Source organism: Paracoccus alkanivorans, from assembly GCF_003697785.1.
Lineage (GTDB): Bacteria > Pseudomonadota > Alphaproteobacteria > Rhodobacterales > Rhodobacteraceae > Paracoccus > Paracoccus alkanivorans.
This window is the reverse complement of the sequence record NZ_QOKZ01000001.1, coordinates 1-57,134: the sequence shown is the minus strand read 5'-3', so window position 1 is coordinate 57,134 and position 57,134 is coordinate 1. Positions and strand designations below refer to the sequence as shown.

The 57,134-nt window shown below is 58.8% G+C and carries 53 protein-coding genes and 4 pseudogenes (1 of these 57 running past the window's edge); 30 read left to right on the top strand and 27 right to left on the bottom strand.

Annotated features, from left to right (window positions below):
- The 8 genes from C9E81_RS00275 to C9E81_RS00245 all read right to left on the bottom strand — a co-directional run.
- A protein-coding gene (locus tag C9E81_RS00275) for a DUF1850 domain-containing protein (protein WP_122110332.1) crosses the window boundary here: on the bottom strand, window positions 1–19 show its 5' portion. It extends 485 nt beyond the left edge of the window; only the first 19 of its 504 coding nucleotides appear in the window; its start codon is at window positions 17–19; its stop codon lies beyond the left edge, outside the window.
- Window positions 19–999 (bottom strand): TAXI family TRAP transporter solute-binding subunit, encoded by a 981-nt coding sequence (locus C9E81_RS00270; protein WP_122110331.1) that lies wholly within the window; start codon window positions 997–999, stop codon window positions 19–21. The genes C9E81_RS00275 and C9E81_RS00270 overlap by 1 nt, the downstream gene beginning before the upstream one ends.
- Before the next feature lie 255 nt (window positions 1,000–1,254).
- On the bottom strand, window positions 1,255–1,461 hold the full coding sequence (locus C9E81_RS23195; protein ID WP_243698441.1) for a hypothetical protein: 207 nt from the start codon (window positions 1,459–1,461) through the stop codon (window positions 1,255–1,257).
- Between the two features lie 561 nt (window positions 1,462–2,022).
- Window positions 2,023–2,286 carry a hypothetical protein gene (locus C9E81_RS00260; protein WP_122110330.1) on the bottom strand — a complete coding sequence of 88 codons (264 nt, stop codon included), beginning with the start codon at window positions 2,284–2,286 and terminating at the stop codon, window positions 2,023–2,025.
- Window positions 2,287–2,545: 259 nt separating this feature from the next.
- Window positions 2,546–2,929: a TAXI family TRAP transporter solute-binding subunit gene (locus C9E81_RS22795; protein ID WP_166461772.1), complete on the bottom strand. Its 384-nt coding sequence runs from the start codon at window positions 2,927–2,929 to the stop codon at window positions 2,546–2,548.
- The gene (locus tag C9E81_RS23610; protein WP_166461771.1) at window positions 2,836–3,288 is read right to left on the bottom strand and encodes an alpha/beta fold hydrolase; all 453 of its coding nucleotides are present in this window, start codon (window positions 3,286–3,288) and stop codon (window positions 2,836–2,838) included. The genes C9E81_RS22795 and C9E81_RS23610 overlap by 94 nt, the downstream gene beginning before the upstream one ends.
- 486 nt (window positions 3,289–3,774) lie before the next feature.
- On the bottom strand, window positions 3,775–4,062 hold the full coding sequence (locus C9E81_RS00250) for a DUF1330 domain-containing protein (protein WP_122110328.1): 288 nt from the start codon (window positions 4,060–4,062) through the stop codon (window positions 3,775–3,777).
- Between the two features lie 5 nt (window positions 4,063–4,067).
- Entirely contained in the window at window positions 4,068–4,754 is a 687-nt protein-coding gene (locus tag C9E81_RS00245; protein ID WP_122111093.1) for a GntR family transcriptional regulator, read from the bottom strand.
- Between the two features lie 100 nt (window positions 4,755–4,854).
- On the opposite strand from C9E81_RS00245, the gene C9E81_RS00240 reads away from it, so the two are divergent.
- The 9 genes and pseudogenes from C9E81_RS00240 (at window position 4,855) to C9E81_RS00200 (ending at window position 12,677) form a co-directional block, all read left to right on the top strand.
- Window positions 4,855–5,457: an amino acid synthesis family protein gene (locus C9E81_RS00240; RefSeq protein WP_122110327.1), complete on the top strand. Its 603-nt coding sequence runs from the start codon at window positions 4,855–4,857 to the stop codon at window positions 5,455–5,457.
- Complete coding sequence (locus C9E81_RS00235; RefSeq protein ID WP_122110326.1) at window positions 5,429–6,241, top strand: alpha/beta fold hydrolase; 813 nt, start codon at window positions 5,429–5,431, stop codon at window positions 6,239–6,241. The genes C9E81_RS00240 and C9E81_RS00235 overlap by 29 nt, the downstream gene beginning before the upstream one ends.
- Window positions 6,238–7,164 carry a flavin reductase family protein gene (locus tag C9E81_RS00230; RefSeq protein WP_122110325.1) on the top strand — a complete coding sequence of 309 codons (927 nt, stop codon included), beginning with the start codon at window positions 6,238–6,240 and terminating at the stop codon, window positions 7,162–7,164. Before C9E81_RS00235 ends, C9E81_RS00230 begins: the two co-directional genes overlap by 4 nt.
- Window positions 7,161–8,198 (top strand): LLM class flavin-dependent oxidoreductase, encoded by a 1,038-nt coding sequence (locus C9E81_RS00225; protein WP_122110324.1) that lies wholly within the window; start codon window positions 7,161–7,163, stop codon window positions 8,196–8,198. Before C9E81_RS00230 ends, C9E81_RS00225 begins: the two co-directional genes overlap by 4 nt.
- 9 nt (window positions 8,199–8,207) lie before the next feature.
- Window positions 8,208–9,674 carry an aldehyde dehydrogenase gene (locus tag C9E81_RS00220; protein WP_122110323.1) on the top strand — a complete coding sequence of 489 codons (1,467 nt, stop codon included), beginning with the start codon at window positions 8,208–8,210 and terminating at the stop codon, window positions 9,672–9,674.
- 72 nt (window positions 9,675–9,746) lie between these two features.
- Window positions 9,747–11,417: a BCCT family transporter gene (locus tag C9E81_RS00215; RefSeq protein ID WP_208021062.1), complete on the top strand. Its 1,671-nt coding sequence runs from the start codon at window positions 9,747–9,749 to the stop codon at window positions 11,415–11,417.
- Between the two features lie 35 nt (window positions 11,418–11,452).
- A pseudogene (locus C9E81_RS00210) lies at window positions 11,453–11,643 on the top strand (aldehyde dehydrogenase family protein); the annotation flags it as partial.
- Window positions 11,644–11,784: 141 nt separating this feature from the next.
- Complete coding sequence (locus C9E81_RS00205) at window positions 11,785–12,222, top strand: carboxymuconolactone decarboxylase family protein (protein ID WP_122110322.1); 438 nt, start codon at window positions 11,785–11,787, stop codon at window positions 12,220–12,222.
- Between the two features lie 176 nt (window positions 12,223–12,398).
- Window positions 12,399–12,677 (top strand): SH3 domain-containing protein, encoded by a 279-nt coding sequence (locus tag C9E81_RS00200; protein WP_122111091.1) that lies wholly within the window; start codon window positions 12,399–12,401, stop codon window positions 12,675–12,677.
- Here C9E81_RS00200 and C9E81_RS00195 read toward each other — a convergent pair.
- The 3 genes and pseudogenes from C9E81_RS00195 to C9E81_RS00185 form a co-directional block, all read right to left on the bottom strand.
- Window positions 12,672–13,091, bottom strand: a pseudogene (locus tag C9E81_RS00195) (transposase); the annotation flags it as partial. The gene C9E81_RS00200 and the pseudogene C9E81_RS00195 sit on opposite strands and share 6 nt — an antisense overlap.
- Before the next feature lie 283 nt (window positions 13,092–13,374).
- A complete protein-coding gene (locus C9E81_RS00190) occupies window positions 13,375–14,910 on the bottom strand; it encodes a helix-turn-helix transcriptional regulator (RefSeq protein ID WP_122110321.1) in 1,536 nt (511 codons plus the stop codon).
- Window positions 14,911–15,126: 216 nt separating this feature from the next.
- Complete coding sequence (locus C9E81_RS00185) at window positions 15,127–15,309, bottom strand: CsbD family protein (RefSeq protein ID WP_122110320.1); 183 nt, start codon at window positions 15,307–15,309, stop codon at window positions 15,127–15,129.
- A 261-nt stretch (window positions 15,310–15,570) separates the two neighbouring features.
- On the opposite strand from C9E81_RS00185, the gene katE reads away from it, so the two are divergent.
- The 4 genes and pseudogenes from katE to C9E81_RS23605 form a co-directional block, all read left to right on the top strand.
- A complete protein-coding gene (gene katE, locus C9E81_RS00180) occupies window positions 15,571–17,694 on the top strand; it encodes a catalase (RefSeq protein WP_122110319.1) in 2,124 nt (707 codons plus the stop codon).
- Between the two features lie 132 nt (window positions 17,695–17,826).
- The gene (locus C9E81_RS00175; RefSeq protein ID WP_341802622.1) at window positions 17,827–19,443 is read left to right on the top strand and encodes an FAD-NAD(P)-binding protein; all 1,617 of its coding nucleotides are present in this window, start codon (window positions 17,827–17,829) and stop codon (window positions 19,441–19,443) included.
- A gap of 90 nt (window positions 19,444–19,533) precedes the next feature.
- Window positions 19,534–21,981: an AI-2E family transporter gene (locus C9E81_RS00170; RefSeq protein WP_122110317.1), complete on the top strand. Its 2,448-nt coding sequence runs from the start codon at window positions 19,534–19,536 to the stop codon at window positions 21,979–21,981.
- A 74-nt stretch (window positions 21,982–22,055) separates the two neighbouring features.
- Window positions 22,056–22,184 (top strand): annotated as a pseudogene (locus C9E81_RS23605) (transposase domain-containing protein); the annotation flags it as partial.
- Between the two features lie 398 nt (window positions 22,185–22,582).
- Here C9E81_RS23605 and C9E81_RS23190 read toward each other — a convergent pair.
- From C9E81_RS23190 to C9E81_RS00155, 3 genes are all read right to left on the bottom strand, one after another.
- Complete coding sequence (locus C9E81_RS23190; RefSeq protein ID WP_279432693.1) at window positions 22,583–23,233, bottom strand: tyrosine-type recombinase/integrase; 651 nt, start codon at window positions 23,231–23,233, stop codon at window positions 22,583–22,585.
- A 3-nt stretch (window positions 23,234–23,236) separates the two neighbouring features.
- Window positions 23,237–23,782 carry a hypothetical protein gene (locus C9E81_RS23185; RefSeq protein ID WP_243698440.1) on the bottom strand — a complete coding sequence of 182 codons (546 nt, stop codon included), beginning with the start codon at window positions 23,780–23,782 and terminating at the stop codon, window positions 23,237–23,239.
- Window positions 23,783–23,989: 207 nt separating this feature from the next.
- Window positions 23,990–25,144 carry an ROK family transcriptional regulator gene (locus C9E81_RS00155; protein WP_122110316.1) on the bottom strand — a complete coding sequence of 385 codons (1,155 nt, stop codon included), beginning with the start codon at window positions 25,142–25,144 and terminating at the stop codon, window positions 23,990–23,992.
- Window positions 25,145–25,324: 180 nt separating this feature from the next.
- Here C9E81_RS00155 and C9E81_RS00150 point away from each other — a divergent pair, with 180 nt between their 5' ends.
- The 7 genes from C9E81_RS00150 to C9E81_RS00120 all read left to right on the top strand — a co-directional run bounded on the left by C9E81_RS00150 (window position 25,325) and on the right by C9E81_RS00120 (window position 32,085).
- The gene (locus C9E81_RS00150) at window positions 25,325–26,632 is read left to right on the top strand and encodes an extracellular solute-binding protein (protein ID WP_122110315.1); all 1,308 of its coding nucleotides are present in this window, start codon (window positions 25,325–25,327) and stop codon (window positions 26,630–26,632) included.
- Window positions 26,633–26,698: 66 nt separating this feature from the next.
- Window positions 26,699–27,589, top strand: a complete 891-nt coding sequence (locus tag C9E81_RS00145) for a carbohydrate ABC transporter permease (RefSeq protein ID WP_122110314.1) — start codon at window positions 26,699–26,701, stop codon at window positions 27,587–27,589.
- Window positions 27,590–27,592: 3 nt separating this feature from the next.
- The gene (locus C9E81_RS00140) at window positions 27,593–28,510 is read left to right on the top strand and encodes an ABC transporter permease subunit (RefSeq protein ID WP_122110313.1); all 918 of its coding nucleotides are present in this window, start codon (window positions 27,593–27,595) and stop codon (window positions 28,508–28,510) included.
- Window positions 28,511–28,512: 2 nt separating this feature from the next.
- Complete coding sequence (locus tag C9E81_RS00135) at window positions 28,513–29,613, top strand: ABC transporter ATP-binding protein (RefSeq protein WP_122110312.1); 1,101 nt, start codon at window positions 28,513–28,515, stop codon at window positions 29,611–29,613.
- A complete protein-coding gene (locus C9E81_RS00130) occupies window positions 29,610–30,431 on the top strand; it encodes a glycerophosphodiester phosphodiesterase family protein (RefSeq protein ID WP_208021060.1) in 822 nt (273 codons plus the stop codon). The genes C9E81_RS00135 and C9E81_RS00130 overlap by 4 nt, the downstream gene beginning before the upstream one ends.
- Window positions 30,428–31,255, top strand: coding sequence for a glycerophosphodiester phosphodiesterase family protein (locus C9E81_RS00125; protein ID WP_122110310.1), 828 nt, complete (start codon window positions 30,428–30,430; stop codon window positions 31,253–31,255). The genes C9E81_RS00130 and C9E81_RS00125 overlap by 4 nt, the downstream gene beginning before the upstream one ends.
- Entirely contained in the window at window positions 31,252–32,085 is an 834-nt protein-coding gene (locus tag C9E81_RS00120) for an inositol monophosphatase family protein (protein ID WP_122110309.1), read from the top strand. Before C9E81_RS00125 ends, C9E81_RS00120 begins: the two co-directional genes overlap by 4 nt.
- A gap of 7 nt (window positions 32,086–32,092) precedes the next feature.
- On the opposite strand, the pseudogene C9E81_RS00115 reads toward C9E81_RS00120, so the two are convergent.
- From C9E81_RS00115 to C9E81_RS00070, 10 genes and pseudogenes are all read right to left on the bottom strand, one after another.
- Window positions 32,093–32,875: pseudogene (locus C9E81_RS00115) on the bottom strand (inositol monophosphatase family protein); the annotation flags it as partial.
- Window positions 32,876–33,588: 713 nt separating this feature from the next.
- Window positions 33,589–34,275, bottom strand: coding sequence for a metal-binding protein ZinT (locus C9E81_RS23070; RefSeq protein WP_425010599.1), 687 nt, complete (start codon window positions 34,273–34,275; stop codon window positions 33,589–33,591).
- Window positions 34,276–35,464: 1,189 nt separating this feature from the next.
- Window positions 35,465–36,400 (bottom strand): zinc ABC transporter substrate-binding protein AztC, encoded by a 936-nt coding sequence (aztC, locus tag C9E81_RS00105; RefSeq protein WP_122110306.1) that lies wholly within the window; start codon window positions 36,398–36,400, stop codon window positions 35,465–35,467.
- Between the two features lie 10 nt (window positions 36,401–36,410).
- Window positions 36,411–37,286 (bottom strand): zinc ABC transporter permease AztB, encoded by an 876-nt coding sequence (gene aztB / locus C9E81_RS00100; protein WP_122110305.1) that lies wholly within the window; start codon window positions 37,284–37,286, stop codon window positions 36,411–36,413.
- Window positions 37,283–38,065, bottom strand: a complete 783-nt coding sequence (aztA, locus tag C9E81_RS00095; RefSeq protein ID WP_122110304.1) for a zinc ABC transporter ATP-binding protein AztA — start codon at window positions 38,063–38,065, stop codon at window positions 37,283–37,285. The genes aztB and aztA overlap by 4 nt, the downstream gene beginning before the upstream one ends.
- A 189-nt stretch (window positions 38,066–38,254) precedes the next feature.
- Window positions 38,255–38,992 carry an amino acid ABC transporter ATP-binding protein gene (locus C9E81_RS00090; protein ID WP_122110303.1) on the bottom strand — a complete coding sequence of 246 codons (738 nt, stop codon included), beginning with the start codon at window positions 38,990–38,992 and terminating at the stop codon, window positions 38,255–38,257.
- Window positions 38,989–40,071 carry an amino acid ABC transporter permease gene (locus C9E81_RS00085; RefSeq protein WP_122110302.1) on the bottom strand — a complete coding sequence of 361 codons (1,083 nt, stop codon included), beginning with the start codon at window positions 40,069–40,071 and terminating at the stop codon, window positions 38,989–38,991. The genes C9E81_RS00090 and C9E81_RS00085 overlap by 4 nt, the downstream gene beginning before the upstream one ends.
- A 1-nt stretch (window position 40,072) precedes the next feature.
- Window positions 40,073–41,224: an amino acid ABC transporter permease gene (locus tag C9E81_RS00080; protein ID WP_122110301.1), complete on the bottom strand. Its 1,152-nt coding sequence runs from the start codon at window positions 41,222–41,224 to the stop codon at window positions 40,073–40,075.
- Window positions 41,225–41,228: 4 nt separating this feature from the next.
- Window positions 41,229–42,254, bottom strand: coding sequence for an amino acid ABC transporter substrate-binding protein (locus C9E81_RS00075; protein WP_122110300.1), 1,026 nt, complete (start codon window positions 42,252–42,254; stop codon window positions 41,229–41,231).
- A gap of 40 nt (window positions 42,255–42,294) precedes the next feature.
- Window positions 42,295–43,458, bottom strand: a complete 1,164-nt coding sequence (locus C9E81_RS00070) for a trans-sulfuration enzyme family protein (protein ID WP_122110299.1) — start codon at window positions 43,456–43,458, stop codon at window positions 42,295–42,297.
- 90 nt (window positions 43,459–43,548) lie between these two features.
- On the opposite strand from C9E81_RS00070, the gene C9E81_RS00065 reads away from it, so the two are divergent.
- From C9E81_RS00065 to C9E81_RS00030, 7 genes are all read left to right on the top strand, one after another.
- Window positions 43,549–44,439: a LysR substrate-binding domain-containing protein gene (locus C9E81_RS00065; RefSeq protein WP_122110298.1), complete on the top strand. Its 891-nt coding sequence runs from the start codon at window positions 43,549–43,551 to the stop codon at window positions 44,437–44,439.
- 193 nt (window positions 44,440–44,632) lie between these two features.
- Complete coding sequence (locus tag C9E81_RS00060; RefSeq protein WP_166461770.1) at window positions 44,633–45,109, top strand: transcriptional repressor; 477 nt, start codon at window positions 44,633–44,635, stop codon at window positions 45,107–45,109.
- Window positions 45,106–46,176 (top strand): CobW family GTP-binding protein, encoded by a 1,071-nt coding sequence (locus tag C9E81_RS00055; protein ID WP_122110296.1) that lies wholly within the window; start codon window positions 45,106–45,108, stop codon window positions 46,174–46,176. The genes C9E81_RS00060 and C9E81_RS00055 overlap by 4 nt, the downstream gene beginning before the upstream one ends.
- Window positions 46,176–47,006, top strand: a complete 831-nt coding sequence (locus C9E81_RS00050) for an NAD(P)-binding domain-containing protein (RefSeq protein WP_166461769.1) — start codon at window positions 46,176–46,178, stop codon at window positions 47,004–47,006. Before C9E81_RS00055 ends, C9E81_RS00050 begins: the two co-directional genes overlap by 1 nt.
- A gap of 46 nt (window positions 47,007–47,052) precedes the next feature.
- Entirely contained in the window at window positions 47,053–48,411 is a 1,359-nt protein-coding gene (gene cysS / locus C9E81_RS00045; protein WP_122110294.1) for a cysteine--tRNA ligase, read from the top strand.
- A gap of 333 nt (window positions 48,412–48,744) precedes the next feature.
- Window positions 48,745–49,851, top strand: coding sequence for a CobW family GTP-binding protein (locus C9E81_RS00035; protein WP_208021059.1), 1,107 nt, complete (start codon window positions 48,745–48,747; stop codon window positions 49,849–49,851).
- A 43-nt stretch (window positions 49,852–49,894) separates the two neighbouring features.
- On the top strand, window positions 49,895–50,776 hold the full coding sequence (locus C9E81_RS00030; RefSeq protein WP_122110292.1) for an NAD(P)/FAD-dependent oxidoreductase: 882 nt from the start codon (window positions 49,895–49,897) through the stop codon (window positions 50,774–50,776).
- Window positions 50,777–50,829: 53 nt separating this feature from the next.
- Here the strand turns inward: C9E81_RS00030 and C9E81_RS00025 are convergent, their stop codons facing one another.
- Window positions 50,830–51,993, bottom strand: coding sequence for an S-(hydroxymethyl)glutathione dehydrogenase/class III alcohol dehydrogenase (locus C9E81_RS00025; protein ID WP_122110291.1), 1,164 nt, complete (start codon window positions 51,991–51,993; stop codon window positions 50,830–50,832).
- A gap of 131 nt (window positions 51,994–52,124) precedes the next feature.
- Between C9E81_RS00025 and C9E81_RS00020 the strand changes: the two genes are divergently transcribed.
- The gene (locus tag C9E81_RS00020; protein ID WP_122110290.1) at window positions 52,125–53,264 is read left to right on the top strand and encodes a GlxA family transcriptional regulator; all 1,140 of its coding nucleotides are present in this window, start codon (window positions 52,125–52,127) and stop codon (window positions 53,262–53,264) included.
- Here C9E81_RS00020 and C9E81_RS22620 read toward each other — a convergent pair.
- The gene (locus C9E81_RS22620) at window positions 53,194–53,838 is read right to left on the bottom strand and encodes a hypothetical protein (protein WP_147457539.1); all 645 of its coding nucleotides are present in this window, start codon (window positions 53,836–53,838) and stop codon (window positions 53,194–53,196) included. The genes C9E81_RS00020 and C9E81_RS22620 overlap by 71 nt on opposite strands.
- A gap of 516 nt (window positions 53,839–54,354) precedes the next feature.
- Between C9E81_RS22620 and C9E81_RS00015 the strand changes: the two genes are divergently transcribed.
- On the top strand, window positions 54,355–54,699 hold the full coding sequence (locus C9E81_RS00015; protein ID WP_147457538.1) for a hypothetical protein: 345 nt from the start codon (window positions 54,355–54,357) through the stop codon (window positions 54,697–54,699).
- A 68-nt stretch (window positions 54,700–54,767) separates the two neighbouring features.
- Here C9E81_RS00015 and C9E81_RS00010 read toward each other — a convergent pair whose 3' ends face one another.
- Window positions 54,768–55,553: an ion transporter gene (locus tag C9E81_RS00010; RefSeq protein ID WP_208021092.1), complete on the bottom strand. Its 786-nt coding sequence runs from the start codon at window positions 55,551–55,553 to the stop codon at window positions 54,768–54,770.
- Window positions 55,554–55,856: 303 nt separating this feature from the next.
- Between C9E81_RS00010 and C9E81_RS00005 the strand changes: the two genes are divergently transcribed.
- The coding region (locus C9E81_RS00005; protein WP_147457537.1) for a hemolysin family protein at window positions 55,857–57,134 on the top strand (1,278 nt) is incomplete at its 3' end.

The window sequence follows — 57,134 nt, the reverse complement described above, 5'->3', positions numbered from 1 at the left end:
GTTTCCTGCGTAGGAGCATTACTTGGTTGCGCCCTTTTCCGAGAAATATTTTTCGGCGCCCGGATGGAGGGGGATCGAGATGCTTTCCTGCGCCTTGTCGAGCGAGATCTGCTTGCCCATCGGGTGGACCTGGCCCAGCGTCTCGGTGTTTTCGTAAAGCGCCTTGGTCACCGCGTAGATCAGGTCTTCCGGCACCTCCGCATGGGTGGCCCAGATCGCACGCACAGCGAGGGTTTCGACATCTGCCTCGACCCCCTTGTAGCTGCCCGCGGGGATCATTGCATTCGCGTAATAGGGTTGGGCCTCTTGCAGCTTGGCGATGGCCGGGCCGGCCAGCGGCACGATGCGGATGTCGTGGCCGTTGGCGAGGTCGGTCACCGACGAGGTCGGCAGGCCGGCGGTGATCAGTGAGGCGTCGAGATTGCCGTCCTTGATCTTGTCCACCGACTGCGCAAACGAGGAATAATCCTCGGATACGTCCTCGCGGGTCATGCCATGGGCCTCCAGCAGATCGCCCAACAGCTGCCACTGGCCCGAGCCCGGCGAACCGGAAGAGACGGACTTGCCCTTGATATCCTCGAATGTCTCGATACCGCTGTCGGCGCGGACCACCAGCTGCACGGTTTCCGGATAAAGCGCGCCGATGGCCCGCAGGTTGTCGAGCGCGCCATCCTCGAACTGGTTCACGCCGCGATAGGCGGCATCGAGGATGTCGGCGGCGATGAAAGCGGATTCGATCTCGCTGCGGCCCAGCAACTGTGCGTTCGCGACCGAGGCGTTGCCGGTTTCCGCGGTGGCCGAGATCCGGCTGTCGGGCATTTCCGCAGTGTTTGAAATCAGCTGTGCCAGCATCCCGCCAAGCGGGTAATAGGTGCCCCCCGTGCCGCCGGTGGCGATGCCGAAAAAGACCCGGTTCTGGGCAAGGGCGGGAGCGGATGCGAGCCCGGCCAGAGTGGCCGCAGCGGTAGTGCCGAGAAACCGGCGGCGGGAAAATGTCATGGATTGTCCTCCTTGTGAAGTTTGTTTCCTATCATTCAATGCGGCCGAGCCCGTCAAGGGCCAGCAACCGATCCGCGAAAGCCGGCATGATCCTGGAATGCTCTTCATCCCGATTTTTTACCTTGCAAACCTGATTGGTCCATCCCGGGAACGCCCATCCAATCATACCACTTACCGCTTGCGAAGCTTTTCATGGACAGGGCGGCAACGGCAAGAGGTTTCCGTGCTCCCGGAGCCCGAAGGTCCATGGGATGGTCATTCGAGAAGATCGTCGAGACCCCAATGCAGGTTCTCGCGCAGGCTCGTTTCGAGCATGTGTTGCCTCAGGCGCTGAGTGTAGCCGCCGGGTGTATCCAGGGCGCGCAAGAGTTTGGCGCAGGGCGACCCCAGCAGGTTGGTGCCGACCAGCATCCGCAGGAAAGTTTCTGCCTTGTCCGGTCGGATGTATGTTGCGCCAGCCATTCCGCCGCGTCGTTCACCATCTGCACGGCAGGAGACCGCACCGCCTGAGCGCAAAGAAAGCTTCCCAGACCCGTTTCGCTATCTAGCGGGAACACCGTATCCGATGCTCTGAAGAGGTCGTCGATCAGGGCGCGGTCTCCATAGTTCAGTATTGGCGATCCTGCTGTCGCGATCGACGGAAAGGGGATCATGCGTGCGGCCATATTTGACGGAGCGACCAGCTTGGCTACCGCTTCGAAATTTAGATCTGCCATCAGGGACACCACCTGATGGCCATTCCGGAAGCGGAGCGATGGCAGGTTGTTCTTGGCGGCGTCAGCCGTCAGTCCCAGGGAAATGATCTTACAGGTATCCGTGATCTGCTGATTTTCCGCCACCGCAACATTCTTGAACTGCGAGGCCAGTCGTGCGGAGTTTTACCTGCTACGGGGCGAAACGGTGATGTCATGCCTATCGCCAACAATCCCCTCGACCAGTGCCGTGGCGATGGTTCCAAGACCGATAACCCCGATTTTCTTTACGTTCCGCATCAGTCAGACCCCTTGTGGCATTTGGCAAAGATCATGCTGTTACCATTGGCGTGGGGCGCAATAACCAGAACGCGAGGAGCGCGTTCGACCCGGCACGCAGGAACCGCCAGACCGTATCGTGGCTGACTTCCACACCACGCTCGACCAGCAGCGTCCACAGCCCTTTCACCGTCAACTCCGGGCAGCGCCGAACCTGATCCAGCACCCAGTTCCGATACGGCTCAAGTACCGGTTTGCGATGCCCGCCCATCTGGCCGGGCTCACTGAGCCGGTTCGGGGCGCGCGCTGTGTCCATTTCACCATGCTTGATGGCGTCACCGAAAACTGCGTTCCCGCCGCCCGGCAACTCTCGCCGGCCTGCATCGCAGAGACCGCACGCTTACGAAAACCATTCGAACGAGGTTTCGTCATCCTTGCCGGTCTCCTTCCCCAGTATAGATTCTGAATCACAGATACGTCCGAACGGGAACCCAAGATCGATCCAGATAGAACCGGATACGCCCTGAGCAATGCGTGGCATCAATCGCCGCAGGCACCGAACCAACCCCACTACATCAACGAAGACTCGCTTCCTCGAAATAGCGTTCGGCTCCCGGATGCATGGGAACGCCGTAATCCTTGGCTCCCAACTCGGGGGTGATTCCCGCAAAGCTCGAGTTCTGTTCCTGCAGTGCTTCGAGATTCTCCCAGAAGTTCTTCGTGAAACTGTAGATCATATCCTCATCGGCATTCGCATCGGTAAACACCACCTGCGCCAATCCAAGGGTCTGGACCGCTTTATCCTGCCCTTTATAGGTTCCGGCGGGAATTTCGAATGGCACCAACAGCCCGCCATAGGCTTGGTTCATACCGTCGGTGACGGATTGCGGGATATCGAGATACCTGATGGGGGTGGTTGCCGACAGCCTTTGCGCATTTCCAGGTCCAAGCTGGAACACATGGCTTTCACCGACAAAGATCCCGTTCTGAACCTCGTCGAATATGCCCTTGCGAAACGCCGGTTGATCATCCCCCCAAGTGAAAAGCCTGCTATCGTGGCCGACGAGATCCCGACATGGTTCATCAGTCCATGCAATTGCTTCGTATAAAGGTCGAGCGAGGCAGTCTCTGTCGATGGCCCGCTTTTGCCGTGTCCGTATAGATCGTAGGTCAGGGCACGATAGTGCGCCGATAATGCAGGCAGGAATTGCCGCCACAGCCCCCGATGAAGTCTAAGCCCGTGAACCAGAACAAGAGATGGTGCATTCTCGGAGCCATGGAGATCGTATGCGGTCTGATCCCATCGGGTATCAAGCATTTACGGCCTTATTATTGTGTGATGATATGACTGTCATACAATCTTTTGAAATGCAAGCAGGAAGACCGTTGCGATTTGGTGTCGGGCCTGACAGGCTCAGGCGTGAGCCCCGGTATATCCGGTCAGTCCTGCGGAAAATCGTGAAGGCGTATCAGCGCGGATTCAGCAGCAGCGGCAATATGTGCTTCGCTGGCGATACGCGCGATGGTTTCGACCGAGCGCCTCGATTGCGTCGACGATCTTTCCGATTCCCACTACGCCCTGACCAAGCCGCCCGGCCGTGTCATCGACTGCGTGCGCAGGAAGGCGATGCGATAGAGGACCGGCTCCAGCACGGTTCGGAGTCCCGGGCTGTCGTTTCTACAATTCGTTGACCTGCCGAGAAAACCATGAGCAGAAGCTCATAAAGATAGGCGACTTGGCGCGTTTCCCAATCGATCATGTCCGAAGGAGCCGCGAAATGCCGCGGCATCGCAGTCCGCTCGATCACATCCCGTCGATGATGGCGATATCGGCGATGCAGGCGTCTCTTCGGGCATCCCTCGCGGCGCGGTATTCGGGAGAATTGTAGCAGGCGATGGCTTGCTCCCTGCTGTCGAACTCGATCACCACGTGGCGTTCCCAATCGGTTCCCTCGAGAGTTTCGGCACGACCGCTGCGAACCAGAAACCGTGCCCCGTATTTGCCAAAAGCCTTTACCGCCAAGGCCTGGTAGCCCGTGTATTTCTCGGAATCGGTCACGGTGACATTGGCGATCCAGTAGGCTTTTGCCATCGATGTCACTCCTCCGGGTCTTCGGTTGCAAGCAGGCGTTCGGCGATCGTTGTCACGTCGTCCAGATGTCGGTTGACCGCGTTACGGGCGGCTTCCGGGTCGCCGCTGATGATGGCATTGCAAATTGCGATCATATGCGCCTGTCCCGGCTGTTCGCGGTCGGAACTCGACAGGGTCATCATCCGCAACCGCGAGATGCGCCCGTTGAGCCGCTGCACGATTTCCCAGGCAACGCTGTGCCCGGCACCCTCGAAAATGATCTGGTAAAAACTGGCGGTTGCCTTGAACAGGGCGCCGGGGGGCGTTTCACCATAGCTTTGTTTCAATTCTGCCAGTGCCGTCTGTAGCTGCCCGGCAAGCCGGGGCGTCATGTTCGACGCGCAAGTGGTGGCGGCCGCCGTTTCGAGCATGCGCCGGATATCGTAGATCTGACGTGCTTCGCTCCAGTTCATCCGGGCGATGATCGGACCCTTGTGGGGCAGGTACTCCACCAGCCCTTCCGCTTCCAGATAGCGGATCGTTTCGCGAATGACTGTCCGGCTGACGCCGAGTTGCTCGCACAGGATCCGCTCGACCAGTCGTTCACCGGGCTTGAAGTGACCGTCGATGATCGCTTCGCGCATGCGCTCCTGAACCATGTCTCGCAGGGTTGCGGGGGGCTTGTCGATCTTGCTGAGAGGGGCGTTTTCCATGCCTGCCGGATACCAGCATGGGGCGATGCAAACAAGCATTGATTGACAGGTGATATTATTGTATACCATAAGATAGTAATATAAATATGAAGGAATGACCATGCCCGCCAGGATCCGTAAAACGCTGCTGCATGTCGAAGAGACCCTGATTGAGGGCGGCAAGACTGCACCGGTTCCGCTGAAGATGATCGCGGCTGTCGCCGTCATTGAGAATCCCTGGGCCGGGCAGGGGTTTGTCGAGGATCTTCGGCCCGAGATCCTTGATTGTGCGCCGGGGTTGGGCGAATTGCTGACCGGCATGATCCTTGACGCCGCGGGCGGTGGAGAAAAGGTTGAGGGTTACGGAAAATCCGCCATTACCGGTGTGAATGGCGAGGTGGAGCATGCCTCGGCGCTGATCCATACGTTGCGTTTCGGCAATCACTACCGCGAAGCGGTTGGGGCGAAATCCTATCTCGCCTTTACCAATACGCGCGGTCCGGCGAATGCGCCGCTACATATCCCGCTCATGGACAAGAACGATGGCGGCCGTCGCAGCCATTACCTGACGATCCAGCTTTCGGTGGCGGATGCTCCCGGACCGGATGAGATCGTGGTTGCCCTGGGCGCATCAATAGGTGGGCGGCCGCATCATCGGATCGGCGATCGTTATCAGGATCTGAAGGAGCTGGGACATGATGTCGAAAACCCTGCATCTGTCTGATTCATACGGCCAGCTTACCTGGCGCGAGGCGGGGCAGGGCACTCCCGTTGTGCTGATCCATGGGGTCGGGATGCAGTCGGAAGCGTGGGAGCCGCAGATTGCCGCCCTCTCGGAGAGTCATCGCGTGATCGCGCTGGATATGCCCGGGCATGGTGGCAGCGGTCGCCTGCCAGAGTTCGCGGCCTTGCCGGATTTCGTGGATTGGCTGCACGCTGCACAGATGGCGCTTGATCTGGGGCCGGTCAGTCTGGCCGGGCACTCCATGGGTGCCCTGATCGCAGCCGGTTATGCAGTGATCTATCCGGAGATGGTTTCGCGCGTGGCGCTGTTAAACGGAGTTTTCCGGCGTAACGCATCTGCCCGTGCTGCCGTCGAAATGCGCGCGACCGAGATACGGGCGGGTGTGGTGGACCTGGAAACGCCACTAACCCGCTGGTTCGGAGATAACGCGGCTGATCGCCCGGTGCGGGAAAAGGTTGCCCGCTGGCTGCAAGCGGTCGATCTGCAAGGCTATGCGACGGCCTATGCGGCCTTTGCTTGCGGCGACCGGACCTATGCCGACAGGTTCGGAGATATTGTCTGTCCGCTGCTGGCGATGACCGGTGAAGGCGACCCGAACTCGACGCCCGAAATGTCCCGATCCATGGCCGCCGCGGCGCAACATGGGCGGGCCGTGGTCATGAAAGGGCATCGGCACATGATCAACCTGACCGCTGCCGAAGAGGTCAATCGCGAATTGTGGCACTGGTTGAACAGGTCGGCGACACAGGAGGAGATGACATGAGCGCAATCGATCCGCGCACGCTGCGCAACGCCTTCGGAACCTTCATGACCGGTGTAACCGTTGTCACGACCAGGGATCCCGAGGGGAAACCGGTAGGGTTTACCGCGAATTCCTTTACCTCGGTGTCGCTCGATCCGCCACTGGTGCTGGTTTGCTTGGCGAACTCTTCGCGCAACCGGTCGGTTTTCGCCGAAGCGCCGGGCTTTGCGGTCAATATCCTCTCGGAGGGACAGAAAGACATATCCAATACCTTTGCCCGCCCGGTCGAGGATCGTTTCGAGGCCGTAACCTGGCGCGATGGCCCCTTTGGCGCACCGGTTCTCGATGGCGTGTCGGCATGGTTCGACTGCTCCCGGCACAAGCTTGTCGAAGCGGGTGATCATGTCATCCTCATCGGCAAGGTCGAAGCTTTCGACGATTCTCCCGTGCCCGGATTGGGTTATGCGCGCGGGGCTTATGTCACCCCGGCGATGGAAGCGCGGGCATTGGCGTCGCAAGCGGAGCTGATGGTGTCTGCCCTGATCGAGTATCAGGGCGAGGTGCTTCTGATCCCGGGTGACGACGATAGTCTTGCCCTGCCGGTGGCCAGGGTCGGCAAGGAGGGCGTTTCAGCGGCCCTGGCGCAACTGATCGCGGAACATGGCGCAGGGATCGAGCCGGGTTTCATCTATGCCGTCTATGAAGACGACGATGCGGGCTGCCAGCACATTTCCTTCCTGTGCCAGGCAGCCGAGCCCGTATCCAGGCACGGGACCTTCAAGACACTGGTCCCCCCGGTGCTGGCGAAAATCGCGGACCCGGCCATGCGCACCATGCTGGAGCGTTTCGCGGCGGAAAGCCGGATCGGCAATTTCGGCGTCTATTACGGAAATCAGGTCAGCGGCAAGGTTCGTCCCATCGCCGCAGGGAGTGGATCGCAATGAAGTTTTCCCTTTTCGCGCATATGGAACGTATCTCGCCCGAACAGGATCAGCGGCAACTTTACGAGGAATTCATCGAGCTGTGCAGGATCGCCGATGAGGGTGGCATGCATGCGATCTGGACGGGTGAGCATCACGCGATGAATTTCACCATTGCACCGAACCCGATGCTGAACCTGGTCGATCTTGCGCGGCGCACGAAGAATGTCCGCCTTGGCACCGGCACGGTGATCGCGCCTTTCTGGCACCCGATCCGGCTGGCGGGCGAGGCGGCGATGACCGACATCCTCACCGGCGGACGGCTGGAACTGGGCATCGCCCGTGGTGCCTATACCTTCGAATACGAACGCCTGATGCCCGGCATGGATGCCTGGGAGGCCGGGCAGCGGATGCGGGAACTGGTCCCGGCGGTAAAGGCCTTGTGGAAAGGTGATCACGCTCAGGAGGGGGAGTTCCATTCATTCCCCAAGACCACCTCCTCGCCGCAGCCGGTGCAGCCGGATGGCCCGCCGATCTGGGTGGCTGCCCGCGATCCCAACAGCCACGAATTCGCCGTCTCGCAAGGCTGCAACGTGCAGGTCACGCCGCTGTGGAGAGGCGACGGGGAAATCACCGAGCTGATGGACAAGTTCAACGAGGCCTGCGTGAAATTTGCTGACCGTCCCCGCCCGAAGATCATGCTTTTGCTGCATACTTACGTCGCCGATAGCGAGGCGGATGTGACCCGGGCCGCCGAGGAACTCAACCGCTTCTATTGCTATTTCGGTGCCTGGTTCATGAACAAGCGTGACACCAGCCAGGGCCTGATCGCGCCCCTGTCGGACGAAGAGATCGCGGCGCATCCCTTCTATACGCCAGAGGCGATGGAACGCGACCTGGTGATAGCTCAACCCGATCAGGTCATCGAACGGCTCAAGGGCTACGAGGCGCTCGGTTATGACGAATATGCGTTCTGGATCGATTCCGGCATGTCCTTCGAACGCAAAAAAGCATCGCTTGAACGCTTCATCGCCGAGGTGATGCCAGCTTTTCGATAGGAGGTCGAAATGCAGAAATTCCAGCACTATATCGGCGGCGAATTTTCCGGCGGCGGCGCCCAGTTCGAAAGCATTGATCCCGCGACAGGGCGCCCGTGGGCGCTGATGCCGGAGGCCCGTGTTGATGACGTGAACCGCGCGGTCGAGGCGGCGGAGAGTGCGCTGTTCTCGCCTGAATGGTCGGGCATGACGGCAAGTCAGCGTGGCAGGTTGCTGTATCGTCTGGCGGAACTGGTGGCCGAGAATGCCGGGCGACTGGCAGAGCTTGAAACCCGCGACACCGGCAAGATCATTCGCGAGACCAGTGCCCAGATTGCTTATGTCGCGGAATATTACCGCTATTATGCCGGTCTCGCCGACAAGATCGAAGGGGCGCATCTGCCCGTGGACAAGCCCGACATGGAGGTCTGGCTGCGCCGCGAACCGATCGGTGTCGTTGCCGCCATCGTGCCATGGAACTCGCAGCTTTTTCTTTCCGCCGTGAAGATCGGCCCGGCATTGGCAGCGGGATGCACCGTGGTGCTGAAAGCCTCCGAGGACGGTCCCGCGCCAATGCTGGAATTTGCCCGCATCTTCGATCAGGCGGGATTTCCCAAGGGGGTGCTCAATGTCATCACCGGTTTCGGTGATCAATGCGGCTCGGTGCTGACCAGTCATCCCAAGGTGAACCATGTCGCCTTTACCGGCGGACCTTCGACCGCCCGTCATATCGTGAGGAATTCAGCGGAAAACCTTGCCTCGACCTCGCTGGAGCTGGGTGGAAAGTCGCCCTTCATCGTCTTCGAGGATGCCGATCTGGAAAGCGCTGTGAATGCCCAGATCGCGGGCATCTTCGCGGCGACCGGGCAAAGCTGCGTCGCGGGCTCGCGCCTCGTGGTGCAGAATTCGATCAAGGAAGAATTCCTGGCCCGGTTGAAGGAAAAAGCTGAAAAGATCGTGATCGGAGCGCCGGATGATGTGGCGACCGAGATCGGCCCGCTTTGCACGCAACGTCAACGCGATCATGCTGCGGAACTGGTCGCGACATCGGTGCGACAAGGTGCCCGGATCGTGGCCGGTGGGGTGGTATCGGAGGGCGAGGGCTTCTATTTCCCGCCGACGCTTCTGGACTGCTCGGATGCCCCCGAAGCGCCCGCCGTGACCTGCGAGTTCTTTGCGCCGGTTCTCTCGGTTCTCGGATTCGATACCGAGGCCGAGGCGCTGGAGATTGCCAACAACAGCGAATTCGGGCTGGCCTCGGGTTTATTCACCCGCGATCTGACCCGCGCGCATCGGATGATCCGGAGTATTCGCGCCGGTATCGTCTGGGTCAACACCTATCGGGCAGTAAGCCCCATCGTTCCCTTCGGTGGGCACGGCCTGTCCGGGCATGGCCGCGAAGGTGGTTTGCAGGCGGCACTCGATTACACCCGCGTCAAATCCGTCTGGCTGCGGACCAGCGACGAGCCGATCCCGGATCCATTCATCATGCGCTGAACCTCATCGCGTCCACGGCTGTGGTCCGGCGCCTCCCGCACCGTGCCCGGTCCCATAACAGGGAGACAAGAAATGGCACAGGACACCGGGGCTCCACCCGAAGACCGGATGGTTTCGGACAAGGGGCCCTTCAAAGGCTTGCACAATGGCATGAGCATCGCATCCAAGGCGATGGTTGCTGCATTCGTCGTTTTCACCGTCCTCAATGTCGAACTGGCGGGAAAGCTTTACGGCTCGATCCGCTCCTGGGTCGAGAGCGCGCTAAGTTGGTATTACATCAGTTCGGTCGTCGTGCTGTTCTTCGTCTGCCTGTTCCTGATGTTCAGCCGCTTTGGCTCGATCCGGTTGGGCGATGACGACAGCCGGCCCGAGTTCAGTAATTTTTCATGGTTCGCGATGCTGTTTTCTGCCTCGGTGTCGATCGGTATCATGTTCTTCGGCGTGGCCGAACCACTGTTTTATTTCGACAATTCGGCAGGCTGGGGCTATCCCAACAATCCTTTCGCGGACAGGCTGGGCCATACCGGGCTGACGCCCGAGCGCGCGGTTGACGCGGTACGGGTGACCAATTTCCACTGGGGGCTGCATGGCTGGGCGATCTATACGATTACCGGGCTGTGCCTGGGCTATTTCGCCTTTCGCAAGAAACTGCCGCTGACCTTTCGTTCTGCGCTCTACCCGATCTTGGGAGACCGGATCTACGGTCCGGCCGGGCATGCGGTGGATCTGCTGGCGATTTTCGGCACCGTTTTCGGCATCGCGACCTCTCTGGGCCTGGGTGCGACCCAGATGGCGCAGGGCATGAACGTGCTGTTTGGCATCGATCCGGGAGTCCTGACGCAGGTCCTGCTGGTCCTGGGAGTTTCCGTCGTGGCCACCATGAGCGCGGTGTCCGGCATCGGTCGTGGCGTCAAGATCCTGTCGGAATGGAACATCATCCTGACCATCGTCCTGATCCTGTTCTTCCTGTTCGCGGGGCCCACGCAATGGCTTGTCGGGTTCTTCCTGAATTCGCTCGGGGCCTATGTGACGCATTTCATCCCTATGGGGTTCTGGACCGCTTCCGAGCCCGGCGATGTCGCATGGCAGGGCGGCTGGACCATCTTCTACTGGGGATGGTGGCTGAGCTGGGCGCCTTTCGTCGGCATGTTCATCGCCCGGATCTCGAAGGGGCGCACCATTCGCGAGTTCATGTTCGGCGCGATGCTGGTTCCGACCGCGATGGCCTTCATCTGGATATCGATCTTCGGCGGCAATGCGCTGCATATCGAGATGAATGCGGTGGACGGCGTCGGTTCGGCCGGGTTGATCGAGATGGTCAACAACTGGAACCTGGGCGGCACGCTGTTCGGGACCATCGATGGACTGGCGGGCGGAGGAGCCCTGACCTGGGTCATATCCGCGCTTGCGACCTTCCTGCTGGCAACATGGTTCATCACCAGTTCGGATTCAGGGACATTGGTCGTGACGACGATCCTTTCGATGGGCAATCCGCATCCGCCGAAACGATACCGCGTCATCTGGGGCGCTGCACAGGCGCTTGTCGCCGCCGTGTTGCTGATGGCCGGTGGATTGGGGGCTTTGCAAACGGCATCCATCGCCGCAGCTTTGCCAACTTCGATCCTCGTAGTGCTCATGGCTGGCGGGGTTCTGAAGTCTCTGATGGAGGATCCGGGGGCCGAGATCGCTCATGGTGGTTTTGCCCCGGATGGCACAGTGCTCGATGACGATCTGCGTGGTTGAAATATCTTAAGAACGCCATGCAAAGGCGGATCGCCAGCCGAGATATATCCCGTATCTGGCGTTGATGGAGGGACTCGAATACGGCATGGTGGGAGTCAACACCGGGTTGACTTCGACCGAGGTCGCGCCTTTTGGTGGGATCAAGCAATCCGGCCTTGGGCGTGAGGGATCGCGTCATGGGACCAAGGATTATGTCGAGCTCAAATACTGCTGCTTGTCTGTCTGAAGGCGGAGATCATGCCATGGCTCTCGGCCCAGCGAATAAATCGGCTGCAGATCGCGTGGAAGCGATACTCTGCAGTGAATATGACGAAGATCATTGACTGTCATTTTCCAATCACATTACCAACCCGGGAAGGGATATCCCATGTCTGACACTTGGAAAGCCGGCTCCGTCCAGGATCGAGAAGAAGCACAGGAATATATCGACAAGATCGCCCAGGCCCGCGGATATGTGCTGCCATATCACAAGCTGATGGCGAATGCCGATCTGCCGGTGCTGAAGGCCGCAAATAATCTGGTGGCTGCGGCCTATACGGATCAGCGCCATCTGAGCAGGGCTACGAAAGAGTTGATTTTTGTTAATAGTCTTACTGCCTTGCGCGCCCCCAAGGGCCAGATCGCAAGCCATATACGTGTGGCTCTGGATCTGGGTGTTTCGCCGATGGAGATTCTTGAGGCCATAGAGATCGTTTTGCCGGAAGCTGGCATCGTCGCGTTTCAGCATGGGTTTGAGGTTTGGGCGGAAATCGTGGGCGCAGAGGCCATTGAGCCGACAGTCCCGGTTCATGACACGGCAGAATAGATTGCCGCTGGCATTGGGGCAGGTTGTAGATCGGCACGGGGTTTCGACACCGATAGGCACCACAAGTTCTTGATGTTCCAGGTGCGGAGGGGGGATGGCTATCCGCGTCCGTTTCCTGCCCGTTGTCATTTGGCGTGGTGGTGTCGTATTGATGGCGAAACGATTCAGGACAGATAATGCGAACTCATTTTGCTGCTCTTCTCACTCTCATGATCGCGACCGGATGCACGGCGGGTTCTGGTGCAGTCGTCAAAGGTGCCGGGCCAGATGATCTCCTGAAACTTCGCGAAGGCCCGGGCCTCAACCACAATATCATAATCGGCCTGCCAGACGGAACCCGCCTCACCCGTCAGAACTGCATGACAAATAGCGGTAAGGTCTGGTGCAGGGTTTTCCTCACCGACAAGCCCAGTATCTCTGGTTACGTTTCGGCGGACTATCTGGCGCATCGTTGACAGCGATAATCGACCCATGCCGGCCGTTGACGGGGGCCTGTTCGCCGTCGCGCGGTGATGGGCTCTGATCCCGGTACTGCCGATCATCTGGAGCCTGTCCGGAACGGCCTCGGCTTGGTTGAGCATGTCCAGGATTTCCTCCCACAGCCCGGCCGGTGTCCATCGCCGGAACCGGCGATAAACACTTGACCATTTGCCGAACTCTTCTGGCAGGTCACGCCATGGAGCCCCGGTCCCCTTGAACCGGCAGCGGCTCATGCCTCACTCCAGAAAATTCCATCCAAAACATGGCGGTGGCTGGTAGGTTTGCGCCCATTCGGGGCGCGGACAGCCAGGATGAAACGCTCACAGAGCCCACTCCACGTTCGACATCAAGTCTCGTGCCAAGCCGGTCTCCGTCGCGGATACCAGCATGAATCATGGCTGCCGTCCCATGTGAACCCATTTTGTCAACATGACCTAATCAAGAAATATGGGCGCTTATCGTCGCCAAAAAGGCCAGCCCCCGTATAATGAAGGGAGTTGGCACACCCCTTACCATCATTGGACAGCGGTGAACTTCCGTTTGTAAAAGAAAATTCTCTGCGCTGGGGAGGAACCCAAACAGTCAATACATGATAATCTGACGCCAGGCTCTCCATCTTTACAACAGCTAGAAGACGATATGCCATCTATGCCAGATGCTCGTTCTGGGTGCTCATGTGGGGGAACCCGGGAAGCGAACCTTGTCATCGACCGATGCACCGGTGAAGCCCCGCTCTCGAGCCCAAACGATTGCGGCAGCGCGGCTATGCACCTCGGCTTTGCTATAGATGCGCGCTGTGTGATTACGCACCGTATTGCGGCTGAGCTTGAGCGCTTCGGCGATTCTGGTGTCGTTCAGACCCTGGCACATAAGACCGAGTATCTCCAATTCGCGCGGTGTAAAATCGGAGAGTTCCGGCGCTGGAGTGTCGACTGATCCCGTGTGCCGAATATTGGCGAGTTTGTCCAGAATCGATCGGCTGAACCAGGAGGCGTCCTTCATGACGGCTTCAATTGCTGCGATCAGCTCGGTTTCGGAACGTTTGCGTTCGGTAATATCCTGGATGACCATGAGAACACATTCCTTCCCGCGTAATACCAACGTTTCTGCTGAGACGAGGCAATCCAGCGTTGCATCGAGTCTGGTCTTCAGCTGGAATTCAAGGTCGTTAAAGCTGCGGAGCTCCGTAATTTTCCGTTCGACATGACGTCGTGAGGCTGTCGATATCCAAACCGGAAGTTCCGGTAGTCGGTTATCAACGATTTCTGCCGAGGTGAGGCCCACCAGAGCGGCAAAGGCGTCGTTTACGTCGAGTACCCTGAAATCATCGCGGGAAAAAAGAACGGTTGGGGTCGGAGTTAATCGAAATGAGCGCGCGAAACGCTCTTCACTTTGACGCAACGCGTCCTCGGCTTTTCTGCGGGGTTCCAGATCCATGAATGTGAACAGCATGCATGGCTCTTCACTGACTTCGATTGGTTGACCTGCAACGATGACGAGTTTGGAGTCTCCGTCGGATAGCCGCAACGTCGCCTCGGTCTGCGGGATCGTTTGCCCTTCGCGCAATGCTGCGATCGCTTCACCTTTCGAAGCGGCGTTTTCGAGAATGTCGATTTCGTAAATAGTGCGGCCAAGAACGTCTTCGCGATCATATCCGCTGAGCTCCAGAAAGCCCTGGTTGACCTTGATATAGCGCAGATCGGAGAGTTTACAGATGGCAGCGGGAGCAGGGTTGCTGGCGAAGGTCCGTTCGAAGCGCTCTTCTGCAGTGAACTGTTCCGTCAGATCTTCGATCACAAGCGCATATGATTCCGGATTGCCGCCGTGATCTCGCAAAATGACACCGCGCAGGCTGTGGATTCCACATAGAGGATCTTCCCCGTCACCGGGAGAATTTTTCGTTACTTCGACGATGACATCTTCGAAGGTTTCACCATTCAGAAGGCGGTCGATCGGATACTGGTTTTCTTTGAGTTTGTGATGATTGCGATATCGGAGCAGAAATTGCCGACGATATCCGGAAGCCGATATTCCAAGTTGGCTGAGATCTGACACATTGTGAAGTGCAAGGGCCTGCTCATTGGCCCAAACAATCCTGTCGTCTGAATCGATCAGCAGAACGCCTTCACCAAGACCGGCAATGATTTCCTGCAACTGACTGCGATTCACCTGCCGTTGCAGCACCGCCTCGTTCGGAACCTCGTCCATCGTCAATGCTTGCCTCCTCGATGACGGGTCGAGATATAGCGCTCGAAGTTGAAGCGAGGCAATAAGCGCAACTGAAAGCTGAAGTCTTGCTTTGGGGTGAGAAGCTGATGACGGTCCGCATTTGCCTCTTCTCCGAGATGTGTTCAGTGGAACCGGGAGGGTTGGCAATCTGAAGCGGAAGAGAGGGCGCGCGCGTCGCGCCCTCTCGTTTGGCGTTCACTTTTTCAGCGCGTCCCGCGCAGCATCCTTCAGCTTTCCGACGGTGTCTTGGGTCTTGCCGACTGCCTGTTCAGCCTTACCTTCCGCCTCTGTCTCGGCATTTCCGGTGACCTTTCCAATGTCTTCCTTGATTTTACCTTTCACCTGCTTTGCGGTGCCTTCAATACGATCCTTGTCCATGATGCCTCTCCATAACAGACTGTTCCGACTCGCGGAGAATAGCTCCCCGAGAAACAGTGTCAGGGTAAGGCGGTGATCAAATCAGGAAAGATGCACCTGCACCAGATAATATGATGCAAATGCATCTAGTGAGGTTTCGGATGTCGTGCGAATATATGTCATCAGGACTAGTCGCTTTTCGTTTGCGTAACTGTCATGGGTGAAGAGTAAATCTGGTTTTCATCAACTGTCTCAATTGCCAACTGATTCAGGGTGATCATTATGCCCAAATCCAAATCCTCGAAGCCTTCACAGTTGACCTTCCGGAAAGCAACCGTTCACGATCAAAAGCTTGCCCGGGGTCAAGGCGGCGATTTCCACCAGATAGCGGGGAAGGACAGTCCGGTCATGACGACGGCGCAAGGCGGGCCTGTCGCAGATGATCTGAACAGCCTGAAGGCTGGTGCACCCGGACCGACCCTTATCGAAGACTTCCATTTCCGCGAAAAGATTTTCCATTTCGATCACGAGCGCATTCCCGAGCGCGTCGTGCATGCGCGCGGCTATGGTGTGCATGGATATTTTGAGACGACGCGGTCTCTCAAGGAGTACACGCGGGCTGATCTCTTTCAGCGTGTTGGCGAGAAGACGCCGGTTTTCGTCCGGTTCTCCACTGTCGCCGGCGCGAAAGGGTCGTTTGATCTTGCCCGCGATGTACGCGGTTTTGCCGTCAAGCTATACACGAAAGAAGGCAATTGGGATCTTGTCGGTAACAACATGCCGGTGTTCTTCATCCAGGATGCCATGCGTTTTCCGGATCTTGTCCACGCGGTGAAGGAGGAGCCCGACCGCGCCTTTCCGCAAGCGCAATCTGCCCATGACAATTTCTGGGATTTCATCAGCCTGACGCCGGAAGCCATGCACATGGTCATGTGGATCATGTCCGATCGAGCCATACCCCGGTCTTTCCGCTTCATGGAGGGATTTGGCGTCCACACCTTCCGGCTGGTGAATGGCAATGACAAATCATCTTTCGTGAAGTTCATCTGGAAGCCCAAGCTTGGTTTGCAATCCGTGGTCTGGAATGAAGCCGTCAAGATCAACGGCGCGGATCCGGATTTTCACAGGCGGGATATGTGGGATGCGGTCCAGGCAGGAAATTATCCCGAATGGGAACTCTGCGTGCAGATATTTGACCACGATTTCGCCGACAGTTTCGATTTCGACGTGCTGGACCCGACAAAGCTGATCCCCGAAGAGATCATCAAACCGGTTTCCGTGGGCCGGCTCGTTCTGGACCGCATGCCGGATAATTTCTTCGCAGAGACCGAGCAGGTCGCCTTCATGACCCAGAACGTCCCGCCGGGAATTGATTTCTCCGATGACCCCTTGCTGCAGGGACGGAACTTCTCCTATCTCGACACCCAGTTGAAGCGTCTCGGGAGCCCCAATTTCACGCATATTCCAATCAATGCGCCCAAATGCCCATTCCATCATTTCCAGCAGGACGGGCATATGGCGATGAGCAATCCCGTTGGACGGGCGAATTACCAGCCGAATTCATGGGGCCTCGGCCCTCGGCCGGACCCAAAACGTGGCTTCCGTTCTTATCCCGGGGACGAGTCCGGTCCGAAGGCGCGATTGCGGCCCGAAAGTTTTGCCGATCATTACAGCCAGGCAAGGCAGTTCTACCAAAGCCAGACGCCGGTCGAGCAGAACCATATCGCCATGGCACTGACCTTCGAATTGTCCAAGGTCGAGACGCTGGCGATCCGTGAGCGCATGGTCTCGCATCTGCGCAATATCGACCAGGACCTGGCCAAGACCGTAGCTTCAAAGCTGGGCATGGGGAAACTGCCGAAAGCGGCCGATGCCGCCGTGCCGCCCCGAGACGATCTCGAACCATCCCCTGCTTTGAGCATCATCGAAAATGGCCCGAAGAGTTTCGCCGGACGAAAGCTTGGGGTGCTCGTCGATGACGGCTCGGACGCAACTGTGCTGAAGAAGCTTCAGCAGGCGCTCAAGAAGGAAGGCGCGGCGATGGAACTGATCGCCCCGGCGATTGGTGGGATCGAGAGTTCCGATGGTGAAAAGATGCCGGCAGACCATATGGTCGATGGCGGACCGTCCGTTCTGTTCGATGCCGTGGCGATCGTTCTTACGAAAAATGCCGCGAAGCGCCTGTCGCAAGAGGCGACGGCACTCGATTTCGTGTCGGATGCCTTTCACCATTGCAAGTTTATCGGATTTACCGAAGGCGCGGCCGAACTGCTCTCTGCTGCCGGTGTCGAGCCGAAGGCTGACAAGGGGGTTGTTCCGCTTGACAGTCCTGCTTCGGCTGCAAATTTTGTCGATGCATGCCGGCAATTGAGAATTTGGGAGCGGGAAGAGAAGGTTAAGCTCTGATCCGCAGCGGCCGCGAAAAGATGGCCGACGGGTACCGTGCCCGATCATAATATAATTACGGATCCGATGCGCGTCGTTGGCCCGGCTTCGGCGTTAGATCCGAGAAAATTAGATGCTGGGATATTATGGTGAATGCCTATGAAGAAAGTTGCAATCATCGGGGCGGGGCCCACCGGGATTTATACGTTTCTCTCGCTGCTCAGCGGACAGGCGCCCCTTTCAGTCACGATATACGAGCAGGCTGACGAGGCCGGCGTCGGCATGCCTTACAGCGAGGATGAGAACAGCCATTTGATGCTGGCGAATATCGCCAGCATCGAGATCCCACCGATCACTTCCACCTATCTCGACTGGCTGCGGGATCAGAGCGAGGACTGGCTTGCCCGGTACGGGGTTGACAAATCTACCCTCCATGACCGGCAGTTTCTGCCGCGTATCCTGCTTGGAGAATATTTCAGATCCCAGTTTCTGGGGCTCCTGGAGCTGGCTCCGGATCGTGGTTTCGAGGTGGAGGTGCGCGAGGCGTGCCGTGTCGCTGACCTGGAGGCCGCTTCGGATGGTGTGAGGCTATGGGCAGAGGGCGATGCCGAACCGGCTTTGTTCGACTTTATCGTCATCGCCACCGGACATGTCTGGCCTGATGAGGACGAGGCGACCCGTTCATTTTTCCCGAGCCCATGGTCCGGTCTGGTGGAGGCCAGGATCAGGCCCTGTAAGGTTGGCATCATGGGCACGTCTCTCAGCGGTATTGATGCGGCAATGGCGGTCGTGGGGCAGCATGGGCAATTCGCCGAAGCCGAAGACGAAACCCTGCGCTTTGAGCTGGATGACGGAAGCGATGATTTAACCGTCACGCTCATGTCACGCTCGGGGATATTGCCGGAGGCGGATTTCTATTGCCCTATTCCCTATGCACCTCTGCAAGTTGCAACCAAGAGCGCGATCGAGAAGGAGATAGCTTCGGGGCCGGAAGGACTGCTCGATCGGATATTCGCACTTGTTTCCCAGGAAATAAGGGAGGCCGATCCCGCCTGGAGCGAGCGTGTGAGACTCGGTAAGCTGGACGCGGACAGCTTTGCGGACGCCTATTTCGCGGATCGGGAAAGACATGATCCGTTTCGCTGGGCGGAATACAACCTGCGAGAGGTCGAACGGAACAAGCGCGACAGGCATACGGTGCCATGGCGTTATGCCATCCTGCGGCTTCACGAGGCGGTGCAGGATGTCGTCCCTCATCTCGATGATCGGGACCGCGAGAGATTTGATGCAGGCCTCGGCCGTGTGTTCATTGATAATTATGCGGCGATTCCGTCAGAGTCCATCCGCCGGCTTCTGGCCTTGCGAACGGCTGGAATAGTGGGGTTGCTTGAGCTGGGGAACGATTACGAGATGAATGTCGAAAGCGGCCATACGGATATTCAATGTAATGGAGAGCAGTATCAGTTTGATATTTTCATTGATGCCCGTGGGCAAAAGCCGCTCGCGACAGCCGACCTGCCGTTTCCGACCTTGCGTGAGCAACTGAAGACTGCGGGAGATGAGGTCCCGAATGTCGGCGACAATTATACCCTCATGTCACCTGATGAGGCAAAGGGGCGGGTGGCGTTTGGCTCTATCCCGTATCTGATGCACGATCAGCCTTTCATACAGGGGATCACCGCCAGTGCGGAAATCGGGAGCGTCATCGCGAAAGCCATAGGCCGCCCGGCATCGGGCATCCGCAGATATCTGCCGTTTCTGGCAGCCTGATCGGGCGATAGATAGTCAATCTCCGCATATGCATGGATTATTGCGTAGATTACAGTTCATTTCGGCATATTCAGCATTGGGAAGCATACCATGTGCTGGATATGGCCGGAGGCCACGGAGGAGCCCGATCTGATGCAGCGCAAGCCCGATAGTCGCTTTGACGGGTCCGTTGGTAACGACACTTCCATACCGAAAGGCGGTGAATATCCCGACATCGTCAGGCTGGCCGCGTGGCTGACGGTTGCCGCACTGGTCATAGCAGGTCTTTATCTTGGCCGGGAAGTCCTGATCCCGTTGGCGATCGCGTTCCTGATCAGTTTCGCGCTTGGCCCGCTTGTCGTCCGGCTGGTTCGGATCGGCCTCCCGCGTGTGTTGGCGGTAATTGCCGTGATGGCAACGCTCGGCCTGTTCGTGGGTGGGCTGGGTCTGCTTGTGGGCTCCCAGGTGCAGAGCCTGAGTGCGCAATTGCCGACATATCAGACGACGATCCGCTCGAAGATTTCAGATCTTTCCGAGCAGATGAAGGGGCCGGGCCTTTTCGACGGTGCCATGGAGACTGTCGATACCGTCAAGAAAGAGGTGACCGAAGCGGTCGACGAAGAAGAGACGGACACGGCGCCCCCTCCTGAAAGGGTGCGGATCGTCCCGCCCCAGACAGCCCCTTTCGAGGCCGCTTTGGAATGGCTGGGTCCGGTATTGGCGCCTTTGGCAACAGCCGGGATCGTTTTGGTCTTCGTGTTCCTTGCCCTGCTTGACCGGGGCGATCTGCGGGATCGAATGCTGCAATTGCTGGGTGGAAATCTCTACCGCTCTACGGATGCACTGGAAGAGGCAAGCGCACGGATATCCAAATACCTGCTGATGCAGCTTCTGGTGAATGTCAGCTACGGCATTCCCATGGCGCTCGGTCTATGGGTCATCGGGGTGCCGGGATGGATCCTTTGGGGGACATTGGCGGCACTGATGCGGTTCATTCCATATGTCGGGCCGATCCTCGCCGCGATTTTCCCGATCAGCCTTGCCTTCGCCGTCGATCCCGGTTGGGAGATGGTGATATGGGCAATCGCCCTGATCGTCTTTCTGGAACTGGTCAGCAACAATATCGTCGAGCCGCTGCTTTACGGCACCAGCACCGGGCTGTCGGCGATGTCGTTGATTGCGGCCGCGACATTCTGGACGGCGCTCTGGGGGCCGGTCGGCCTGATCCTCTCGACGCCGCTGACCGTCTGCCTGCTGGTGATCGGGCGGAACATTCCCTACCTCGGGTTTCTGGAAACCCTGCTTGGCTCCGCGCCTGCGCTTGACGTGCCGACGCGTGTCTATCAACGGCTGATCGCCGATGATCCGGATGAGGCGCTGGACATCGTCAATGACACGATCGGCGATGGCGGAGTGGCTGAATTCTACAACGCGCATGGCATCGATATACTACGCCGGGCTAGTGAGGATTATTACGGCAATGCCCGCGCAGAGCATCGGCTGCGGATCGCCAATAGCATGGACCTGGTATTGGACGATCTGCGGGAGGAATATCCGGCTGCCATCACGCCGGGTGCCGTGCCCAGGGTTGCCTGTATCGGCGGCAAATGGGAAATCGACAGCGCCGCTTGCGAGATGCTAGTCCATGCGTTGGGATTGTCGGAGATCGCGGCGGTGAAGCATCCGGCGGGAACGGTGACAGCGCGCTACCTGGACGAGCTTGCCCTGGAAGATATCGAAATTGTCTGCCTGAGTTATTTCAGCCGGGATGCCGAGGCATCGAGCCGGACATTCTGCCGCCGCCTGCGTCATCGTTGGCCGCAACTCAGGATCGTGCTGGCATTGTGGAATGCCTCCGATGCACAGCTTGCGGACGACAGGATCGCGGCTGTGGGCGCAGATGAGGCTGTTACCTCGGTCAACGAGGCGGTGGAACGGATCCGGTTCCTGCTCAGACCAGAGGAAACAATTGAGGCGCAAATGGCGGAAACGCCGGAGAATGATGCGGCGCGGGTTCGGACACTGGAAGCGACCGGAGTTCTCGACGGGCATAATCGTGCCAAGCTCGATACGCTGGCTGTCCGGGCAGCCAATGTATTCCGGGTCGAAATGGCAATGATTTCGGCCATCGACGCCGATCGCGAAGTTATCATTGGCCAGAATACGGAGCTTCCGGGCGAGCTGACCGGGGACGGCACCAACAGGATCACCATGCCTCGCAGTGAAGCAATCTGCGATCACGTCGTGGCATCCGGCGAGACATTGATGATCGAGGATACCGAGCGGGAGCCACGCTTTGCAGATCATCCGGCCGTTCGGCTTTGGGGCGCGCGTTTCTATGCAGGGGCACCGCTGACGACTGCCGATGGTGAGGTTCTGGGGGCATTATGCCTGCTGGACAGTTCTCCACGAAAATTTGCCAAGGAAGAGCTGGAACTGCTGGGTTCCATCGCTGCGGATGTGGTCTCGGTCATCACGGGCGAAAAGGCGATGGAGCCGGCACCTGCGGGACAGGACGAGGAAACATCATCGACCATCGGTCAAAGAGTGCCTGAATGATGAAGTGCTATGAGATCGATGAAACAGGAACCCGCTGTCCAGTTCCTGTCGGTGCCGCATCACATCGACAGGATGGGGTTTCTGGTTCCGGCAGGAACGGAGAGGTCTTGCAGATGGAGATGAGTCACAACGTCGATCCGGCGGCATGGCTCACTCAGACCCTGCAGCGCATCGCCAATCAATGGCCGAGCTCAAATATCTAAGCTCTCATGCCATGGAATTACAAAGCCTGAACGGGCCAATTCTTTCCGCTTACAAAAGAAGAGCAGCTACCGGCATGGCTGATGATGTGCTATCTCTCTATGGGCTGGTAGCTAGGTTGGCGGGTTTCCTGCGCAGAAATGCTAAATGTTCCGCCGGGGGCTGCTGATCCCGTCTGGAGCAACAGAGGGTGGTCGACTGTAGGACTTCGCATGTTGAGATGATTGCGAGCCCCCGCAGCCATCTCAACTTGCGATCCATGATCGCGCAGGTCAGCCGCCCGATCCGGGCGGCTTTTTGCTTCCGCAAGTTCAGATTTGAGCGCCCTCCGGCCACCATCATATCCGGCGAAGCGCCCTCTGAGGCACTGATGCGGCCGGTTCATATAGTGTGAATAGCACTATGGCTTGGCATGCCTCGCACTGGGCCGATCTCGTCGAACGAGACGAATGCTAGCGTCAGGTTTCGTGACCTCTGGCAACCAGCGCCAGTCCGCGTATCGATCGCCGGTTCGGCGAAGGTGCGTATATCGTTTCAGCGACACCCACGATCTGTGTCCGGACACTGCTGCAACATGAGGAATGTTTCGGCCAAGCTCAAAAAGTCTCGAGACGCCATCGTGCCGCAGATCTTGAAAGTGTAGGTCCTTGATTTCAAGTAGCCGAGTGGCACGGGTGAACGCAGCACTAATAGCATCCGTAGAGTAGGGGAATATCCGATCTGAAGCTGCCGGCATTGCCTCAATGATGGCGGCTGCCTGTTCCGGCAGATCGCACCAGATGTCGTTGCCAATTTTCTCTCCAGGACTCCTCATGTCTCGTACAAGTACACGAGCGCCTTCCCTGTCGAAGTCATGCCATGTGATACGCGTTATCTCCTCCTGGCGCCTCGTAGAGAATATCGCAAATGCGATGACGCGATGCATGCGCACTGATGTCGGGCGCCTTTGGGATCTTTCTTGGAAGTGGCACATCAGGAGGTTGAGTTCTTCGAGTGTTGGGCGACGATCGCGCTGTCTACTCTTTTGCGTAAGCCCGAGCTTCTTGGACACCTTCTAGGCGTCGTCCATCGCTTGCGGATCGAGGAGACCGCCCCAGGCAGGTCGGGCAATTGAGAAGATCGCCCCAAGGTGCGACATGTAGTTCGCAGCTGTTTGCGGTTGTGCCCCAGAGTCAAGCTTTTGCCGTGCAAACCCGACGATATCGGCGCTCGTGATTTCAGAGCAGCTCTTGTCGCCTATGTCGAAAGTCTTGATTGCCCGCAGCACCTGTGCCTTCGTTCTGCCAATCTGCCAATCTGCCAATCTGCCAATCTGCCAATCTGCCAATCTGCCAATCTGCCTTTTGCTCTCCTCGATATATTTATCGATGGCGTCCGCAAGCGTCGGATTGCGCTTCTTCCCCTTCTGGCCGGAAAGTTCGTGGAGGGCCTCCGGTTTCGCGAGCTCCTTTTCCCGCTTTTCGATCCATGCCGAGGCAACCGACCGGCGCTCAAACGTCTTGTTCTCGCGCCAGACGCTTTTTCCTTGTCTGGTGATGGAGATTTGAGCGAGCCAAGCCGTGGAGCCACCTTTTCGGCGACGCTTGATGATGGTACCCATGAAGCTACAACTTTTCCTGCGGTGCTACAGCAAATGTTGTAAGCCATACCAAAAAAAACGGGCGCAAGCGGAAACATACAGAACTAGGGTCGAACGCGATGTTCGGTGTCGCACCAATTAGGCCGAGGCCGACTGGCCGCGGAGATGAGGGGGTAGGGTTTCCGTAACCTGCTGTGCCTGGTAGCAGTATAGTTATCGAAGCCCGTTTCAGTAAAAGGTCAGGTTGAACGGCCGGATCGCCGCTCCCATCGCTGCGGCATCAGAGCCGATCTCGGAGACGATCAGCTTTGGATGCGGCCGTGAAACGCCATAGCGCGGTTTGCCGAAAAGCCTTGTTCGCCGGATCAGCATTTCTGCCAGTTCCGGCGGTACCTCGCCGCCGAATACGATTGCTTGCGGGTCGAAGATGGCCCAGATGGCGTTGACGAGACGGTTATAGGCTGGGGTGACCTCTTCCACCCACTCAGCCAATCCCGGCCAGTTCGGATCAAAATTTTCGCGGAGTATGCTGATCGTCGGCAACGTCGTTCCGTTGCGCTTGAGCGCCTCCATCAGCAGCTGCAGCGCGGGGCGCCGAAGCACCTCTTCCTCGTCAAACATCTGCGAGAATTCACCTGCATTCCCGTTTCCGCCGTCCAGAAGTGCGCCGTCGCAAATCAGGCCACCGCCAAACCCGTAATTGAAGCTGAGATAGGCGAAGTTCTTGACGTATCGGCCGATGCCAAACATCGCCTCGGCGATTGCTCCCGATTTGCCGCCGTTTATGGTCCAGACCGGCTTGCCGAAATGCTCTGCCAAAAGCGGGCCGAGTTCGATCAGGGACCATTCATGCAGGGGTAACGTGGCGTTGTAGCGTGTCCCCGCAATATGGAAGCCTGCAATGGCGAGGCCTATGCCGAAAAAGGCGCGCTCATGAAGTTGTAATTTCGCCTGGCGTTTAGCGATGAAAGTGCTGATCAGGTCGAGACATTCGCGCATCGGGCGCCGCCAGAGCGTGAAACTGTCCTGTGCCAGAATCTTGCCCGCCAGGTCGATCATGCAGATGTCGATGATATCACTATTGACCGAGATGCCGACGCAATAGGCGTGGGCTCCGTTCAGATACAGCATCGGGCTTGGTTGCCCGCTGCCAAGGCCCTGTTTGGGATCACCGAATATGATCAGGCCGCGTTCTGCCAACGCGTCGAGAATACGGTGCACCGATTGCTGCGACAGATCCGATAGCGCCGTCAACTCGGATCGCGACAGGCCCGGATGCAGCCAGATCGCCCGCAGCAGGTTTCGCTCATTGCCCGAGACGACATCATCATCCGCGGCCCGCAAGAAATGCGGCGCGATCAGCGCGTTGGGTGAATAAGTCATGACCGCTCCTTCGGACTGTCACATCCTTTGTGTAATTCCCGGCGGGCTCAAGGCAATCGAAAAGAACAGTTTCCAGGAATTCTGGTGCGTTAGTCACCGCATTGTCACACATAAAGTGTAATAATGCTTCGAATCCACATGGTCACGTCCAAGCGTGATGTTCAACCAAGGTGACATGACATGAAGCGTCCCATTCTGATGGCTCTCGGCCTGCTGACATTCAGCATAGCGACAGCCCAAGCGGCAGATATCGAGTTCTGGTATGGAAATACCGGCAATGTGGAGGAGGCAATCCAGAAGCAATGCGCGGATTTCAACTCGGCGCAAAGCGATCATCAAATCACCTGCGTAGGCCAGGGCAGCTATGAGGTCGGCATGCAAAAGGCGATCGCCGCCTATCGCGCAAAACGTCACCCGGTCCTGATCCAGTTCTTCGATGCGGGTACGCTGGATATCATGTTGTCGGATGCCGTCGTTCCCGTTGAAGACATCCTGCCCGAGGTTGATTGGGACGGCTATATCGCAGGAGCCCGCAGCTATTACGAGACATCGGCCGGCAAGCTCTTCGCCCAACCCTACAATTCCTCGACGCTGTTGTTCTACACCAACAAGACGCAGCTTGAAGAAGCCGGCGTGACCGAGACACCCGAGACTTGGGAGGAGATCATTGGCGCCGCGCGTAAACTGAAAGAGAGTGGCCATGCCTGCCCCTTCGTGACCGACGGCGATACTTGGCGCGTGCTCGAACAGTTCTCGGCCCGCCACGCCCTGCCGATCGCCTCGAAGCACAATGGTTATGACGGCCTGGATGCCGAATATGCCTTCAACACCACCTTCGCTGCCAAGCATCTCTCCAATCTGGTCGAGTGGCGCAAGGAGGGGCTGGTCCGGCTTGCGACAGACACCAGGGCGGGCGACTACACGGCCGCCTTCAATGCCGGTGAATGTGCGATGATGGAGCAGTCCTCGGGCAGCTATGCGGCCGCCAAGGAGGCGTTTGGCGAAACATACGAACTGACTGCAGCAATGGCTCCGATGTATGAAGGGCATGAGCGTCACAATACTTTCGTGGGCGGCGCCTCGATCTATGTGATGAAGGGTCATGATGAGGCCGAGATCGAGGCGGCCAAGGCTTTCCTCGATTTCCTGCGCCAGCCGGAACAGCAAATGTTCTTCACCGCAGCCACGGGCTATGTTCCGGTCACGAATGATGCGCTGGATGCCATCACCGCAAGTGGCGAGGCTGACAGTCCGAAGTACCTGACGGCCAAGATCGGCGTTGAATCGATGAATCAGCCGGGTACGCCAGACACGCGCGGCATCCGGTTGGGCTTCTATGTCCAGTTCCGCGAGATATTCATGGAGGAAACGCAAAAGGCCTGGGCCGGCGACCAGACCATGCAGATCGCACTGGACAATGCCGCCTCACGTGGAAACGAGTTGCTGCGCCGCTTCCAGCAGACTTACCGCAACGTGCAACTCCCCTGATCCGCCGCCGTCACGTAGGGGCGGGCCTGGCTCGCCCCGCGCATCTCCTTTGTCGCGGAACTGTTCATGACCTCTGACTCTGCACGCTTCGGTCATCGCTGGCTGCCTATCTTGCTGGTCCTGCCACTGATGATCCTGATCCTGCTGTTTTTCTACGCGCCGGTCATCCAGGCCTTCTACTGGTCATTTTTTCTGGAACAGCCCTTCGGCGGTGGATCGCAATTCGTGGGCTTCGACAATTTCTCGCGCGTGCTCGCCGATCCCGAATTCTGGCGCGCAACCTGGCGCACATTGATCTTCATGGTTACAGCCTCGGCCTTGGCGGTCGTCCTGCCATTGGTGCTGGCGATTGCCGCGGATCGCCAGATCAGGCTCTCGCCGGTCGCCCGCAATGTTCTTGTCTGGCCAAAAGGAGTCGCCGGAGCATCGATCGGTGTTGTCTTTGCCTTTATCTTCAATCCGTTCGTTGGAATCCTCGCGCCGCTCAACAACTGGTTTCCCGGCCTCTGGGCACCGGGACTCGACGGGGTGGACGCTTTCATAACCTTGATCGTTGCCCATGTCTGGAGCGGGATACCCTTTAATTTCGTGATCCTTCTGGCCGGGCTTCGCGCGGTGCCGCATACGCTGTACCAAGCGGCGGCGCTGGACGGCGCCGGCCCGTGGCGGCGTATCCGCGACCTGCAGTTACCGCTGATCGCACCGCAGCTCTTCCTCACGCTGGTACTGGAATTCACCGAAAGCATCACCTCGGTCTTCGCCCTGATCGATACGATTACCAAAGGAGGGCCGGGCGGCGCCACCACCCTGCTGGTCTACAAGATCTATGCTGATGGCTTCCGCGGCTATGATCTGTCTGGGGCCTCGACCCAGACCGTGATGCTGATGATCTTCGTCGTTCTGCTCGCGGGTTGCCAGTTCGCCTTCCTCGGTCGTCGCATCAATTACGAGCGTTGAGTCATGATCGAAAACGCCCGTTCAATCAATATTGCAGCCTCGGTGATCCTGGCAATCGGGATCGTCTATATCCTGGGGCCGCTTTATCTGGCCCTGACCACTGCCAGCCATAGCTATCAGGAGACGTTGCAGAATGGCCTGACATGGCTGCCCGGTGACGACCTGGCCGACAACATTCGCCGGCTGTGGGTTGAAACGAGAATTCCGCAGCAAATGGCGAACAGCCTGATCGTGGCGCTTGGCAATGCCGCCCTGACCTGCGTTCTGTCCTTTCTCACCGCCTATGCGCTGGTCTGGTTCCGGATCCGCTGGGCCAGCGTGGTTTTCGCGCTGATCCTCGCAACCATCATGCTGCCCTTGGATATCCGCGTCATCACCACTTATCAGGTGGCGGCCAATATCCTGTCTCCTGTCAATGCACTCCTCGACCTCACTGGGTTAAACAGTCTGATCAGCCGATTCTTCGGCGCTCCGGTGCAGTTGGAACTAAGCATTCTTGACACGCATATCGGCCTGATTGTCCCACTGGTTGCGCACGGCACGGGCACTTTCCTGTTCCGCCAGTTCTTCCTGACCTTGCCCCGCGATCTGTTCAAGGCGGCACGCATGGATGGCGCGGGCCCCCTGCGCTTCATCTGGGACATCCTGCTGCCGCTGTCGCGCACCAGTGTCGCCGCATTGTTCGTGCTGACCTTTCTCAGCGGTTGGACTCAGTATTTGTGGCCATTGGTCGGAGCCTCGACACCCGAAATGCAAACCGCCGTGGTGGGGCTGGCGCGGCTGATGCCCGACAATGACGGCCGCATGCCCGATTTCCCGCTGATGATGGCGGGTGCGGTGATCGTCTCGCTGATCCCGTTGCTGATGATCGCGCTTTTGCAGCGATTTCTGGTCCGCGGCCTCGTCCTGACGGAGAAATGACAATGAATGCGATCGACCCCATCCATGCCGAAGCGCAAGGTATCCGCCTGTCGGGTGTAACAAAATCCTACGATGCGAAAGCCGTCACCATCCCGCCGATGGATATCGAAATGCGCGCGGGCGAGTTCACCGTCATTCTCGGCCCTTCGGGTTGCGGCAAGTCGACATTGCTGCAGATGATCGCCGGGCTTGAGCGTGTCACCGGCGGCACGATCTCCATCGGCGGGCGCGAGGTGCAGGATCTGGAACCCAAGGAGCGTGGCCTCGCCATGGTGTTTCAGAACTATGCGCTTTACCCGCATATGACCGTGGCTCAGAATATCGGCTACAGCCTGCGGGTGGCCGGTATACAACGGGCGGAACGCGACGCGCGGGTCAAGGCGGTGGCCCGGATGCTTGGGCTGGCGGATTTCCTGCACCGCAAGCCCGGACAGCTTTCCGGTGGGCAGCGTCAGCGTGTGGCGATCGGCCGTGCCATCATTCGCGAACCGGGCGTGTTGCTATTCGACGAGCCGCTGTCGAATCTGGACGCACAGTTGCGCCAGGACATGCGGCTGGAACTGGCCGAGTTGCATCACCGTATCGGCGCGACCAGCATCTTTGTCACGCATGACCAGGTCGAGGCGATGACGCTGGCAGACCGCATCCTGATTCTGAACAAGGGTCGGGTCGAGCAGTTCGACACACCGAAGACGATCTATTCTCGCCCCGCCTCAATCTTCGTGGCGAAGTTCATCGGCGCTCCGCCGATGAACATCCTGCCCGTTTCGGGCGATGGGAGGGCATTGCGGTTCGGCAACGGTAAGGTGTTCGCCGCCAGCCCGTTGAAAGGCGAATTTCTGCTTGGCATCCGCCCGGAGAGTATCGTCCTTGATCGCCATGGTCCGATCCGGGCCCAACTGCGCCACCGGGAGGATCTGGGGTCTCATATGATCCTGACTGCGGCGTTCGATCTGGTGGATCTGCGCATCGCTCTGCCTTTTGGGTCGGCGGAACCGCAGCAAAGCGACCTGCATCTGCATTTCCCTCGGGAATGCCTGCATCTCTTCGATGTCGAGGGGCGGCGTATCGAGGCGGATTTTCATTTGGAATATGCGAATTGACTTATCTGGAACGGCTCACAGCGCGAGACTGTCTTGTCATTGCTCATCGCGGCATCTGGCAGGATGCCCCCGAGAACAGCCTTGCTGCCATTGAGCAAGCCATTCGTGACGGGCATGACGTGGTTGAAATCGACATTCGTCGCACCAGGGACGGCGTGTTGGTTCTCATGCATGATGAGACGTTGTTACGCACGTCCGGCATTGCGCTGGCAGTCGACGAACTTGTGAAAAGCGATCTGACCCATCTGCCGCTGCTGAAGCGCCCGGATCTGCCAAGCACGGAAACCGTTCCTTCGCTTGGCGATGCGTTGTCACTGTGCCGGGGACGGATACTGGTTCATCTGGATGCAAAGGACCGCTCGGCTCTCCCGGATATCATTGCTTGTGCGACCGATCTGGGAATGGCGGAGCAGGTCGATATCTGGGGTGATCTGCGTTCCGACCGCGATCTGGCCTGGTTCCGCGAAATGGTGCCGCCTGGCATGACAAAGATCGCCCGTATCTGGCTGGACGCTTCCGATGTTCACGCGCAGCTGAATCGCCTCTTCGCGCTGGCTCCACCGATATGCGAACTGCGTTTCAGCAGTCTCGAACAAGTCGCGATGTTTGCCCCGCAAGCAAGGCGGGCCGGAATCGCGCTCATGGTCAACACGCTCGATACCGTTGCCTGCGCCGGGTTTGGCGACGGTGCGGCCATGCTTGACCCGGAGGCGGTATGGGGCCGGCTTCTGGATGCCGGCGTCGGCTTGATCCAGACCGATGAAGCTGCTGCCCTGCAACATTTTCTCACAATTCGTCAAACCAGGGACAAATCATGAGCTATAGGGATTTCATCCGCGATCCAGGGCGCGATTGCGCTGTTGTCGCACATCGTGGTGCCTGGCATGGCGCACCTGAAAACAGCCTTGCAGCAATCCAGCGCGCGATTGATCTTGGTATCGATATTGTCGAATTGGACATACGGCAAAGTGCCGATGGTGTATTGTTCCTGATGCATGACGCTACGCTTTCCCGCATGGCTGGGCTTGATCGTGAGGCCGAAAGCTGCACGATGGCTGAATTGCGATCTTTGCGTCTGCGGCAGGGTAACGGTGGCGAGCATCAGGAGGTAACCGATCAGCGGATCCCGACCCTGGACGAGGCACTGGAACTGATCCGCGGCCGTATTTTCGCCGACCTGGACCTGAAGGACCGCAGCCTGTTTCCCCAGGTAGCCGCTGCCGCGCGTCGATTGGACGCGGCTGATCATATCGATCTGAAGACCGAAATCGCAACTCAGACCGATCTGGACTGGGTACGAGCGCAAGACATCGATGGGATCGCTTTCATGGCGATGGCGCGTTTTACCGCAGAGAATATTCAGGACAAGCTGGCGCTTATGGCGCCGCTGGCACCATTCATGGCCGAAATTCGGTTCGATCAGCTTGACACCATCGCGGCCAATCGCGACCATTTCCGCGCGGCGGGTATGGCATTGTGGAAAAATACGCTGGATCAGGCCAATAGCGGAGGCTGGACCGATACGACCGCATTGCAGGATCCTGACCGCATTTGGGGACGTCTTGTCGATGCGGGCATTAGCTGTATCCAGACCGATCAACCTGAAGCGCTGAAGACCTACCTGAAAGGACGGAGGCAATGAACCTGGTCGATGACACTCTGCTGGACGGGTTGATGACCGATATGCGTGCTGTGGCAAAGCGCGAAATCATGCCCCGGTTTCATGCCATCATGTCGGAAAGCGCGCGCAGCAAATCCGCGCCGGACGATCTCGTGACCGATGCCGATCTTTGTGCCGAGCAGGCTTTGGGCGAAGCTCTGGTCGCACGCCTGCCCGGCATCGCTCTGGTAGGCGAGGAGGCGGTCGCCGAGGATGCGTCGATCCTCTCGCACCTGCGCGACGCGGAACTGGCGGCGCTGATCGATCCGGTGGACGGAACCTGGAACTTTGCGCATGGCATTCCGGTTTTCGGCTCCATGCTCGCTCTGGTCGCAAATGGCATGACCATTGCCGGCCTGATCCATTACCCGGTGACCGGGGATTTCGTTCTCGCACGGGTGGGGAAAGGAGCTTGGCATGTCGCAAATGACGGCAGCCGAACCCGCCTTTCCGTTGCCGCGACTCGCCCGATTGAACAGATGGCCGGTTTCATGGCCCTGAATATGATGCCGCCAGCAATGCAGGCCAATCTTTCGCCCCGCTTGACCAGGTTTCAGCAGGTCACGAACTGGCGCTGTTCGGCCTTTGAATATCGCCTGCTGGCCACCGGTGCGATGCATTTCTGCCTGACAGCCAGATTGATGCCATGGGATCATGCGGCCGGCGTACTGATCCATTCCGAGGCCGGCGGCCATGCCGCATTGCTGGACGGCACGCCCTATGCGCCGACGATCCACAGCGGACATCTTCTGCTAGCGCCGGACGTGCAAAGCTGGGAGCGTCTCGCCATCAATCTCGGAGGCGAGTACTAACGCTGACTTATTGATGGGGATATCTCGAAAAATGCTCCCCATATGATTTGGCACTGTCCCCGACTTTCACAAGAAGGGGGCGTAGCATTTCCAGAAATGTATCGCTTCCACATGCAAACCGGAGTTTTTCCTGCAGATCGACATGATCCCAGTCGATGGTATGTGAGATCCCGAGACTGCTGAGGATGAGGAGACCCGCCATCACGTCCCAGGTTGAATCTCCCAAGGCCACGTAGCCGTCAGTTTCGCCCAGCGCAACCTCAATCAGAGAGAGAGTTGTTGACCCACAGCAACGAAATGTGAAGCGCAATTCGTCTGATATATAACGGATCATCTCTATGCGATCTTTGGTGACAACAGAGGGATGCAGGCCGATCCCCACCGATGCCCGCGATAGATCGAGCGGGGGCAGAGATGGCACCGGTTTGCCGTTTAGCTGTGTCTCGACCGTCGTCCCACCGGTGAACATGAGGTTACGAACAGGGGCGTAGATCACCCCAAATATCGGCCGACGGTTATCGTACAGACCGATCGAAATTGCCCAGTTCTGACCGCCGCGCACGAAATTGAAAGTCCCGTCGATTGGATCGATGACCCAAACCAGCCCTGAGGTGCCGGTGACGTTGCCGCCTTCTTCACCATAGATTCCATCGTTCGGAAACGCTTCGCGCAAACTCGTAATCACGAATGATTCAACGTCCTTGTCCGCCGTGGTCACAGGATCGAGATGTCCCTTCCATTCGACCGGCAGGCTTGCCAGTGATCGAAAATGGGAGAGCGCAATCCTACCGGCGCTGCGCGATTTCCTCGACGCATGCCTTAATCGTTATCATGCTAGGTAACGTTCTGTTCGAATATTCCACAAAATCCCTTCCTGTTACGCATCACTATCACATGCCGTGACTGATGAATTCATCCCTCCGGCTCTCCCTCATTTGATGGAATCAAGCTGTACGACTGTAAGTCCGCGATCGGTTACAAAATCGACGCCCCAACTAACATCATCGCAGACCAGCAGTTCCATCAGCCGCGCTGCGAATGGAACTGAATGGTCCTGGGATTCTCACTTTGCTTGTCGCTGGATTCTCATCTTATCTGTCGCGCTATACCCGAGCCATGTGAACCTCTCAAACTGCAACCGCCATCGGAGAACGAAATGCCATCACGTAGGCATAAGAAAGCGAAGATGCATGAAGCTGCCAATACTATAATCTACGCAACACAGACAGTTCCCCGGGACGCCATGCTCGTAAAAGGCACCTACATGGTCTGGATCATCAAAAATTGCCGAGATCGTCGGGCCGGTCGACAGCAGATCGTTTCTGGTCTCGATGCCAAAACCTGCTGATTTCAAGCTCGATAAAAGCATGGCTATCGTTGGTGCCCAAGGCGGCGCCTAGGTTGTCGAAAGCCGAGCATCAGGAAAAGCTTCGTGTGAGGCAGGAGATGGAAAGCGCCCAACAACTTGCCGGGCGCAGACTATTATAGGAAGGACGTGAGCCCTCAGTGCGCGATCATATCGCGTACGATCTCATCGGCGCTCGACGAAGACGGATAGTAGGTAGGCCAGTTCGTCACCTCCTTAAGCAAGGCGGCACGATCATCGCCCCAATAAAGGTGATAATGATCTGCTGCCGCCGGAGCGATCCCGTGATCGCTGAACTGGATATATTGCGGGGCATCCTCGTCGCCATCGATCTTCTCGAAGATGAAACGCACACCGCGATTGCCTGCCTCGTAAGTCAGGATTTGATAGCCGTCACTGGCATAACGGGCTTGAAGGGGCTCTCCATTTTCATAGAAGGTAACGCTGTCGCCCTCAATGACGATCCGTTCGACATCGGTTTGATAGCCGACTTCATAATACTCGTGATACTCTTCGGCAGTTTTGTCGCCGTTCTCGGCCTTGTGCTTCATCACCGGCTCGAGCGTCCCATCCTCAAGATACGGGAAGACCGACTGCCAGTCTCCGGCCCAGTCCGACAGCGCGCGCTCTTCGACCTGATCGTCGTCAAAATAGCCCTGGTAGATCTGGTCGTCGTCATGATCGTGGCTGTGTTCATGGTCGTGATGCTCGCCTTCGGCCCCATGAACGACTCCGCTGCCGCCGGCCACCACGATATTGTAGGGTGTGCCCTCAACCTCGATCGTGCCCACTTCTTCAAGTGTTTCGCTGGAGATCCGGCGCACAAGGCCCGCATTGGGATCGCTCATGATCACTTCGTCACCGGCCATGGCGAGACGCGGCCTCGGATCGTTCCAGTGGCCGTCCATGGAATAGGGTTCGGTGACTCTGGCGCTCTGAGCGACCTCCGCGTCCAGCAGATCGATCTGATGCAGGGTGCCGTCCTCGGTCAACACATAGCCAAAGCGCGCATTGGCAGAATCGAGCACGAAATCGACGCGGCGGAACGGCAGCTCGATATAGCGGAAATGCGGCTCATCGACGGGATCGATGACCACCAGCCCGTCTGCGCCGTAATTGCCCAGGAACACCTGCACGGCCTTCGAGCCCAACAGCGTGCCGGTGCTTTCACCGTTCGGCAGATCGTTCGGGTATTGCAGCATCTCAAAGACCGGCCTGTCCTCGCCGTCCGTGACGGTGAGCACGCCTTCCTGGCAGCCGGTGGCGAGATAGGCGCCCGAGAAGGCTTCCCCGTGAATGGCCGTGCAGGTCTCGACCTCGCCGACGGGGCTGCCGTCTTCGTTGACCTGTTGCAGGCCGATGCGATCGGGGGCCGCATCGCCTTCGACCGGCGCGTCCGAGGCAACGCTCGTCACCCAGGTATCGCCGATCGGCGCAGCATAGCCGTGGTGCGCTCGCGCTTGCGGCAGCCGCGTGGTCACCAACTCGCCATGTGAGAGTTCGTGCGTATCGATGATTTCCGCATAGCCGCCCCGGTCGAAGTTAATCACGGCTTTGCCGTTATGATCGATCATGTGGAACGGACGCGGACCAGTCAGGGTCTCTTCTATTGCCGCGGGATCGGATATCTCGATGTCCGAGTGATCGCCATGGGCATGAAGAGAGATACCGCTGTTGAAGAAACTGACCGCATCGTCATCGGACTGGACGGCCACGACAGCAGCTCCGTTGTTCACGGTATAGAGTTTGTTCTGGCCGGTGGTTTCAAAAGTCCAGCGATTGTCCGGATCGCCAAGGTCGAAGGCCGTGACGTGAGGTTCGGCGTGATCTCCGACAAAAACGCGATAGAGCGTAACGTCCTCGTGGCTGTGGTCGTGTTCCTGTGCCAGGGCACCGCCGGATAAAACAAGCGTAATGGCCGTGGTGTAAGCGAGATTTCGCAGCATGATTTACTCCGTTGGAGGGTGAGAAAAAGCGTGTCGAACGACGACGCTTTGGGCTGGGTGGACCATGTCAGTCGCTGGCCAAAGCCGAGGTGATAGCATGGGTGTTGTGACGCATCATGGTGAGGTAGTCGGGCGCTGGGCCACCGGCCGGAGATAGGGCGTCGGAATAGAGCACACCGGCAACATCAATCCCCGCTTCGCGGGCGATCTGTTCGACCAGCCGGGAGTCTGAAATGTTCTCGGCAAAGATGCCGCGGGCATTGGCTTCGCGCATCTGGCGGATCAACCCTGCCACATCGGCGGCTGACGCCTCGGATTCCGTCGAAACGCCTTGTGGCGAGAGAAACCGGATGCCGTATTCGGCCTCGTAATATCCAAAGGCGCTGTGCCCCACGACCACCGTTCGATTGCTCTCGGGCAACGCTGCTATGCTGTCGCGGATTTCGCTGTCGAGCGTGTCGAGTTCGGCGAGGTAGCGTTCCGCATTGGCCTCGTATTGTTCGCATCCATCGGCATCGGCGGCACAGAACGCCTCGCGGATCCCCTCGACATAGATCTTGGCGTTGACCACGGACTGCCAGGCATGGGGATCATGGGCACCGGCATGAAAAATCGCTTCGCCGTTGACAAAATGGTAGTGTCCGCCACCGGGTTCTTCGCGCGTTTGGACATGATCGGTCAGCGTGACGATATCGGCCTCGGTTCCGCTGGCGGTGACAAGCCGGTTCATGAAGCCTTCGAGCTCGAGCCCGTTGGTGAGAACGACGTCGGCGCGCGCCAACGCCATCGCATCGGCGGGTTTGGGCTCGTAGACATGCGCGTCACCATCGGGTCCGACGAGCGTATCGAGTTCAATGTGATCGCCACCTACCTGGTAGGCGAAGTCACCGATGATTGAAAAACTCGCGACAACAGCGAGCTTGTCATCCTGCGCCGATGCCGGAAACGTAATTAATGATATGACAGAAAAAGTTACGGCGTGTTTGATCCAACGGAGGGTCATAGCAGGTCCTTCAAGCAGTACGATGGGCGGTCTTCGGTAGGCGCGTCATCAGAACCCCGCGCGGCGCCGCGATGACTGATGTCGCATAGGCAAACCCCGCGGAAAGAATGATTGCCGGTCCAGAGGGCAGCGCAGCGTGGTAGGAGAGCAGCAGGCCGGCTATTGACGAGAGCGCACTAATGCCTATAGCGAGCAGGCACATGGTTTCGACCCGCTGGGCCCAGAAGCGCGCCGCCGCCGCCGGCAGGATCATCAGCCCCACCGACAAAAGCGTACCCAGCGCCTGAAACCCGGCCACCAGATTGATGACGACGAGCCCGAGAAAGATGAAATGAACGGGCGAGCCAAGTTTTGAAACCGAGCGCAGGAAGAGCGGGTCGAGACATTCGGCGATGAGCGCGCGCCGGAAGAACAGCAAGGCCGAAATCGTGATTGCGGTGACCAGCCCGATTAGCGTCAGGGCATCATTGTCGAGCGCCAGGACCGTTCCGAAGAGGACATGCATGAGATCGATATTCGAGCCGCGCAGGGACACCATAACCACACCCACTGCAAGCGAGATCAGGTAAAAGGCGGCCATCGAGGCGTCTTCCTTCTGGATTGTCAGGCGTGAAACCGCGCCGGCGCCCAATGCGACCAGAACGCCAGCTATCAGCCCGCCAAGGGTCATCGGCACAATCTCGAGGCCATAAAGCAGAAAGCCGGCTGCTGCCCCGGGCAGGATCGCATGCGCCATGGCATCACCGGTCAAGCTCATCCGTCTGAGCATCAGGAAGACGCCGACCGGAGCGGCGCTGACCGAAAGCATCAGGGCGCCCAGCAGCGCACGTTGCATGAAGGCGAATTCAACGAAGGGCGCGATGAGGATGTCATGGAATCCCGTCATTGCACCGCTTCCTGCCGACCGACGCAGACACCATCGTGGACGTCATCTCCGGGCGCGCACCAAGGCGCATTCTCGTCCCAGGCTTCGTGTAGCCGGCGGGCGCGCAGGAGATTTTCGGGGGTGAGAGTGTCTCGGGCGGCACCCCAGGCTATGAGGCGGCGTGCCAGCAGCAAGGCTTGTGGGAAATTCTCCCGCACCAGATCGAGATCGTGGACCACGACCAGAACGGTCCGGCCTTCTCCATGCCAGTGTTTGATCAATGCGACAAGGTCGGTCACGGTTTTAGCATCAATGGCGTTAAACGGTTCATCGAGCAGGATCAGTTCGGCGTCCTGCACCAGGACACGGGCAAAAAGCACCCGCTGCAACTGGCCGCCCGAAAGCGTGTCGATGGGCCGCCGCTTAAAGCCGTCGAGCCCGACGGCCCTGAGGGCATTTAAGACGGTTTCCCGATCCTGTGCGCCATGCCGTCCGAGCAAGCCGCGCTTGGGCCAGAGGCCGAGCGAGACCAAATCGCGTACCTGTGCAGGGAACGACCGATCAAGTTCTGACTGCTGAGGCAGATAGGCGATGCGCGCATCGGGGGCAACCGTGCACGCCCCGCCCAATGGCCGGAGCATGCCGATAATACCTTTCATCAATGTGGACTTACCCGAGCCATTGCCTCCGACAATTGCCAGAAGCGTACCCTTTTCCACTACGCCATCGAGGTGATGAACGGCTGGATGGCTGTCATAGCCCAGGGTCAGATTGGAAAATGTTATGCAGGCGTCATTCATATGAAGGCATCGGTGTTTTGAGGAATCAATTATGTGATGTTATCACATTTCACGTTTGCCAATGTAACCCCCGAGTGTCAATCACTCCGGGACACTCAATCTATCGGATCTGACATTGCGGATCGCGATTGCGATACTTCAGGAAATTGGCGTTACCCAACCCACCCATGCCAAGGTTTTCTGCCGTGCTCAATTTCGAACGAGCTTGGACAGAAATCTCTGACTGCGCTCATCGGCAGGTGCGTCGAAGAAGCGATCGGGCGGAGCGATTTCGACGATCTCGCCCGCCTCCATATAGACCACCCGGTCAGCAACCTGCCGGGCAAAACCCATCTCATGCGTGACGACCAGCATGGTCATACCGCCTTCGGCAAGTTCAACCATCGTGTCGAGAACTTCGTGGATCATTTCGGGATCAAGTGCGGAGGTCGGCTCGTCGAACAGCATGATACGAGGTTCCATGCAAAGTGCCCTGGCAATGGCCACCCGCTGTTGCTGACCACCTGAAAGCTGGCCGGGGAATTTTTCAGCCTGATCCAGAATCCGGACCCGGTCCAGATATTGCCGGGCGCAGTTCTCAGCTTCCGGACGTGGGGTCTTGCGTGACAGGATCTGGGGCAGGGCGCAGTTTTCCAGCACAGTCAGGTGGGGAAACAGGTTGAAATGCTGAAAGACCATGCCCGCTTCGCGTCGAATGGCATCGAGATTTCGCACGTTATCGCCAAGCAGGATGCCGCTGACCCGGATCTCGCCCGCGTCATGGCGTTCAAGCTGGTTCAGACAGCGGATCAGAGTTGACTTCCCGGATCCCGAGGGACCACAGATGACCACGCGCTCGCCGCTCTCGACGTGGAAATCGATATTCCGCAACGCGTGGTAGCTTCCAAAATACTTGTTCAGTCCCTGAACCTCTATGGCGGTGGTCATGAGCGGTTCCTTGCGTTGATGCCCGCTTCCAGATGGCGGGAGTAAAGCGAAATGCCGTAGCAGATCACTAAATAGATCGCGGCGACGAAGAGATAGGCTTCTTTCGAAGGTGCCGGCCAGGCCGGATCGGTGGCCGCGCTGCGCGCTGCGCTGAGCATGTCGAACACACCTACGATCAGAACCAGAGAGGTATTCTTGACCATGACGATGGCGGTATTGGTCAAGGGCGGAATTACCTTCTGAATCGCCTGAGGCAGAACGATATGCCAGACTGTCTTCCAATATGGGATGCCAAGCGCTTGGGCCGCCTCGATCTGGCCACTCGGCAGGCCCTGCAACCCACCCCGAACCACTTCCGCCAGATAGGCGGCGGCAAATATGGTCAGCGCGGCCAGTGTGCGGCCCAGCTTGTCGATAGTCCAGTCTGCGGGAAGGAAGAGCGGCAACAGGATCGCCGCGACGAACAACAGTCCGACCAGCGGCAGGCCGCGCACGATCTCGATCAGGAAGATTGCGATGGCGCGGGCGATGGGCAAGCTGCCGCGCCGGGCCAGCGCCAGTATCACCGCGAAGGGAAAGGCCATGCCCAGAGACAGGGTGGCCAGCAACAGTGTGACCGGCAGTCCGCCCCATTTAGACGTGGGAACCGGCGGCAATCCCGCGATACCTCCTGCCATCAGCACCAGCATCAGGGCGATGCCGACGGCCCACAGCGCCAGCAGGCGAGCACCCCAAAGCCGGGGCCAGGCGGTCAGCAATACCATGATCAGGATCACTCCGACCACCAGTGCCGCGCGCCATTGCTCCTCGGGGGGATAAAGCCCGAACAGGATCAGTCTCAGCTTCGAGCCGATGAAGGCCCAGCAGGCGCCGCCGGAAAAGCAACCCTGCGGGGTGGCGACATACCAATGCGCATCGATGAAGGCCCATTTGAATGCCGGTACCAACGCGAGCAGGATGCCCACTGACAGGAGGGTCAGGCAGGCGCCGAGCAGATCGCCGAAGAACGCTTTCGCGATGCGGAGAACCAGCGGGGATTTCCGGCGAAGATGCGGGCTTGTCATGACAGTTGACTGCATCTTACCTCTCCACCAGGGCGACACGCGCATTGAGCCAATTCATCAGCGCCGAAACCGAAAGCGAAATCGTCAGGAAGACGCCCAGCATGATGAGAATGCTTTCCAATGCCTGCCCGGTCTGGTTGATGACCGTGTTCACGACGAGCCCAAGTTCTGGGTAACCGACGGCAACAGCCAATGTCGTGTTCTTGACCGTCGAAAGATATTGCGAGGTCATGGGCGGAATAATGATCCGCAAAGCCTGGGGCAGGATGATGCGGAACATGATCTGCCGCTCGCTCAGCCCAAGAGAGCGACCGCCTTCCCATTGCCCTTTCGACACGGCCTGGACACCACCACGGATCACCTCACCTACAAAAGCGGCGGTGTAGAGAGTCAATCCCAGGATGATCGCGCAGAACTCCGGAGACAAATGCTGTCCACCGCGAAAGTTCAGGCCGTTGAGTTCCGGGAATTCCAGCCGGACGGGGCGCCCCGCCAGGTGCCAGATCGCAATGCTTGCACCAAGCCACAAGGCCACGGCAGCACAGAGGCGAGCTGGCAGTGGCAGTAACGCTTTGCCGGTTGGCCAGCGCCAGGCTATGCGCAGCGTCAGGATCAATGCCAGTGCGATCGCGGCCAGCAACCAACTGCCGCTGGAGCTGAGGAACAGGTCCGGAGCATAGGCGCCGCGTAGCGTCAGATATATCCCGGGTAACGGCGTCCAGGCTTCGCGTGGAGGCGGAAAGACCGAGGTTGCCACGCCGTAGAAGAACAAAAGCTGTACGATCAGTGGGATGTTACGAAACACCGTGACGTAGCCGGCTGCCAGCCGCGATAGCATCGGATGCGCGGACAGCCGGGCCAGAGCCAAGGCCAATCCCAGTACCGTGGCCAACAGAATGGTCAATGCCGAAAGCCACAGCGTATTGGCCAGCCCGACGATGAACGCCCAGAGAAAGCTGTCCTCCGGCGAATAATGCAGGATGGTTTCCGAGATTGGAAAACGGGCAGGACGGGACAGGAAGTCCAGTCCGGTGCGGATGCCCCGTTCGGTAAGGTTCTGCGCGGTGTTACCGCCGATCCACCAGATCAGAGCGGCAAGGCTGCCCATAAGGGCAATCTGCGCAACCCATACCCGAAGCTTGCGGGAATACCATAGCGTATCGAACATGGGTTTACTGGAAAGCTAGCGGGAACATCAGGCCGCCCTGATTGAACAGCGCATTATAGCCTCGATCAAGCTTCAGCGGGCTCCCCATGCCGACATTGCGCTCGAATACTTCGCCGTAATTACCCAATGCCTTGACGATGCGATAGGCGAAATCGTCGCTTAGCCCAAGCGCGGTGCCATTGCCGGGATCGGTGCCCAGAAAGCGGCGGATGCGTGGATCGTCGCTGTTCAGCATCTCATCGACATTGCCCTGGGTGATGCCGAAGGCTTCGGCTGCGATCAGCGTCTGAATGGACCAGCGCACGATATCCGCCCATTGATTGTCCCCGTGACGCACGGCCGGTGTCAGGGCATCGACATATTCCGTCGCTGGGAAGATGACGTAATCATCCGGTCTGTCGGCCATGCTGGCTCTCACGGAGGCCAATGCCCCTGCATCGGTAATCAGCGCATCACAGCGACCGGAAAAGAAGGCTTGCCGCGCCGCGGACGTGTTGTCGAATACCACCGGTTGCAGGTCGAGCTGATGCTTGGCCGAGACGTCATTGACGACGATCTCTGTCGTTGAACCTGTCTGGACGCAAACGGTCGCGCCAGCCATGTCTTCGACTTTCTCGATGCCCAATGATTTCGGCATCATGAAACCGGTAAACTCATAGTAATTGGGAGTGGTGAAGTCTATGCCATTGGCATCGCGCTGCACGGTCCAGGTCAGGGTGCGTGGCAGGATATCAATCTCACCGGTCTGCAAGGCGGGAATACGTTGCTGGCCGGAAAGCGGCACGAAATCTACGGCATCCTTGTCGTCCAGGACCGCAACCGCCACGGCGCGGCAGGTTTCGACATCCAGGCCGCGCCAATAGCCATTATCATCCGGTGCGCCAAAGCCCGGGGTTCCCTGGCTAGCACCGCAGATCAGCCGGTCGCGCTCCCTGACGGTCTCCAACGTTGTTTCCGTATGGCCTGCATTGGCTGCCATCATCGTGGCTAGCGGTAAGGCGAGGAAGGCCAGTCTTGCTGTAATTGTCATATGTCTCTCCTGTTGGCTGCACCTTTGCGGTGCGCTGGTTTCATTTTTGCGCCAGGATGGCGAAAAAGCGGTCGAGGTCGTCACGCAGATCGTCGGGCTCCTCCAGCCCCACGCTGATCCGAAGGATCACCCGGTCATTGCGTGGGTTGGGGGTTATGCGCTGATCGGCGATGCGCATGGGAGCGATAAGGCTGCGAGTCCCGCCCCATGAGGCGCCAATGGTGAATATCTCCAGGCTGTCCAGGGCGATGTCCAAACGTGACTCCCACGCCTCGGGCAGAACGACCGAGAAAAGGCCGCTCGCCCCAAGGAAATCCCGCACCCAAATCTCGTGACCAGGATCGGAAGGCAGGACGGGCGACAGAACCTCGACCGGGTGACGGTCCGAGATTTCTTGCGCTAGCTCGCCGGCAATGCGGCCCGAATGAACCAGACGTACTGCCATGGTTTCGATGCCGCGTAACACCAGCGAGATCGCATCGGGTGCGGTATGAAAGCCCAGCATGCGCATCACATCGCGCAGGCCTTTCCGCAGGGCTTCGTCAGTCACTGTGACCGAGCCCATCAGGATGTCGGAATGCCCGCCGGGATATTTCGTCAACGCCTGCATCGAGAAATCAACCCCATGCGCAAGCGGCTTGAACAGCAGCGGCGTCGCCCATGTATTGTCGATCCCGGTCAGGATCCCGCGTTCCTGCGCAAGGCGGGCGATGGCGGGCACATCCTCGATTTCCATCGTGGTCGAACCGGGGCTTTCCATCCAGATCAATCGGGTTTGCGGTGTCAGATATGTCTCGATGCCGGCACCGATCCCGGGAGGATAGGTGGACCATGTGATACCAAGCGGGGCCAGAAAGTTGCGGCATAACCCGGTAACGGGCGGATAGGCCGTCTCGGCCAGCAGAACGTGATCGCCCGGCTTCAGGACGCTGAGAAAAACCGCCGCAATCGCTGCCTGCCCCGAAGGCAGGACGACTGCCTTCAATCCGCCCTCGAGTGCGGTGATCTGCGCTTCCAAAACACGTTGGGTGGGCGTGCCGTGCATCCCGTAGGAATAACCGTCCAGATCGCGCGCGCCGCGCGTGGCATAGCTTTGGGCATCCTCGAAGACGATCGTTGATGCACGATGCGTGGGCACTGCAAGCGAGGCATAACCTTCTTCGGAAATGATTGGATGATGAACGGTGCGAGTCATGTCGCGCATGGAAGCCCTCCTGTCTGGCGGGAGAAAGCTTGCATAGATGTGGCAGAAAAAATACTGATGTGAAGTTATAATTCTATGCGTAAAGCTGATATGAGATATCGCCAGATTGAAGCCTTCCATGCCATGATGATCTCGGGTTCGACGGTGCGTGCCGCTGAATTGATGGGAATCACCCAGCCCGCGGTATCGCGGCTTATCGCCGAGTTGGAGCAATCGGTGCGTTTCGCGCTGTTCGACCGGGTCCGTGGACGGTTGGTGGCGACACCCGAAGCGCGGCTGTTCTTTCGCGAGGTCGAGGCCAGCTTCAAAGGGCTTGACCGATTGCGTGCAACCGCCGCATCCATCCGGGATTATGGCGAGGGTAGCCTACGCATCGGCTGTTTTGCTGCGGGGAGCACCGATCTTGCGCCGGCAGCGATCCGGGCGTTTCGGGTCAGAAATCCCCGGATCCGATTGACGATGCATGTTACCTGGTCCTCGGCCATTCGCGACGGAGTCGTGGATGGTAATTACGATATAGGCCTGGCCGCAGACGAGATCGATAGTTCGGGTCTGGACACTCAACAGTTCAGTAACATGTCAGGGCTGATCGCGATGCCAGCGGATCATCCGCTCAACCGGCTGAGGCAAATCGAACCGCAGCATCTCCGCGGGGTGCCATTGCTGGGGTTGGTTCCCGAGGATCGCGCTCGACAGCGCCTCGACACGCTTCTGGATCAGGCCGGGATCGAGCCGCAATATGTCGTCGAGACGCCGAACTCGGCGACGATTTGCGCATTGGCAACAAGCGGTGATGCGGTTGGGCTGGTCAATCCCATGGTTACGGGCAGCTTCCGCCATGCCGGTATCGTTTTCCGCCCGTTCGAGCCGAAAGTCACCTTTCGCGCATTGTTGTTGTTTCCCCCGAACACGCAAAAGTCACAACTGGTGAAGGACTTCGTGTCCGAACTCCTTAAACAGCGGAATTCATTCAAGATGTAAGCGGATGGATTCGGCAACCGCGGTGACGAAAGGCTGTCATTGCGACGGACGCCCGGCGAGTGGAGGAGCATGATCGAACTCGACAGGCTCTGCCAAAGAATCTTGCATTAGGATTTTGTTATGTTATCACATAATAAATACTGAAACACTTGGCGATGGCATGTTGAATTCTGGGCTCACACCTGCAAAGAGCTTGAGCATCGAAGTAGCGGAACGTATCTGCGCCGAGCGGGGGGCGCGGTTTACTCCTCTCCGGCGTACCGCACTTGAGGTTTTGCTCGAGTTCAACGGCCCGGTGAGCGCCTATGATTTTCTGCCCGCACTTGCGCAGCGGTTGGGACGGCGCCTGGCGCCACCAACGGCTTATCGCGCCCTGGGATTTCTTCTTGAGCAAGGTTTTATTTGTCGGATCGAGACGCGCAATGCGTTCACGCTCGCAACTCATCTAGAAGACCGAAATGCCGGAGTATTTTTCCTTTGTGATCATTGCGGTGCGACCGTTGAGGTGGATGCGGATGGTATTACCGAGCTTCTCGCCGGCAGGGCGGCGGCGCTTGGGTTCGAAGTCGGTCGGCGGATTGTCGAATTGCAGGGCATTTGTGCAGATTGCAGATATACCACAGCGGCTGTTGAGGGACAGAGCCAGGTGGTGAGGGGCAGGCGCGCATGACGGGAAATCAGTCATCTGCGCCTGCTCCGATTACATTGTTGACCGGCTTCCTCGGCAGTGGGAAGACCACGGTGTTGAACACGCTTTTGCGCCATCCCGATTTCAGTCGGACGGCGGTGATCATGAATGAATTTGGCGAGACCGGGCTGGATCGCGAGCTGGTCGTCTCGACCACCGAAAGCCTGGTGCTCCTGCAATCCGGCTGTATGTGTTGCACGCTGCGTGGTGATTTGCTCGAGACACTGATCGAACTCGGAGAACGCAGGGAAGCCGGGGAGCTGGAGTTTGCGCGGGTGGTGATTGAAACGACGGGACTCGCTGATCCGGCCCCAATCCTGCACACGCTGATCACCAGCGCTGAACTCGCTGGCCGCTTCGTCATGGACGGGGTGGTGGCGACGGTTGATGCGGCTATCGGGCTTGATGCCCTGCATACGCAGGAAGAGGCGAGACGGCAGGCGGCGCTCGCTGACCTGATTCTTCTGACCAAGACCGACCTGCCTGACGCGGACGAGGCAGCTCTCAGATCGGAAATCGCGTTCTTGAATGCCGGTGCTCCGGTCGAGATCGTCGTGAATGGCGCGGTCGAGCCGTCACACCTGACTGGACTTGGGCATTTCGATCTTTCGATGAAATCGAAACAGGCACAGGCTTGGCTGCGGGCTGACGATGTTCCAGCACCTGGATACGGCGATCCGGATATACAGCGGCACCTGGATTCAATTCGGGCGATTTCCTGGATGATCGAGGAGCCGCTTTCTGCCAGCATGTTCGATCTCTGGATGGACCTGCTGATGGCAAGGCGGGGCGGCGACATCCTTCGCTTCAAAGGTCTCGTTCACCTGAAGGACATGTCTCATCCTTTCGTGGTCCACGGTGTCCAGCATATCTTTCACCCGCCGGTTCTGCTCACTGACTGGCAGGGAAGCGATCGCCGATCGAAGCTGGTGTTGATTGTGCGCCACTTTACCGATCTCGAGTTCCGGAAACTTTTCAGGGCTCTGAACTCGGTTCCCGTAATCGAACACGTGCTGCCTGGTGGATATCTTTCTGCAGAGGTGGCGTAGTGAAGCTGCTTGATAGAGGTCGTGTCCCTGAACATGTAAAGGTGGCGGTCGCGGGTGCAGGGCCTGCGGGCCTTGGCGTGGCGCGGGCGCTGCGTGTTCTGGCGATTCCGGATGTCTGGTTGCTTGAGCGTGGCCCGATCGAGCAGAGCTTCCTGCGCTGGCCCTCGGGAACGCGGCTGCTGACCCCGTCCTTTCCCGGCAATGTTTTCGGCCTGACTGATTTGAATGCGATCAGTTATGACAGTTCGCCCGGCTGGTCGTTGAAGCGTGAGCATCCCGATGGCGGGTATTACGCGCGATATCTGGAGCAGGCGGCGCTGGCCTTCGGGCTGAATGTCGAAGGTGGCATCGAGGTGCTGGGGTTGGAACCGGAAGGCGAAACCTTCCGGCTGCATACCGACCAGGGCGAGATCGGTGCGAATTTCGTGATCTGGGCCTGCGGACAGTTCGGCACGCCCACGGATGCCGGGATCATCGGTGCGGAACACGCTCGTCACTATGCGGGTGTGACGCGTTGGCAGGATGTGCCGGGGGATGAAACCTTCGTTATCGGTGGTAATGAGAGTGGGATCGACGCGACACTCGGACTTGCCTGCGCGGGCAAGCGGGTGACGGTGTTGGCACGCGCCGCAGCGTCCTGGCTGGATGGCGATAAGGATCCCAGCCGTGTGCTGTCACTTTTCACGCGGCAGCGACTGGATGTCGCCATGAAGGGTGGGGCGATTATGCTGGTCGACGGGGCCGATACCGCCGTGCTGGAGACCTATCGCGCCAATAACATGTATCTCGACGATCTGGCCTGCTGTGATGCCGATAAATGTCTCTGTTGAAGCTGTGCTCCTGACCGCTTCCGGCATTTCTACTCAGAGACAACAGATGACCCTGATTCTGACCAACAGCATGGGCGGCGAGAAACAGCCCTTCACCCCGCGCGATCCAGATGAAGTCCGGATCTATGTCTGCGGTCCGACCGTTTACAACTATGCCCATATCGGCAATGCCCGCCCTGCGGTGGTCTTCGACCTGCTGGTGCGGGTGCTGGAGCGCCATTTCGGGCGCGTGATCTATGCCCGCAACCTCACCGATGTGGATGACAAGATCAATGCGGCAGCCGCCGCGGCTGGCGTGCCGATCTCGGTCATCACCGAAGGCTTTACGGCTGCCTACCATGCCGACATGGCGGCGCTCGGCGTGCGCCCGCCACAGATCGAGCCGAAGGTCACCGATCACATACCCCAGATCATCGACCTGATCACGCGACTTATGGCGGCAGGCAATGCCTATGAGGCCGAGGGGCATGTCCTCTACCATGTCCCGTCCTTCCCGGAATATGGCGCCCTGTCGCGCCGCAAGCGCCATGAGATGATCGCGGGCGCACGGATCGAGGTTGCGCCCTTCAAACGCGATCTGGCGGATTTCGTGCTCTGGAAACCCTCGGACGAGAAGCAACCCGGCTGGGACAGCCCGTGGGGGTGGGGGCGGCCCGGCTGGCATATCGAGTGCTCGGCCATGATCGAGCATCATCTGGGCAATCCGATCGATATCCACGGCGGGGGCATGGACCTGCAATTCCCCCATCACGAGAACGAGATCGCCCAGGGAACGCAGGCGCGGTTCTGGATCCATAACGGCTTCGTCACCGTCGATGGGCGCAAGATGTCCAAATCGCTCGGCAATGTGCTGCTGCTGCGCGATCTGCTGGAGCAGGCGCCAGGCGAGGCGGTTCGGCTGGCGCTGCTGTCTGCACATTACCGGCAACCGCTGGGTTGGACCGGGCAGACCTTGCCGCAGGCGGTGAGAACGCTCTCGCGGCTTTATGCCGTGGTCGGAGATGGGCCGGGCGATCTTCGGCTGTGCAAGAACAGCCCGCTATTGGAGCAGTTCCGGGCGGCGTTGGACGATGATCTGAACACGCCTGCTGCCATGGCGGAACTCTTTGCGCTGGCCGATGCGGCGCGATCGGCCGGTCCCGACCTGCGCCCACGCTATGTCTGCGCATTGGTCGAGGCGGGGGCGGAACTGGGTCTGCTGCAAAGAACCGAAGCCGACTGGCAGGCAGAACTGGCTGCCTGCGGGTCAGCGGCTCCTGACTCGGATCATGTCACGGCGTTGCGTGACGAGCGTGCCGCCGCCCGCGCCCGTCGCGATTTTGCGACAGCCGACCGTATCCGTGATGAGTTGCTGACCCTCGGTGTCGCGGTCGAGGATCGCCCATTAGAAGGGCAGGGTGCATGAGCGGGTTCGGCCATATCTGGCGGATCACCCGCTGCAACCCCTTCGGCGGTTCCGGCCATGATCCGGTTTCGCATGCCCTGGACTCCCGCCCGAGGGCAGCACGCTCTGCCTTCTCCACATGAACGCTTTCACCGATCACCCGGCCCAACCGCAGTATCCGAATGCCCTCAATCTCGGTCGGAACCTGAGAGGGAGGCAAAACACGACGATGACTGACACGGTCTCTCAACAGCAACCGGGCTTTGGTCCGACCGGCCTCGGCGTGACCGCTTCGCATCTGACTGCGCTTAAGCAGGTTCTGGTTCGGTAGGCGCAACGCAAAGGAGTATTCGAATGAAACATGCCAAAAAGACAGCCGAACAGATCCCGGTCTTTCTGCTGACCGGGTTTCTGGGCGCGGGCAAAACCACGCTGCTGAACCGCATATTGGAAGCTCCCGTCTTCCACGACACCGCGCTGATCATCAACGAATTCGGCCTGGTTCCGGTCGACCACGATCTGGTTCGCGAGGGGCGGGAGCAGCCGGTGGTCACGACTACCGGCTGTATCTGCTGCACTGCGGGCAGCGATCTGCGATCCTCGCTGGATGAATTACTGGTTGGTCGCCGTGATGGGAGCCTGCCGTCGTTTTCGCGGGTCATTGTTGAGACAACGGGCCTTGCCGATCCGGCCCCGATCATCAACAGCCTGATCCCGGGCGGCATCGCCGCGGTCTCGCTTCGCGACCACGCGGTGGCACGGGTATTCAGGCTCTCTGCGGTGATTACGGTTGTGGACGTGGAAAGCGTTGGTGCGGCACTGGGCAATCACCCCGAATGCCGTCGTCAGGTCGCGTTTGCGGATCATGCGGTTCTGACACGCACCGACATAGCCTCCGCCGGTGACTGGCCGGAAAGATTACGGGAAATTAATCCAGCGCTGCAGGTTCATGATGCGGCCGAAGCCGGATTCGATCCTGCCTCGCTGTTAGCCCCGGGCAGTTATTCTGCCTTTGGCAAGGGAGAGGGTGTTGAGGCCTGGTTGACAACCGAGACGCATCATCATGATCATGCCGGAGATTTCCAGGATCTGAACCGGCACGGGAATGTTGTCGCGATCCCGCTGACCCACGATCAGCCGCTGGACATCGGTGCTCTGCGACGGTTTCTGATGAAGCTGACATCGACGCCGGGTAATGGACTTCTGCGTATCAAGGGGTTGGTGGCCTTGCAGGAGAATCCGGCATCACCAGCTGTCGTTCACGCCGTGCAGCACCGGCTCTATCCTATTACCAGGATCGATTCCTGGCCGAAGACGGAAGCATATAGCCGTCTCATAGTCATCGGCACAAACCTTAATGAAGAAGCGATCCGCCAGGATTTTGATGCCCTGTCGCGCCGTCCACAACCATTGCTGGTCTCGGCCTTCCAGGCTTTCCGGCACGGCACCGGGTTATTCTAGCGCCCGGCGCAGACCACCATCAGCTTTAGGAGAGGATTGAGAGATGAAACATGATGTCATCGTTATTGGCGGCAGTTTCGCGGGTATGGCAGCGGCGCTTCAACTTCTGCGGGCGCGACGGCCGGTCCTGATCGTGGATGCGGGAGAGCGACGCAATCGCTTTGCCAGCCACTCGCACGGGTTTCTGGGGCAGGACGGTATCGATCCGGCTGTGATCTGGGCGCGCGCCCGCGAACAGCTTCTCATCTATCCAGCCCTGAACTGGATCGACGGCAAGGCCATCAGCGCTGGCGGGCAAAAGGACAGTTTTCATGTAGCTCTCGAAGACGGTTCCCGCAGCGAAGGCAGACGCCTGCTGTTTGCGACCGGGCTGCGTGATATTCTGCCCGAGATTCCGGGACTGGCAGAACGGTGGGGCAGAGCGGTATTCCATTGCCCTTACTGTCATGGTTATGAGCTGAACCGGGGCCGGGTCGGGGTTCTGGCCACAGGATCGATGGCGTTGCACCAGGCACAGTTTTTGCCGGAATGGGGTGAGACCACGCTGTTCACCAACTGCGCAGTGCAACCGGACGCGGCCGTCCGTGCCGATCTGGCGGCAAGAGGTGTCAGTATTGAGGACATCCCAGTTGTCACGCTGGAGGGCGAGGCGGATGTGCGCCTGGCAGATGGTCGGCTGCTGTCCTTCACCGGCCTTTTCACCACCAGCCGCGCGGTTCCCGCATCGCCTATTCCCGAGATGCTGGGATGCGCGCTTGAGGAAAACCCGCTGGGGCAGCAGATCCGGACAGACGACAGCAAGGAAACCACCGTCCCCGGAGTTTTCGCCTGCGGCGATGTCGCGCGGGTGCCGCATTCGGTCTCGCTCGCCGTGGGTGATGGGGCATGGGCTGGGGCGCAGGTACATCGCTCGCTGGTGTTTTGACGGGCGGGGCAATCGGCGCTGTGGTTGGGCGCCGATTGCGAGGTTTCCAGGGATCAGGCTGGCACAATCTTGCCGGGCAGATTGTTGACCCGCATCGTTTCCTGTGGCTGGTAGTGAATCACCGAGCGGATCGACTGGCCCGCATGTAGCAGATCGAAGGCGGTATTGATTTGCTCATGTGTCATGTTGTGGGTGATATAGGGATCGACATCGAAATCGCCGCGCAACCATTCATCGACCATACCGGGAAGTTGGCTGCGCCCCAAAACGCCACCAAAAGCCGACCCACGCCATACACGGCCGGTGACGAGTTGGAACGGACGGGTGGCGATTTCCTCACCCGCGCCGGCGACGCCGATCACCGTGCATTCGCCCCAGCCCTTGTGGCAGCATTCCAGCGCCGAGCGCATCACGTTGACATTGCCGATACATTCAAAGGAATAATCCACACCGCCGTCGGTCATCTCGACGATGACCTCCTGGATGGGCTGCTGGAAATCGGCGGGGTTAATGCATTCATCCGCCCCGAGGTTCCGTGCCAGCGGGTATTTATTTGGGTTGGTATCAATGCCAATGATCCGGCCAGCGCCCACCATCTTCGCACCCTGGATTACCGCCATCCCGACCGCACCTAGCCCGAAGACAGCAACCGTCGCACCCGGTTCGACTTTTGCGGTGTTACGCACGGCGCCGATACCCGTGGGCACGGCGCAACCCATGACGCTGGCTTTGGCAAGCGGCGCCTCCTTGGAGATTCTGGCAACGGCAATCTCGGGCAGAACAGTATATTCGCTGAAGGTCGAGGTGCCCATGTAGTGATGGATCATCTTGCCTTTGTAAGAGAAGCGCGAAGTGCCGTCGGGCATCACGCCCTGGCCCTGGGTTTTGCGGATCGTCTGGCAGAGATTGGTCTTGCCGGATTTGATATAGGGACAGTTGGGATCTTCTGGCGTATAGAGCGGGATGACGTGATCGCCGGGCTTGACCGAGGTGACGCCGCGGCCCACCTCCTGAACGATTCCAACGCCTTCGTGGCCCAGAACAGCAGGAAACAGACCCTCGGGATCGCGCCCCGACAGGGTGAACATGTCGGTATGGCACAGGCTGGTGGTGACGATGCGCACCAGAACCTCGCCGGCCTTGGGGCCTTCAAGGTCGATTTCCTCGATTTCCAGCGGACGGTTCGGTTCCCATGCGATGGCGGCGCGGGTTTTCATTTCGGAATTCTCCTCGTATTGCATCTATATGTGTAATGTTATTACGTTGCGGTTTTCTGGGGAAACCCGTTCGAACCCTCTATTTCGGACAGACTTCCCGATATTCACGCCAGAGAACGAGAAGGCAGCGGATGACAGGATCGGATGGCCAAGGCACCCCGGGGAGGGATAACCTTCGGGTGCATGTCGTCATCTATCCCGGCTTCAAGTCGATGGAGGCGGCCGGGCCTGTTAATGTGCTTAGCTATGCCAATCGCCATCTGGCCGCGCGCGGTGATCCACGGCGCTACGAGATGACACTGGTTGCGCCTTTGGCCGGTGTCATCCCCTCGGACACGTTGATTTCACTGGAAGCGGCGGAACTGCCCGTTGCCGGCCCGCTGGCCACGGTCATGATCGCCGGTGCGGAGGATATCGAGGTGGCATTGGCACGGGAAACCGCACTGGTGGACTGGTGTCGTCGGCAGGCTTTCGGGGCGGAACGCTTTGCGGGCCTGTGTTCGGGATCGTTTTTCCTGGCTGCAGCGGGTCTTCTGGATGGACGGCGGGCGACGACGCATTGGAGTGTTGCAGCACTTTTGCAGAGTCGCTTTCCCAATGTCCGCGTGGATGCCGATGCGATCTTCGTGCAGGATGGCAGCCTCTGGACTTCGGCCGGAGTGACGGCAGCGATCGATCTGGCGCTGGCCTTCGTCGAGCAGGATTTCGGCCGCGATCTGGCATTGGCGGTGGCCCGTGATCTGGTGATCTATCTCAAGCGGCCGGGCGGGCAGTCGCAATTCAGCGCGGCCCTGACCAGCCAGATGAGCGGCCCGCCAGGAATGCGCGATATTCAAACTTGGTTGCTGGCCAATCTGGATCGATCGCTGCATATCCCCGACATGGCCGCTCGCGCGGGGATGAGCTCGCGCAACTTCACTCGTCTGTTCGCCGCCGAATTGGGTGTGACACCGGCCAGCTATCTTGAAGGCGCGCGCTGCGAACGTGCCAAGGTGCTGCTGCTGGACAGCGACCTGCCGATGAAGACCATCGCTTCCCGTTGCGGCTTCACCTCGGACGAGCAGCTGCGCAAGGTATTCCTGCGCCGCTTTTCGCTGACGCCCCGCGACTATCGCGGCCGGTCTGATCGGGGCCGGTCTGATCGGGGCCGTGGTCCATGCAACGGAAAAATCATTACGGCAGTTTCCATTGCCTCGCCGATCAGGGACTATGGCAGGTGGTCCACCGTTCCGCCTGAGGCCGATCGTCAAGGTCCGGCTGTCGCTGCATGAAGGCTATGATGCTGATTGGTGGGAAACCGGCGAACAAGGCCGCCTGCCGAATATGACGTAGTTGTCCAATATCTGCCAGGCGATGCCGACCTCGGTAAACCCGGCGTGACGCAGGGATGCGACGTGAAAATCCACCGGGCAATCCTCGCCGCTGGTCGCGTTTTGCGGCGCGGGAGGCTAAGAATGCATCTCGTTCCGCTTTCAAATGTGCCAGTCCCGAGATGCGCGCCGCTCGTTCCCACCACATTGCCCAGTCATCCTCGCCTTTTTCGACGGCCTCGCGTTCAACACGCTGCCGCATGTTTCGGGCGATGGTACTCAGAGTCGGCCAGCGGTCGTCGAAGCGCATATGATCGCCATTCATGACGATGCCGCTGGGCTGCAACAGCTCTCCTGCTGCACCGTAAAATTCGGCCAGATCTCCTGGCGACAGCCAGTGAAGGGCGGTGGTTGAAACCATCGCGACAGGCGGTGCGGCTGTCATCGAATTTGTTGCCTTAACAACTTTTTCGGTCCAGAAGGGGCCAGAGAGATCGGCTTCGACGGCACGCACCCCGGTCTGCATGCGGCTCAAGCGCCACTCTTGCCATTTCCAGCAACATCACATCCGCGTCAATCGCGATCACACGTGCCACGCACCCTACTGATGAGATCGCGACTCGTCATCGGCGCACTCGTACTATTTCTGTGCTTCGCATGGGGCCGTCAGGCTGCATTCGGAACATCTGCCCCCGGCTTGGAAAGTTACGAGATCCGTGGCTTCTATGCGCAGTGACGATATGCGGCCAAGGTCTTGTCGGATAATTAGGATATCGAGCTCCTTAATCGTGACCATCGATTCAGAACCAAACAGACCGTTACAATAAGGCGGGGTCCATATACATCCAAACATGCAGGCCGGTTCACAAGGCTGGGCTTTTGCCTCGTCTTCGCCCTCGCGACAAGGCAGAGTGTTCAGCGAGAGCGATGGCAAGCTGACCGCTGGGCGCCATATGCAATCCCTTTCCAACGAGTGATGTCTTGAAATCTTTGCTGAAACCGGCTTGGCTGATCTCTTTCTCTGTTACAGCCATAAGTGATTGAGCCTGTCATGATTTCACCTCGCCCTGCTCGGTATCAGCCTATCTCCGCCATTAGCGAACGACGTTTGTGGGCAGCGGTTCTGCTTGCGGTCATCGAGGATTATCGGCGCGAATATTGGGGTGCCACGGAACGCAGCAGTTATCCCCGACCGGAAGGTGTGATCTCCGATTTGCGCTACTATTTCGCGAGCCGGGGCGGTCGTATGGTCCGTACCATGGCAGGGTTCGATGATCTTTGTGTCGAGCTCGTCATCGAGCGCATCCGAGCGTTCAAACCGGGCCGGCAGGATGCCGCGCCGCGCCGGTCGCCCGTCATGCTCATTCAGGCTTCTTCGGTTATTCAGGGAGGCTGATCTTTTGCGGCGGGCATGATCGCGGTACCCTTTTATCCGAAGCGTCTGGGAATGCACGACAACGTTAGCTAGAGTTCTTGCTTCAGCGCCCGCACTTCGTGTCGCAATGCGCGGATTTCGCTCAGGATGAGTTCCTGTTCGGCGTGTAGTGCGGTGCGCTCGGCCGAAGCTTCCGCGTCATGCTCTGCCTGCATGGCAGAGACGATGATGCCGATGAAGAGGTTGAGCACCGTGAAGGTCGTCGATACGATGAAGGGGATGAAGAAGAGCCAGGCCCAGGGGAAGATCTCCATCACCGGTCGCACGATGCCCATCGACCAGCTTTCCAGCGTCATGATCTGAAACAGAGAATAGGCCGAGGCTCCGATCGAGCCGAACCAGTCCGGGAAGCTGGCACCGAAAAGCTTGGTCGCCATCACAGAGAAGACATAGTAGACCAGTCCCAGCAGTAATACGATGGAGCCCATACCTGGCAGCGCTGCGATCAGCCCGCCCACCACCCGGCGCAGGGAGGGAATGAAGCTGACAAGCCGCAGGACACGCAGTATCCGCAGTGCGCGCAGCACCGACAGGCCGGCCGTTGCCGGCACAAGCGCGATGCCGACCACGAACAGATCGAACAGGCGCCAGGGATCCCTGAAGAAATTCGTTCTGTAGACCAGCAGCTTTGCGGTAAGCTCAGCCACGAAAACACCCAGGATCAACCGGTCGAGAAGCAACAGCAGCGAGCCGGCTTTCGTCATGGCATGTTCCGATGTCTCGAGTCCCAGGGTTATGGCATTGATGACGATAAGGACTGTGATCGCCGTTTCAAAGCGGCGTGATTCGACGAGGGCCTTCAGAGCAGACACAATCGGATCCCAGCTGTTGATGATGATATTCGGATCACAGGTGGTGTTGAATTGCGCTAGCGTCAAGCCATCAAAAGCTGCTTGAAAGGCCCAACCGCGTTTCGTGGATTAATTGGCGGGCGGATTGGATTTAAACTACGGTCGTGTGGGCCACGAAATACCGCTACAGAGTCCTGCAAGGCTCGACGCCGGGGACGCATCAAGATGATCATTCGGCAAGCTAGGCGATGAAATCGATGTGTATACCCAAGAACAATAGTAGCTCGAGCCGGAAGACAGATAAGACCCAGAAGGAACCGCTAGAACATGCTGCTTGAGATCCTGATCGTTTTTGCCCTGACGTTCGTGAATGGCGTTCTGGCCATGTCCGAGCTTGCGGTCGTCTCCTCGCGCACCGCGCGGCTCAAGGTCATGGCCGACAATGGCAGCCGTGGAGCCGGGATCGCCATGCGGCTTGCGGCGGATCCCGGCAGGTTCCTGTCCAGCGTGCAGATCGGCATTACGCTGGTCGGCATCCTGTCCGGGGCGTTTTCGGGGGCAACGCTCGGCGTGCGGTTGGCCGATGCCCTGACTGCGGCCGGGCTGAGCGCCGCCCTGGCGCGAACTATCGGTGTCGGCGGCGTCGTGGTCGCCATCACCTATCTGTCGCTGGTCTTCGGGGAACTGGTGCCCAAGCAGATCGCGCTTCGTGCCCCCGAAAACGCGGCTGCCCGGATCGCGCCGCTTCTCCATGCCATCTCGATCGTCGCTGCGCCGGCGGTCTGGCTGCTCGACAGGTCGGGCAAGATCGTGCTCGCGCTTCTCGGTCAATCCGGGGCAGCTGATAATGGCGTGACGGATGAGGAGGTCAGGCTGGTTCTGACGGAGGCCCGTACTGCCGGCGTGATGGAAGCGGCCGAAACCGAGATGATCGCCGGGGTGATGCGGATTGCCGATCGCACGGCACGGGGGCTGATGGTGCCGCGGCACGAGGTCGAACTCGTGGACGTGATGGATGATCCGGCGGCCGTGGTCGCGCGCTTTCGGGACACCGATCATTCGCGCCTTCCGGTGCGCGATGGCGGGCCGGATGACATCGTCGGCGTCGTCAAATCACGCGATTTCCTGGATTCAGGAACATCCGGCGTGGCGCCGGAACTGCGCGATCTGATCACCGAGGCTCCGGTCGTCCGCGACGGCATGGCTGCGCTTGACGTGCTCGAGACGCTACGCAAAACCCCTGCGCATATGGTTTTCGTATATGACGAATACGGTCATTTCGAGGGTATTATCACCCCGATGGACGTGCTCGAGGCAATCGTCGGCGAGTTCCACGAGGGCGAAGGAGCGGAAGCGAAGATCGTTTCGCGCGAGGACGGCAGCCTGCTGGTGGCCGGCTGGACCCCTGTCGATGAATTCGCGGAACAGATAGGGTTGGCGCTCGACGGGGATCGCGACTACGCGACGGTAGCCGGCCTCGTGCTGGAGAAGATGGGGATGCTGCCGCAACCGGGCGAGTATTTCGAGCTTGGCGGCTGGCGGATCGAGGTCGTGGATGTGGACGGCCGCCGCATCGACAAGCTGCTCGTGCGGCGCAAGACCGCG

What these genes read in the sequence shown, in the direction of transcription:
- C9E81_RS00270 (WP_122110331.1), bottom strand. Translation starts at nt 999, where the DNA reads ATGACATTTTCCCGCCGCCGGTTTCTCGGCACTACCGCTGCGGCCACT.
- C9E81_RS23195 (WP_243698441.1), bottom strand. Translation starts at nt 1,461, where the DNA reads ATGGCTGGCGCAACATACATCCGACCGGACAAGGCAGAAACTTTCCTG.
- C9E81_RS00260 (WP_122110330.1), bottom strand. Translation starts at nt 2,286, where the DNA reads ATGGACACAGCGCGCGCCCCGAACCGGCTCAGTGAGCCCGGCCAGATG.
- C9E81_RS23610 (WP_166461771.1), bottom strand. Translation starts at nt 3,288, where the DNA reads ATGCTTGATACCCGATGGGATCAGACCGCATACGATCTCCATGGCTCC.
- C9E81_RS00250 (WP_122110328.1), bottom strand. Translation starts at nt 4,062, where the DNA reads ATGGCAAAAGCCTACTGGATCGCCAATGTCACCGTGACCGATTCCGAG.
- C9E81_RS00245 (WP_122111093.1), bottom strand. Translation starts at nt 4,754, where the DNA reads ATGGAAAACGCCCCTCTCAGCAAGATCGACAAGCCCCCCGCAACCCTG.
- C9E81_RS00240 (WP_122110327.1), top strand. Translation starts at nt 4,855, where the DNA reads ATGCCCGCCAGGATCCGTAAAACGCTGCTGCATGTCGAAGAGACCCTG.
- C9E81_RS00235 (WP_122110326.1), top strand. Translation starts at nt 5,429, where the DNA reads ATGATGTCGAAAACCCTGCATCTGTCTGATTCATACGGCCAGCTTACC.
- C9E81_RS00230 (WP_122110325.1), top strand. Translation starts at nt 6,238, where the DNA reads ATGAGCGCAATCGATCCGCGCACGCTGCGCAACGCCTTCGGAACCTTC.
- C9E81_RS00225 (WP_122110324.1), top strand. Translation starts at nt 7,161, where the DNA reads ATGAAGTTTTCCCTTTTCGCGCATATGGAACGTATCTCGCCCGAACAG.
- C9E81_RS00220 (WP_122110323.1), top strand. Translation starts at nt 8,208, where the DNA reads ATGCAGAAATTCCAGCACTATATCGGCGGCGAATTTTCCGGCGGCGGC.
- C9E81_RS00215 (WP_208021062.1), top strand. Translation starts at nt 9,747, where the DNA reads ATGGCACAGGACACCGGGGCTCCACCCGAAGACCGGATGGTTTCGGAC.
- C9E81_RS00205 (WP_122110322.1), top strand. Translation starts at nt 11,785, where the DNA reads ATGTCTGACACTTGGAAAGCCGGCTCCGTCCAGGATCGAGAAGAAGCA.
- C9E81_RS00200 (WP_122111091.1), top strand. Translation starts at nt 12,399, where the DNA reads ATGCGAACTCATTTTGCTGCTCTTCTCACTCTCATGATCGCGACCGGA.
- C9E81_RS00190 (WP_122110321.1), bottom strand. Translation starts at nt 14,910, where the DNA reads ATGGACGAGGTTCCGAACGAGGCGGTGCTGCAACGGCAGGTGAATCGC.
- C9E81_RS00185 (WP_122110320.1), bottom strand. Translation starts at nt 15,309, where the DNA reads ATGGACAAGGATCGTATTGAAGGCACCGCAAAGCAGGTGAAAGGTAAA.
- katE (WP_122110319.1), top strand. Translation starts at nt 15,571, where the DNA reads ATGCCCAAATCCAAATCCTCGAAGCCTTCACAGTTGACCTTCCGGAAA.
- C9E81_RS00175 (WP_341802622.1), top strand. Translation starts at nt 17,827, where the DNA reads ATGCCTATGAAGAAAGTTGCAATCATCGGGGCGGGGCCCACCGGGATT.
- C9E81_RS00170 (WP_122110317.1), top strand. Translation starts at nt 19,534, where the DNA reads ATGTGCTGGATATGGCCGGAGGCCACGGAGGAGCCCGATCTGATGCAG.
- C9E81_RS23185 (WP_243698440.1), bottom strand. Translation starts at nt 23,782, where the DNA reads ATGGGTACCATCATCAAGCGTCGCCGAAAAGGTGGCTCCACGGCTTGG.
- C9E81_RS00155 (WP_122110316.1), bottom strand. Translation starts at nt 25,144, where the DNA reads ATGACTTATTCACCCAACGCGCTGATCGCGCCGCATTTCTTGCGGGCC.
- C9E81_RS00150 (WP_122110315.1), top strand. Translation starts at nt 25,325, where the DNA reads ATGAAGCGTCCCATTCTGATGGCTCTCGGCCTGCTGACATTCAGCATA.
- C9E81_RS00145 (WP_122110314.1), top strand. Translation starts at nt 26,699, where the DNA reads ATGACCTCTGACTCTGCACGCTTCGGTCATCGCTGGCTGCCTATCTTG.
- C9E81_RS00140 (WP_122110313.1), top strand. Translation starts at nt 27,593, where the DNA reads ATGATCGAAAACGCCCGTTCAATCAATATTGCAGCCTCGGTGATCCTG.
- C9E81_RS00135 (WP_122110312.1), top strand. Translation starts at nt 28,513, where the DNA reads ATGAATGCGATCGACCCCATCCATGCCGAAGCGCAAGGTATCCGCCTG.
- C9E81_RS00125 (WP_122110310.1), top strand. Translation starts at nt 30,428, where the DNA reads ATGAGCTATAGGGATTTCATCCGCGATCCAGGGCGCGATTGCGCTGTT.
- C9E81_RS00120 (WP_122110309.1), top strand. Translation starts at nt 31,252, where the DNA reads ATGAACCTGGTCGATGACACTCTGCTGGACGGGTTGATGACCGATATG.
- aztC (WP_122110306.1), bottom strand. Translation starts at nt 36,400, where the DNA reads ATGACCCTCCGTTGGATCAAACACGCCGTAACTTTTTCTGTCATATCA.
- aztB (WP_122110305.1), bottom strand. Translation starts at nt 37,286, where the DNA reads ATGACGGGATTCCATGACATCCTCATCGCGCCCTTCGTTGAATTCGCC.
- aztA (WP_122110304.1), bottom strand. Translation starts at nt 38,065, where the DNA reads ATGAATGACGCCTGCATAACATTTTCCAATCTGACCCTGGGCTATGAC.
- C9E81_RS00090 (WP_122110303.1), bottom strand. Translation starts at nt 38,992, where the DNA reads ATGACCACCGCCATAGAGGTTCAGGGACTGAACAAGTATTTTGGAAGC.
- C9E81_RS00085 (WP_122110302.1), bottom strand. Translation starts at nt 40,071, where the DNA reads ATGCAGTCAACTGTCATGACAAGCCCGCATCTTCGCCGGAAATCCCCG.
- C9E81_RS00080 (WP_122110301.1), bottom strand. Translation starts at nt 41,224, where the DNA reads ATGTTCGATACGCTATGGTATTCCCGCAAGCTTCGGGTATGGGTTGCG.
- C9E81_RS00075 (WP_122110300.1), bottom strand. Translation starts at nt 42,254, where the DNA reads ATGACAATTACAGCAAGACTGGCCTTCCTCGCCTTACCGCTAGCCACG.
- C9E81_RS00070 (WP_122110299.1), bottom strand. Translation starts at nt 43,458, where the DNA reads ATGCGCGACATGACTCGCACCGTTCATCATCCAATCATTTCCGAAGAA.
- C9E81_RS00065 (WP_122110298.1), top strand. Translation starts at nt 43,549, where the DNA reads ATGAGATATCGCCAGATTGAAGCCTTCCATGCCATGATGATCTCGGGT.
- C9E81_RS00055 (WP_122110296.1), top strand. Translation starts at nt 45,106, where the DNA reads ATGACGGGAAATCAGTCATCTGCGCCTGCTCCGATTACATTGTTGACC.
- cysS (WP_122110294.1), top strand. Translation starts at nt 47,053, where the DNA reads ATGACCCTGATTCTGACCAACAGCATGGGCGGCGAGAAACAGCCCTTC.
- C9E81_RS00035 (WP_208021059.1), top strand. Translation starts at nt 48,745, where the DNA reads ATGAAACATGCCAAAAAGACAGCCGAACAGATCCCGGTCTTTCTGCTG.
- C9E81_RS00030 (WP_122110292.1), top strand. Translation starts at nt 49,895, where the DNA reads ATGAAACATGATGTCATCGTTATTGGCGGCAGTTTCGCGGGTATGGCA.
- C9E81_RS00025 (WP_122110291.1), bottom strand. Translation starts at nt 51,993, where the DNA reads ATGAAAACCCGCGCCGCCATCGCATGGGAACCGAACCGTCCGCTGGAA.
- C9E81_RS00020 (WP_122110290.1), top strand. Translation starts at nt 52,125, where the DNA reads ATGACAGGATCGGATGGCCAAGGCACCCCGGGGAGGGATAACCTTCGG.
- C9E81_RS00015 (WP_147457538.1), top strand. Translation starts at nt 54,355, where the DNA reads ATGATTTCACCTCGCCCTGCTCGGTATCAGCCTATCTCCGCCATTAGC.